At 72.6% G+C, this 56854-nt stretch carries 49 protein-coding genes, 6 tRNA genes, 1 other RNA gene and 2 pseudogenes (1 of these 58 cut by a window edge); 22 read left to right on the forward strand and 36 right to left on the reverse strand.

Features of this window, described 5'->3' with window-relative positions; all coding sequences use genetic code 11:
• Positions 1 to 66: 66 nt before the first annotated feature.
• The 8 genes from ACFRAV_RS17095 to ACFRAV_RS17130 all read right to left on the reverse strand — a co-directional run bounded on the left by ACFRAV_RS17095 (position 67) and on the right by ACFRAV_RS17130 (position 5422).
• Entirely contained in the window at positions 67 to 954 is an 888-nt protein-coding gene (locus ACFRAV_RS17095) for an RNA polymerase sigma factor SigF (RefSeq protein ID WP_108956324.1), read from the reverse strand.
• A gap of 243 nt (positions 955 to 1197) precedes the next feature.
• On the reverse strand, positions 1198 to 2229 hold the full coding sequence (locus ACFRAV_RS17100) for an RNA polymerase sigma factor SigF (RefSeq protein WP_382556237.1): 1032 nt from the start codon (positions 2227 to 2229) through the stop codon (positions 1198 to 1200).
• Positions 2230 to 2391: 162 nt separating this feature from the next.
• Entirely contained in the window at positions 2392 to 2685 is a 294-nt protein-coding gene (locus ACFRAV_RS17105; RefSeq protein WP_382556239.1) for a Dabb family protein, read from the reverse strand.
• Positions 2686 to 2725: 40 nt separating this feature from the next.
• Positions 2726 to 2908 carry a hypothetical protein gene (locus ACFRAV_RS17110; RefSeq protein WP_351113895.1) on the reverse strand — a complete coding sequence of 61 codons (183 nt, stop codon included), beginning with the start codon at positions 2906 to 2908 and terminating at the stop codon, positions 2726 to 2728.
• Positions 2909 to 3077: 169 nt separating this feature from the next.
• A tRNA-Ser gene (locus tag ACFRAV_RS17115) sits at positions 3078 to 3162 on the reverse strand.
• A gap of 98 nt (positions 3163 to 3260) precedes the next feature.
• The gene (gene tadA / locus ACFRAV_RS17120; RefSeq protein ID WP_382556346.1) at positions 3261 to 3692 is read right to left on the reverse strand and encodes a tRNA adenosine(34) deaminase TadA; all 432 of its coding nucleotides are present in this window, start codon (positions 3690 to 3692) and stop codon (positions 3261 to 3263) included.
• Between the two features lie 111 nt (positions 3693 to 3803).
• On the reverse strand, positions 3804 to 4367 hold the full coding sequence (locus ACFRAV_RS17125) for a hypothetical protein (protein ID WP_382556349.1): 564 nt from the start codon (positions 4365 to 4367) through the stop codon (positions 3804 to 3806).
• Between the two features lie 197 nt (positions 4368 to 4564).
• Positions 4565 to 5422, reverse strand: a complete 858-nt coding sequence (locus ACFRAV_RS17130) for a hypothetical protein (protein WP_382556357.1) — start codon at positions 5420 to 5422, stop codon at positions 4565 to 4567.
• A gap of 150 nt (positions 5423 to 5572) precedes the next feature.
• Between ACFRAV_RS17130 and upp the strand changes: the two genes are divergently transcribed.
• Complete coding sequence (gene upp, locus ACFRAV_RS17135; protein WP_351113832.1) at positions 5573 to 6208, forward strand: uracil phosphoribosyltransferase; 636 nt, start codon at positions 5573 to 5575, stop codon at positions 6206 to 6208.
• Between the two features lie 137 nt (positions 6209 to 6345).
• Here upp and ACFRAV_RS17140 read toward each other — a convergent pair whose 3' ends face one another.
• The 5 genes from ACFRAV_RS17140 to ACFRAV_RS17160 form a co-directional block, all read right to left on the reverse strand.
• Positions 6346 to 6978 (reverse strand): LytR C-terminal domain-containing protein, encoded by a 633-nt coding sequence (locus ACFRAV_RS17140; RefSeq protein ID WP_382556351.1) that lies wholly within the window; start codon positions 6976 to 6978, stop codon positions 6346 to 6348.
• A 116-nt stretch (positions 6979 to 7094) separates the two neighbouring features.
• A complete protein-coding gene (locus ACFRAV_RS17145; RefSeq protein ID WP_108956311.1) occupies positions 7095 to 7391 on the reverse strand; it encodes a type II toxin-antitoxin system VapB family antitoxin in 297 nt (98 codons plus the stop codon).
• A 284-nt stretch (positions 7392 to 7675) separates the two neighbouring features.
• Positions 7676 to 8272, reverse strand: coding sequence for an HhH-GPD-type base excision DNA repair protein (locus ACFRAV_RS17150; protein ID WP_382556243.1), 597 nt, complete (start codon positions 8270 to 8272; stop codon positions 7676 to 7678).
• Positions 8273 to 8509: 237 nt separating this feature from the next.
• Entirely contained in the window at positions 8510 to 9766 is a 1257-nt protein-coding gene (locus tag ACFRAV_RS17155; protein WP_351113836.1) for a cation:proton antiporter, read from the reverse strand.
• Between the two features lie 4 nt (positions 9767 to 9770).
• The gene (locus ACFRAV_RS17160) at positions 9771 to 10199 is read right to left on the reverse strand and encodes a TrkA C-terminal domain-containing protein (RefSeq protein WP_351113837.1); all 429 of its coding nucleotides are present in this window, start codon (positions 10197 to 10199) and stop codon (positions 9771 to 9773) included.
• Between the two features lie 351 nt (positions 10200 to 10550).
• Here ACFRAV_RS17160 and ACFRAV_RS17165 point away from each other — a divergent pair, with 351 nt between their 5' ends.
• A complete protein-coding gene (locus tag ACFRAV_RS17165; protein ID WP_382556246.1) occupies positions 10551 to 11852 on the forward strand; it encodes a DUF2306 domain-containing protein in 1302 nt (433 codons plus the stop codon).
• Positions 11849 to 12733 (forward strand): hypothetical protein, encoded by an 885-nt coding sequence (locus tag ACFRAV_RS17170; protein ID WP_382556249.1) that lies wholly within the window; start codon positions 11849 to 11851, stop codon positions 12731 to 12733. The genes ACFRAV_RS17165 and ACFRAV_RS17170 overlap by 4 nt, the downstream gene beginning before the upstream one ends.
• Positions 12734 to 12751: 18 nt before the next feature.
• On the opposite strand, the gene ACFRAV_RS17175 is transcribed toward ACFRAV_RS17170, so the two are convergent.
• From ACFRAV_RS17175 to ACFRAV_RS17185, 3 genes are all read right to left on the reverse strand, one after another.
• Positions 12752 to 14197 carry an FG-GAP and VCBS repeat-containing protein gene (locus tag ACFRAV_RS17175; RefSeq protein ID WP_382556251.1) on the reverse strand — a complete coding sequence of 482 codons (1446 nt, stop codon included), beginning with the start codon at positions 14195 to 14197 and terminating at the stop codon, positions 12752 to 12754.
• 134 nt (positions 14198 to 14331) lie between these two features.
• Positions 14332 to 15213, reverse strand: a complete 882-nt coding sequence (locus ACFRAV_RS17180; protein WP_382556254.1) for a GyrI-like domain-containing protein — start codon at positions 15211 to 15213, stop codon at positions 14332 to 14334.
• An 89-nt stretch (positions 15214 to 15302) separates the two neighbouring features.
• Positions 15303 to 15974 (reverse strand): NADPH-dependent FMN reductase, encoded by a 672-nt coding sequence (locus ACFRAV_RS17185; protein WP_382556256.1) that lies wholly within the window; start codon positions 15972 to 15974, stop codon positions 15303 to 15305.
• A 114-nt stretch (positions 15975 to 16088) separates the two neighbouring features.
• On the opposite strand from ACFRAV_RS17185, the gene ACFRAV_RS17190 reads away from it, so the two are divergent.
• Positions 16089 to 16925: a helix-turn-helix transcriptional regulator gene (locus ACFRAV_RS17190; RefSeq protein WP_382556259.1), complete on the forward strand. Its 837-nt coding sequence runs from the start codon at positions 16089 to 16091 to the stop codon at positions 16923 to 16925.
• Positions 16926 to 16986: 61 nt separating this feature from the next.
• On the opposite strand, the gene ACFRAV_RS17195 is transcribed toward ACFRAV_RS17190, so the two are convergent.
• On the reverse strand, positions 16987 to 17544 hold the full coding sequence (locus ACFRAV_RS17195; RefSeq protein WP_382556262.1) for a helix-turn-helix domain-containing protein: 558 nt from the start codon (positions 17542 to 17544) through the stop codon (positions 16987 to 16989).
• Positions 17545 to 17619: 75 nt separating this feature from the next.
• Between ACFRAV_RS17195 and ACFRAV_RS17200 the strand changes: the two genes are divergently transcribed.
• On the forward strand, positions 17620 to 19287 hold the full coding sequence (locus tag ACFRAV_RS17200) for an FAD-dependent oxidoreductase (RefSeq protein WP_382556264.1): 1668 nt from the start codon (positions 17620 to 17622) through the stop codon (positions 19285 to 19287).
• 187 nt (positions 19288 to 19474) lie between these two features.
• A complete protein-coding gene (locus tag ACFRAV_RS17205; RefSeq protein WP_382556267.1) occupies positions 19475 to 20404 on the forward strand; it encodes a calcium-binding protein in 930 nt (309 codons plus the stop codon).
• A gap of 214 nt (positions 20405 to 20618) precedes the next feature.
• On the opposite strand, the gene ACFRAV_RS17210 is transcribed toward ACFRAV_RS17205, so the two are convergent.
• Positions 20619 to 22091: an ATP-binding protein gene (locus tag ACFRAV_RS17210; RefSeq protein WP_382556270.1), complete on the reverse strand. Its 1473-nt coding sequence runs from the start codon at positions 22089 to 22091 to the stop codon at positions 20619 to 20621.
• A gap of 614 nt (positions 22092 to 22705) precedes the next feature.
• On the opposite strand from ACFRAV_RS17210, the gene ACFRAV_RS17215 reads away from it, so the two are divergent.
• Positions 22706 to 22990: a hypothetical protein gene (locus ACFRAV_RS17215; RefSeq protein ID WP_228966488.1), complete on the forward strand. Its 285-nt coding sequence runs from the start codon at positions 22706 to 22708 to the stop codon at positions 22988 to 22990.
• Entirely contained in the window at positions 22972 to 23385 is a 414-nt protein-coding gene (locus ACFRAV_RS17220; RefSeq protein ID WP_382556273.1) for a DNA-binding protein, read from the forward strand. The genes ACFRAV_RS17215 and ACFRAV_RS17220 overlap by 19 nt, the downstream gene beginning before the upstream one ends.
• 216 nt (positions 23386 to 23601) lie before the next feature.
• On the opposite strand, the pseudogene ACFRAV_RS17225 reads toward ACFRAV_RS17220, so the two are convergent.
• The 6 genes and pseudogenes from ACFRAV_RS17225 to ACFRAV_RS17250 all read right to left on the reverse strand — a co-directional run.
• Positions 23602 to 23934 (reverse strand): annotated as a pseudogene (locus tag ACFRAV_RS17225) (HNH endonuclease); the annotation flags it as partial.
• Positions 23935 to 24097: 163 nt separating this feature from the next.
• Positions 24098 to 26540 (reverse strand): annotated as a pseudogene (locus ACFRAV_RS17230) (helicase C-terminal domain-containing protein).
• A 456-nt stretch (positions 26541 to 26996) separates the two neighbouring features.
• Positions 26997 to 27371 carry a hypothetical protein gene (locus tag ACFRAV_RS17235; RefSeq protein WP_382556353.1) on the reverse strand — a complete coding sequence of 125 codons (375 nt, stop codon included), beginning with the start codon at positions 27369 to 27371 and terminating at the stop codon, positions 26997 to 26999.
• A 47-nt stretch (positions 27372 to 27418) separates the two neighbouring features.
• Positions 27419 to 27697, reverse strand: coding sequence for a CopG family transcriptional regulator (locus ACFRAV_RS17240; protein WP_382556275.1), 279 nt, complete (start codon positions 27695 to 27697; stop codon positions 27419 to 27421).
• A gap of 53 nt (positions 27698 to 27750) precedes the next feature.
• On the reverse strand, positions 27751 to 28491 hold the full coding sequence (locus ACFRAV_RS17245) for a hypothetical protein (protein ID WP_382556278.1): 741 nt from the start codon (positions 28489 to 28491) through the stop codon (positions 27751 to 27753).
• Positions 28492 to 29518: 1027 nt separating this feature from the next.
• A tRNA-Ser gene (locus tag ACFRAV_RS17250) sits at positions 29519 to 29603 on the reverse strand.
• Positions 29604 to 29674: 71 nt separating this feature from the next.
• Here ACFRAV_RS17250 and ffs point away from each other — a divergent pair.
• The 6 genes from ffs (at position 29675) to ACFRAV_RS17280 (ending at position 38650) form a co-directional block, all read left to right on the forward strand.
• Positions 29675 to 29773: signal recognition particle sRNA small type (gene ffs, locus ACFRAV_RS17255), an RNA gene on the forward strand.
• A 78-nt stretch (positions 29774 to 29851) separates the two neighbouring features.
• A complete protein-coding gene (locus tag ACFRAV_RS17260) occupies positions 29852 to 32179 on the forward strand; it encodes a DNA polymerase III subunit gamma and tau (protein WP_382556279.1) in 2328 nt (775 codons plus the stop codon).
• Between the two features lie 147 nt (positions 32180 to 32326).
• Positions 32327 to 33580, forward strand: a complete 1254-nt coding sequence (purD, locus tag ACFRAV_RS17265; protein ID WP_382556280.1) for a phosphoribosylamine--glycine ligase — start codon at positions 32327 to 32329, stop codon at positions 33578 to 33580.
• A 294-nt stretch (positions 33581 to 33874) separates the two neighbouring features.
• Positions 33875 to 35884: a hypothetical protein gene (locus ACFRAV_RS17270; protein ID WP_382556283.1), complete on the forward strand. Its 2010-nt coding sequence runs from the start codon at positions 33875 to 33877 to the stop codon at positions 35882 to 35884.
• Between the two features lie 224 nt (positions 35885 to 36108).
• On the forward strand, positions 36109 to 37563 hold the full coding sequence (locus tag ACFRAV_RS17275) for a N,N-dimethylformamidase beta subunit family domain-containing protein (RefSeq protein ID WP_382556284.1): 1455 nt from the start codon (positions 36109 to 36111) through the stop codon (positions 37561 to 37563).
• Between the two features lie 187 nt (positions 37564 to 37750).
• Positions 37751 to 38650, forward strand: coding sequence for a phosphoribosylaminoimidazolesuccinocarboxamide synthase (locus ACFRAV_RS17280; protein WP_382556287.1), 900 nt, complete (start codon positions 37751 to 37753; stop codon positions 38648 to 38650).
• A gap of 49 nt (positions 38651 to 38699) precedes the next feature.
• Here ACFRAV_RS17280 and ACFRAV_RS17285 read toward each other — a convergent pair.
• The 8 genes from ACFRAV_RS17285 to ACFRAV_RS17320 form a co-directional block, all read right to left on the reverse strand.
• Positions 38700 to 38775: transfer RNA gene (locus tag ACFRAV_RS17285), tRNA-Gly, on the reverse strand.
• 23 nt (positions 38776 to 38798) lie between these two features.
• On the reverse strand, positions 38799 to 39413 hold the full coding sequence (locus ACFRAV_RS17290; protein WP_351113853.1) for a response regulator transcription factor: 615 nt from the start codon (positions 39411 to 39413) through the stop codon (positions 38799 to 38801).
• Positions 39410 to 40786 carry a sensor histidine kinase gene (locus tag ACFRAV_RS17295; protein WP_382556290.1) on the reverse strand — a complete coding sequence of 459 codons (1377 nt, stop codon included), beginning with the start codon at positions 40784 to 40786 and terminating at the stop codon, positions 39410 to 39412. The genes ACFRAV_RS17290 and ACFRAV_RS17295 overlap by 4 nt, the downstream gene beginning before the upstream one ends.
• Positions 40787 to 40829: 43 nt before the next feature.
• Positions 40830 to 41636, reverse strand: coding sequence for an ABC transporter permease (locus ACFRAV_RS17300; RefSeq protein WP_382556292.1), 807 nt, complete (start codon positions 41634 to 41636; stop codon positions 40830 to 40832).
• Complete coding sequence (locus tag ACFRAV_RS17305) at positions 41633 to 42658, reverse strand: ABC transporter ATP-binding protein (RefSeq protein WP_382556294.1); 1026 nt, start codon at positions 42656 to 42658, stop codon at positions 41633 to 41635. The genes ACFRAV_RS17300 and ACFRAV_RS17305 overlap by 4 nt, the downstream gene beginning before the upstream one ends.
• A gap of 129 nt (positions 42659 to 42787) precedes the next feature.
• Positions 42788 to 42863, reverse strand: a tRNA-Gly gene (locus ACFRAV_RS17310).
• A gap of 87 nt (positions 42864 to 42950) precedes the next feature.
• Positions 42951 to 43022: transfer RNA gene (locus ACFRAV_RS17315), tRNA-Gly, on the reverse strand.
• A gap of 163 nt (positions 43023 to 43185) precedes the next feature.
• Positions 43186 to 43506 (reverse strand): Lsr2 family protein, encoded by a 321-nt coding sequence (locus tag ACFRAV_RS17320; protein ID WP_351113857.1) that lies wholly within the window; start codon positions 43504 to 43506, stop codon positions 43186 to 43188.
• A 393-nt stretch (positions 43507 to 43899) separates the two neighbouring features.
• Here ACFRAV_RS17320 and purS point away from each other — a divergent pair, with 393 nt between their 5' ends.
• The 6 genes from purS to purM all read left to right on the forward strand — a co-directional run bounded on the left by purS (position 43900) and on the right by purM (position 51387).
• Positions 43900 to 44163, forward strand: a complete 264-nt coding sequence (gene purS / locus ACFRAV_RS17325) for a phosphoribosylformylglycinamidine synthase subunit PurS (RefSeq protein WP_108956272.1) — start codon at positions 43900 to 43902, stop codon at positions 44161 to 44163.
• A complete protein-coding gene (purQ, locus tag ACFRAV_RS17330; protein WP_351113858.1) occupies positions 44160 to 44861 on the forward strand; it encodes a phosphoribosylformylglycinamidine synthase subunit PurQ in 702 nt (233 codons plus the stop codon). The genes purS and purQ overlap by 4 nt, the downstream gene beginning before the upstream one ends.
• Positions 44858 to 47119, forward strand: coding sequence for a phosphoribosylformylglycinamidine synthase subunit PurL (purL, locus tag ACFRAV_RS17335; protein ID WP_382556298.1), 2262 nt, complete (start codon positions 44858 to 44860; stop codon positions 47117 to 47119). Before purQ ends, purL begins: the two co-directional genes overlap by 4 nt.
• A 480-nt stretch (positions 47120 to 47599) precedes the next feature.
• A complete protein-coding gene (locus ACFRAV_RS17340) occupies positions 47600 to 48409 on the forward strand; it encodes a sterol carrier family protein (protein WP_382556302.1) in 810 nt (269 codons plus the stop codon).
• Positions 48410 to 48687: 278 nt separating this feature from the next.
• Complete coding sequence (purF, locus tag ACFRAV_RS17345; RefSeq protein ID WP_382556304.1) at positions 48688 to 50208, forward strand: amidophosphoribosyltransferase; 1521 nt, start codon at positions 48688 to 48690, stop codon at positions 50206 to 50208.
• 111 nt (positions 50209 to 50319) lie between these two features.
• Positions 50320 to 51387, forward strand: a complete 1068-nt coding sequence (gene purM, locus ACFRAV_RS17350; RefSeq protein WP_382556306.1) for a phosphoribosylformylglycinamidine cyclo-ligase — start codon at positions 50320 to 50322, stop codon at positions 51385 to 51387.
• 154 nt (positions 51388 to 51541) lie between these two features.
• Here the strand turns inward: purM and ACFRAV_RS17355 are convergent, their stop codons facing one another.
• Together ACFRAV_RS17355 and ACFRAV_RS17360 are read right to left on the reverse strand one after the other, a co-directional pair.
• A complete protein-coding gene (locus tag ACFRAV_RS17355) occupies positions 51542 to 51787 on the reverse strand; it encodes a DUF3073 domain-containing protein (protein ID WP_108956261.1) in 246 nt (81 codons plus the stop codon).
• Between the two features lie 426 nt (positions 51788 to 52213).
• A complete protein-coding gene (locus ACFRAV_RS17360; protein WP_382556356.1) occupies positions 52214 to 53293 on the reverse strand; it encodes a Leu/Phe/Val dehydrogenase in 1080 nt (359 codons plus the stop codon).
• A gap of 247 nt (positions 53294 to 53540) precedes the next feature.
• Here ACFRAV_RS17360 and ACFRAV_RS17365 point away from each other — a divergent pair, with 247 nt between their 5' ends.
• The gene (locus ACFRAV_RS17365; protein WP_382556308.1) at positions 53541 to 54383 is read left to right on the forward strand and encodes a hypothetical protein; all 843 of its coding nucleotides are present in this window, start codon (positions 53541 to 53543) and stop codon (positions 54381 to 54383) included.
• A gap of 484 nt (positions 54384 to 54867) precedes the next feature.
• Positions 54868 to 55074: a developmental transcriptional regulator BldC gene (gene bldC / locus ACFRAV_RS17370; RefSeq protein ID WP_003949541.1), complete on the forward strand. Its 207-nt coding sequence runs from the start codon at positions 54868 to 54870 to the stop codon at positions 55072 to 55074.
• Positions 55075 to 55931: 857 nt separating this feature from the next.
• Here the strand turns inward: bldC and ACFRAV_RS17375 are convergent.
• Both ACFRAV_RS17375 and hrpA read right to left on the reverse strand, forming a co-directional pair.
• Positions 55932 to 56006 (reverse strand) — tRNA-Asp (locus ACFRAV_RS17375).
• 126 nt (positions 56007 to 56132) lie between these two features.
• On the reverse strand, positions 56133 to 56854 hold the 3' end of the coding sequence (gene hrpA / locus ACFRAV_RS17380; RefSeq protein ID WP_382556309.1) for an ATP-dependent RNA helicase HrpA. It continues 3274 nt past the right edge of the window; the window shows 722 of its 3996 coding nt (coding positions 3275–3996); its start codon lies off the right edge, out of view; the stop codon is at positions 56133 to 56135.

The raw sequence follows: 56854 nt of genomic DNA on the forward strand, positions 1-56854 counted from the left end.
GCCGGAACCCGATGGTTCCGGCGGCCCGGCGTCCGTCGTTCCACGGCCGTCCCGTGGGTGGGCCGGTCAGTCCGCGATGAGGCCCTCGCGCAGCTGCGCCAGGGTGCGGGTCAGCAGCCGGGAGACGTGCATCTGGGAGATGCCGACCTCCTCGCCGATCTGCGACTGGGTCATGTTGGCGAAGAAGCGCAGCGTGATGATCCGGCGCTCGCGCGGGGGCAGCTTGGCCAGCAGCGGCTTCAGCGACTCCCGGTACTCGACGCCCTCCAGCGCGGTGTCCTCGTAGCCGAGGCGGTCGGCCAGCGAGCCCTCGCCGCCGTCGTCCTCCGGGGCCGGGGAGTCCAGCGAGGAGGCGGTGTAGGCGTTGCCCACCGCGAGGCCGTCGACCACGTCCTCCTCGGAGACGCCGAGGACCGCGGCGAGCTCGGAGACGGTGGGCGAGCGGTCCAGCTTCTGGGAGAGCTCGTCGCCGGCCTTGGTGAGCGCCAGGCGCAGTTCCTGCAGGCGGCGCGGGACGCGCACCGACCAGGAGGTGTCACGGAAGAAGCGCTTGATCTCGCCCACGACCGTCGGCATCGCGAAGGTCGGGAACTCCACGCCGCGCTCGCAGTCGAACCGGTCGATCGCCTTGATCAGCCCGATGGTGCCGACCTGGACGATGTCCTCCATCGGCTCGTTGCGGCTGCGGAAGCGGGCCGCGGCGTAGCGCACGAGGGGGAGGTTGAGCTCGATCAGGGTGTCCCGGACGTAGGCGCGCTCCGGGCTGTTCTCGTCGAGCGAGGCGAGCCGCAGGAAGAGGGAGCGGGACAGCGTGCGGGTGTCGATGACGGCCGGGGCGGCGGCGGGCGCCGGGACCGGCGCTTCGTCGAGGCCCGGGACATTGTCGAGCGCGTCGGGCGCGGACGCGCTCTTCGTGAGCGTGAGCACCTTCGAGCTGCCCTGGTCTGCGGACATGCCACCCCCTTTTGGGTCGCGGACGGTCGCGGCCGGCGCTCCGTCGGGGAGCGCAGCCCTCACCTGAATACCGGAGCCTGGGTCCCGGCAAACACGCTTCCCGAAGAATGTCACAAGTCGGCAACGCGCTGTAGTGACTTGTCGACTTGTGCCTGGTGAAGAGACGCAGCACAGAGGCCGTATGACGGCACGTCACGGCTCAACGGGGCACAGGGGGGCGCACCGTCGAATCCCTCCTGGGGATTATGCCTCGATCCTGTTTGCGGACCTCAGCCGTTGGAAGGATCGGGCCAGCAACCGTGACACGTGCATCTGGGAGACGCCCAGTTCGGCGCTGATCTGCGACTGCGTGAGGTTGTTGTAGTAGCGCAGCAGCAGGATGCGCTGCTCCCGCTCGGGGAGCTGGACCAGCAGGTGGCGGACCAGGTCGCGGTGCTCGACGCCGTCCAGCGCGGGGTCCTCGTAGCCGAGCCGGTCCAGCAGGCCGGGCATGCCGTCGCCCTCCTGGGCCGCCTCCAGCGAGGTCGCGTGGTAGGAACGGCCGGCCTCGATGCAGGTGAGGACCTCCTCCTCGGAGATCCGCAGCCGCTCGGCGATCTCGGAGGTGGTCGGGGAGCGGCCGAAGGCGGTGGTGAGGTCCTCGGTGGCGGCGTTCACCTGCACCCACAGCTCGTGCAGACGGCGCGGGACGTGCACGGTGCGGACGTTGTCGCGGAAGTACCGCTTGATCTCGCCGACCACCGTGGGCATCGCGAAGGTGGGGAACTGCACGCCGCGGTCCGGGTCGAACCGGTCGATCGCGTTGATCAGCCCGATGGTGCCGACCTGGACGACGTCCTCCATCGGCTCGTTGCGGCTGCGGAAGCGGGCGGCTGCGTAGCGGACCAGGGGGAGGTTGGCCTCGATCAGGGCGCCGCGGACCCGGTCGTGCTCGGGGGTGCCCGGCTGGAGATGCTTGAGCTGCCCGAAGAGGACCTGCGTGAGCGCCCTGGTGTCCGCGCCCCGGGTGCCGCGGGGGCGCTCGGTACGCGCGGGGGCGTCCGCGGGCTGCTCTGCGGCGCGCTCGCCCACGCGCTCGGCGGGCTGCTCGGTGACGCGGTCGGCGGGGCGGTCGGTGACGTGCTCGGTGGGGCGGTCGGCGCGCTCCAGGCACTCCACGGTGGCGGAGCGGTCGGTGCTCCCGGCGCGTGGGGCGGGTTCCTGGGAGGGCACGGGAGGCGCAGTACTGGCCGGCACGGTCAACTCCACCTCGTCATCGATCAACTCATCCGTCAAAAGCGGTCATAGCATCACAAGACGGAACAAGGGGTGCAAGCACCTGCCCCCTGCCGTGTTGACGGCGGCGCAGGGTGCCGAGGAGGCCGGGAGGCCGTGTCCCGAACGCGAAGGAGCCCTCCGCCGAGCTCGGCGGAGGGCTCCGGAAGCGATCCGGAACGGTCAGAATTCGTAGTCGGCGATCACCCAGGTGGCGAACTCGCGCCACAGCGCGACCCCGGCCTGGTGCTCCGGGTGCTCGACGTAGGCGCGCAGCGCCTCGGCGTCCTCGACCGCGGAGTTGATGGCGAAGTCGTAGGCGATGGGACGGTCGCTGATGTTCCAGCCGCACTCCCAGAAGCGCAGCTCCGGGATCTTCTCCCCGAGGGAGGCGAAGATCCGCGCCCCTTCGACGACCCGCGGCTCGTCCCGCACGACGCCGTCGTTGAGCTTGAAGAGGACCAGGTGGCGGATCACGGGGACTCCCGGGTGCACGGGGGCCTCGGCGGGCGCGCCGTCAGCTGCTGCCGCCGCCCTGCGCGATCCAGGTCATGAAATCGCCGACGGCGGAGGCGGCCGCGGAGATGCCCTCGAAGCCCATCTCGACATAGCCGGCAGCGGTGTGGGGGTCGGTGATGATCACGTACAGCGCGAACACCACGACGATGCCCAGCCCTATCGTCTTCGCGTTCGCCGCCATCGCGGTCCCTCCCCCGTCAGCCATCCGGCCTGCTGCCGCGGGGAGTCTAACCGTGCGGCCCCGGACGCACACAAGTTCCTGTGCCCCCACCGGACGCGCACCCGTGCCTCCCCGGGCTCACAGGGGACACGCACGAAGGGCCCCGTCTTGCGACGGGGCCCTTCAGAAGCGGTAGCGGAGGGATTTGAACCCTCGGTGACTTGCGCCACACTCGCTTTCGAGGCGAGCTCCTTCGGCCGCTCGGACACGCTACCGAGGGAGACTTTACATCACGGTGGCCGCTGGCAGAAATCGGTTCCGCGGCCCGGTCCGTGGAGGAATGCGGCGGGAACCCGGCGGGCGTCGGGGGAGCTCAGCGGGCGCGGAAGAAGTCCGTGAGCAGACGGGCGCAGTCGTCGGCGAGGACGCCCTCGATCACCTCGGGGCGGTGGTTGAGACGGCGGTCGCGGATCAGGTCCCACAGGGAGCCGGCGGCGCCGGCCTTCTCGTCGCGGGCGCCGTAGACGACCCGGTCGACCCGGGACTGCACCAGCGCCCCCGCGCACATCACGCACGGCTCCAGGGTCACCACCAGCGTGCAGCCGGGCAGTCGCCACTCGCCCCGCGCGGCCGCGGCGCGGCGCAGCGCCAGGACCTCCGCGTGGGCGGTCGGGTCGCCGGTGGCCTCGCGTTCGTTGTGGGCGGCGGAGAGCACCGTGACGCCGTCGGGAGCGAGCACGAGGGCGCCCACCGGGACGTCGCCCCCGGGCAGCGCGGCCCGCGCCTGGTCCAGGGCGAGGCGCATGACGGACCGCCAGGGGTCGCGCACGGGATCCGGGCCGGGGCCGGAGGCACGGCTCCGCCCCGCGCCCGGAAGGGGGCGCGGGGCGGTCGGGTCGTTGGTCACACGGGGACGTTAGCGGACCGTCTCCAGGACCTCGGAGGCGCCGAGGGTCTCGGCGATGGTGTTGAGCGCGCCGTCCGCCACCAGGAGACGGAGTTCCTTCTCGCTCACGCCGAGGTCGTCCAGGACGGCGGCGTCGCCGACCGGTCCGTGCGGCACGAAGCCGCCGGGGCCGGTCGTGCCGTCGTCGTTCTCATCGTTGTCGTCGGACGCGCCGGCCGTCATGAGCGGCTCACCGTCCTCGGTGCCGTCCAGGTCCAGTGTGTCCAGGTCGGTGGTGTCGTCCTCCTCCGGATCGCGGCCGAGCACGTCGTCGGTGAGCAGGATCTCCCCGTAGGAGCTGCGGCGGGCGGCCGCGGCGTTGGACACGTAGATGCGAGGGTCGTCCTCGCCGTCCACGCGCACCACGCCGAACCAGGCGTCCTCCTGTTCGATCAGCACCAGCACCGTGTCGTCGTCGGGCGAGGCTTCGCGGGCCAGGTCGGCCAGGTCCGCCAGGGTCTCCACATCGTCGAGCTCCGTGTCGCTCGCTTCCCACCCGTCTTCGGTGCGCGCGAGCAGTGCGGCGAAGTACACCGTGACTCTCCCACTGGTCATAGGTGTGCCGGTTGGGGGTCCCCCCGGCGGGGTCGCGGGCGGGAACCGAGGTTCCGCCCACTCGGAATCGTGGCAGAAACCTCGCGCCCAGGGGATGTCTTCGACCGCCTGTGTCTGGCTCTTTTGCCCGGGATCTGCCTCGAAGCCCTTCGCGCGCCCGGCGCGTCGTGGTGCGCCTACCAGCGGAAGGTGCGCATGCGCATGGCGTGGCGCAGGCGTGCCGCCTTGGCGCGGCGGGGCTGCACGCGGGCGCGCAGCTCGCGCGCCTCGGCCAGGTCGCGCAGGAACTGGGCCCGTCGGCGGCGCCGTTCCTCGTCCGTCTCCGGGGGCCTCACCGGACGGGGCGGGGGCGGCGGCTCGGAGCTGCTGCGGCGCGGGGCGCCGGACGGGGGGATGAACCCGGCGGCGGGACCCGGCCCGGTCCCGAGCACGGTCCGGGCCACGGCCCGGCGCTCGGTGCGGGTCTCGTCGGCGGGGGTGGCGGGCGCCGGTCCGGTCCCGGTCCCTCCACCGGCGCGGGAGGCGGCGACGCGGCCGGCGCGGGCGTCGGTGGCGGGCTTGGCGCGGGCGTCGGTGGCGGCCTTGGCGCGGGAGGCCCTCCGGGCACCGGTACCGGAGGGCCGCCCGGCGGCGCCCGGCCCGGCCCCGGCGTCGGCACGGGGCCCGGTGCCCGCCTCGGCAGAACGGGACCCGGTGCCCGCCTTCGCGGCGGCGGGGGGCCGGGTTCCAGCCTTCGCGCGGGAGGTGGGGCGGGGCTCGGCGGCGGGCCTCGCACGGGACCCGGGGCCTGTCTCGGCGAGGCTCGACCCGGTGTCGGCCTTGGTGGCGCGGGTCCCGGAACCGGCCTTGGCGCGGGAGGCGGGACGGGTGCCGGCCCCACGCTCGGTGCGCGGCTCGGCGGTGCGCGGCTCGGCGGGGCCGCGCTCGGCGGGGGAGCCGGCGTCGGAGCCGGGCTCGCCGGCCCGGGACCTCTTCGCCTTGTCCCGCGGCGGCTGCCGTCGGGGCGCCTGCTGTCGGGGACTGCGGTCGGGCACAGCGTCACCACCCCGGTCCGGTCTGTCCGTGTTCCTTCCACCTTCCCTCGGTCGGCGGATTCGATGCCGCCCGGACGCGGCGGACGCGCCCCCCGCCGGGGACCGGACGGCCTGGTGGGTGGGGTCCACGCGCCCGGTTACTGTGGAGCAATGCGTCTCCACGTCGTCGACCACCCGCTGGTCGCCCACAAGCTCTCGACCCTGCGCGACCGGCGCACCGATTCCGCGACCTTCCGTCGGCTCGCCGACGAGCTCGTCACCCTGCTGGCCTACGAGGCCACCCGTGACGTGCGCACCGAGCAGGTCGAGATCGAGACCCCGGTGGCCACCACCACCGGTACCCGGCTGTCCCACCCGCGCCCCTTGGTGGTGCCGATCCTCCGGGCCGGCCTCGGCATGCTCGACGGCATGGTCCGGCTGCTGCCGACCGCCGAGGTGGGCTTCCTCGGCATGGTGCGCAACGAGGAGACGCTGACCGCCTCCACCTACGCCACGCGGATGCCGGAGGACCTCTCCGGCCGCCAGGTGTACGTGCTGGACCCGATGCTGGCCACCGGCGGCACGCTGGTCGCCGCCATCCGCGAGCTGATCGAGCGCGGCGCCGACGACGTGACGGCCGTGGTGCTGCTGGCCGCGCCGGAGGGCGTGGCGATCATGGAGCGCGACCTGGCCGACGTGCCGGTCACCGTGGTCACCGCCTCCATCGACGAGCGTCTCAACGAGAACGGCTACATCGTGCCGGGCCTCGGCGACGCGGGCGACCGCATGTACGGCGCCGCGGAGTAACGCCTCCCGCACGTGACGGAAGACCTCGCCCCTCGGGGCGAGGTCTTTCACGTTGCGGAGGCGCGGGTGGAGGTCGGCGCGGCTGGAGGTCGGCGCAGGGGGAGGTCGGCGCGGGTCGGCGGAGCGGGTGCGGGGGCTCAGCAGCCCTTGCGGGTGGCCTCGGGGGCCGGTGCGGGGGCGGTGAGCGTGGTGAGCGCCTTGTCGGCGTCGCCCGGCGCGGACAGGTCCTTGAAGGCGTCGCCGATGATCAGGTCGACCACCGGCGTCTTCGCCTTCGGGTCCGTCCTGCGCGCCGGGTCCGGCCTGACCTCGGCCCCGGCCAGCTGGGTGCCCAGCACCGGCAGCACGGTGTCGGCCGTCTCCGGGCCGCCCATCAGCAGCCCGGCGGCCTTGACCTTCTTGTCGTACTCCTTCGGCGCGTTGCCCACCTCGCCGATCTTGAAGCCGCGCTTCTTCAGCTCGTCGGCGGTCTTCTTGGCCAGACCCTCGCGGGTGGTCGCGTTGAGGACGTTGACGGTGATGCCGTCGGGCCGCGGGTAGACCTTCGCGGGGGTCGGCGAAGCGGACGGGCGGGTGGCGCAGCGCGCGCTCGCGCCGGCCGCGGAGGCCTGGTCACCGCCGGTGAAGACGTCGATGAGCTGCAGCGTGCCCCAGCCGAGGAGCCCCAGCAGGGCCACGGGGAGCGCGGTCAGCGCGACGATTCTGCGGCGCTTCTTCGGCCGGCGCATGCGGGGGTAGGTCTTCCCCGTCACGCGGTACCGGCCGCCCATGCCGGGTGGGGTCAGCATGCTCATGAGCGCAGCGTAGTGCGCCCGGCCGAGGATGCCTACAAGACGATCATCATCCTGGCGGGAGACAACCCGAAAGGGTCAACAGGCTGCGCCGGTCAGTCCATTTCGAGCACGCGGGCATGCAGGATCTGACGCTGCTGGAGCGCGGCGCGGACCGCGCGGTGCAGGCCGTCCTCCAGGTAGAGGTCGCCCCGCCACTTCACGACGTGCGCGAAGAGGTCGCCGTAGAAGGTGGAGTCCTCGGCGAGCAGGGTCTCGAGGTCCAGCTGGCCCTTGGTCGTCACGAGCTGATCGAGGCGGACCGGGCGCGGCGCGACGTCCGCCCACTGCCGGGTGCTTTCCCGGCCGTGATCGGGGTACGGCCGGCCGTTTCCGATGCGCTTGAAGATCACACGGAAAGCCTACCGGGGATGGTGCGCTCGGCGCAGCCACGTAACTCGAACCGGCCACCCCGTGCACACCCCGCGACGCCTCGACGTCACCCGGACGGTCACCGCGCCCGCGGCGTCTCCGGCGCGGTGGGCGCCCTCGGCTCCGCGCGGCGCTGCCTGTCGGAACGACCGCGCCGCCGACCGGTGCCGTCGCGCGGTGAAACCGGCAGCCGGTGAACGCAGGGCGCCGCTGGCCCGGGCCCGGCCCGGTGAACGCAGGCGCCGCCGGGCCGGGCCAGGGCGGACTACTTCGCCCTGGCCGCCTTCGCCGCCTTCGCCGCCGCCTTCATCTCCTGCTTGTGGGCGCGGACCTTCACCAGGGAGTCGGGTCCGGTGATGTCGGCCACCGAGCGGAAGGAGCCCTCGTCCCCGTAGGAGCCCGCCGCCTCGCGCCACCCCTGCGGGCGAACCCCCAGCTGCTTGCCCAGCAGGGCCAGGAAGATCTGCGCCTTCTGCGCGCCGAAGCCCGGCAGCTCCTTGAGCCGCTTCAGCAGCTCCTTGCCGTCCGTCACGTCCCGCCAGACCGCCTCGGCGTCCCCGTCGTACTGCTCCACCAAGTACTGGCAGAGCTGCTGGATGCGCCCGGCCATCGAACCGGGATAGCGGTGCACGGCCGGCTTCTCGGAGAGCAGCGCGGCGAAGGCCTCGGGGTCGTGCGCCGCGATCTCGTGGGCGTCCAGGTCCTGCGCGCCCATTCGGTCGGCGATGGTGCGGGGTCCCTTGAACGCCCACTCCATCGGCACCTGCTGGTCCAGCAGCATGCCGACCAGCGCGGCGAGGGGGCTGCGGCCGAGCAGCTCGTCGGCCGGGGGGTCCTGGGCGAGGTGGAGGGTGACGTCCATGCCCCCGATGATCCCGCGCCCCTCGCCGTCCCGCTCCCCGGCCCCGTCACCTCGCCGCCTTCCGCTCCTCCCCGCCCATGCGGCCCCACCTGGAGGCGGGGCCGCAGAAGCGTCTTCCGCTTACCTCCCGCCCGGGCCCCGGGCGGGAGGTAAGGCCCCGGGCCTCGGGCGCGGGGCGGGAAACCTCGGTGCGGTCGGGGCCGGGCACCCGCCCGGCCCCGGGCCCCGTCACCCGCGTCAGGACCTCTCGGCCGGCTCCGTCTCCCGCGCGTCCACGGCGGACGCGTCCGCGGCGGGCGGGACGGCCGTCCCCGCGGAGGCGGCGCGGCGCCGGGCCGTCGCCCGGGTGAGGGCGAGCGCCACCGGCTGGGTGTACCGCGCGGTGAGCGGTCCCACGATCACCAGGATCAGCACGTACGCCGTGGCCAGCGGCCCCAGCCGCGGCTCGATGCCCGAGGTGACCGCCAGCCCCGCGATCACGATGGAGAACTCGCCGCGCGCCACCAGCGTGCCGCCGGCCCGCCAGCGCCCGTTGACCGAGATGCCCGCGCGCCGGGCCGCCCAGTAACCGGTGGCGATCTTGCTGAGCGCGGTGACCACGGCCAGCGCCAGCGCCGGCAGCAGCACCGGCGGAATCGCGGCCGGGTCGGTGTGCAGGCCGAAGAAGACGAAGAACACGGCGGCGAACAGGTCCCGCAGCGGCGACAGCAGGTGGTGCGCGCCCTCCGCGACCTCGCCGGACAGGGCGATGCCCACCAGGAACGCGCCGACCGCCGCCGACACCTGGAGCTGCTGGGCGATGCCCGCGACCAGCAGGGTCAGCCCCAGGACCACCAGCAGCAGCTTCTCCGGATCCTGGTGCGAGACGAACCGGGAGATGTGCCGTCCGAACCGGACCGCGAGGAAGAGCACCAGCCCGGCGACGCCCAGCGCGATCGCCAGCGTCACGCTGCCGGCGGCGAGGCCGGTGCCGGCCAGCAGGGCGGTGATGATCGGCAGGTAGACGGCCATCGAGAGGTCCTCGAGGACCAGGATGCTGAGGATCACCGGGGTCTCCCGGTTGCCGACCCGTCCGAGGTCGTTCAGCACCTTGGCGATGACGCCGGAGGACGAGATCCAGGTGACGCCCGCCAGGACGACGGCGGCCACCGGGCCCCAGCCCAGCAGCAGCGCCATCGCGGCGCCCGGAAGCGCGTTGAGCGCCATGTCGACCAGGCCGGCCGGGTACTGCGTCTTCAGGTTGGAGACCAGGTCGGAGGCGGTGTACTCGAGCCCCAGCATCAGCAGGAGCAGGATGACGCCGATCTCCGCCCCGATCGCCACGAACTCCTCGCTGGCGCCCAGCGGCAGCAGCCCGCCCTCGCCGAAGGCGAGCCCGGCCAGGAGGTAGAGGGGGATCGGGGAGAACTGGAAGCGCCCGGCGAAACGGCCGAGAAGGCCGAGGCCGAGGATGATGGCGCCGAATTCGATGAGGAACGTCGCGGTCGAATGCACCCGATCAGTCCTGCTCGAGTATCGCCGCGGCGGCTTGCACGCCCTCGCGGGTGCCGATCACGATCAGGATGTCGCCGCCCGCGAGGCGGAAGGCCGGCGTCGGCGAGGGGATCGCCTCGGCGCGGCGCATCACCGCCACGATGGACGCGCCGGTGTGCGTCCGGATCTGCGTGTCGCCGAGCAGCCGGCCGTTCCAGCGGGCGGTGGCGGAGAGCTCGATGCGCTCGGCGACCAGGCCCAGGTCGCCGGCGGACAGCAGGCTGGGGCTGTGGTGGTCGGGGGCCAGCGCGTCGATCAGGGCCTGCGACTCGCCAGGGGTGAGGTGCACCGACAGCTCGGCGGCGTCGGGGTCGTCCTGGCAGTAGGCGGTGATCGTGCGGCTGCCGTCGCGCTGGGCCACCACCGAGAGGCATCGGCGTTCGCGCGTCGTCATGTCGTACCGCACGCCGATCCCCGGCAGGGGCGTGCTGCTGAGCCGTGGAATTCCCACCGCAGTCCCTTTCGCTGTGATTCGCCCTGGTTCGTACCGGGCGGTATGTGTAATGCGCAGGTAAAGCCCGCTCCGCCACAGTAGGCGACCCGGCGGGAAAGCCCGGAGACGGGCGGTGGTGGCTTCCGTCACCGTCCGTCGGACGCGCGGGGCGAGGGTGCGGCGCGAGGCCGCGGTGCGAGGGCGCGTGTCCGGGCCGTTGACGTGCCCCGAACAGCCCCCTACGTTCTCCCTGGTCGGTACTGACCGGTCAGTAGGAACCGGTCATAGCGGACCTCGGCCTCTGGAGGGCGTATGCCACGCGAGCGAGTCCCCGCAGGCCGGCGAGCGGCCCTGATCGCGGTGGTGACGGTGTCCGTCGCCTACGCCCCGATCGCCATGACCGAGCTGTGGCCCTACGCCGACGAGAACGCCCCGGCGATCGGCGAGACGCTGCTCGCCGCGATGGTCTCCCCGTCCTACGTGGCGGACGCGCTGGCCACCCGGATCGGCCCGTACGGCCGCAGCCTGATCCCGCTCGTGGTGCACTCGGTCCTGGGCGGCCTGCTGATGCTGCTCGGCCCCGCGCAGCTGCTGACCGCGGTGCGCCGCCGGCTCCGGCTGCACCGGGCGCTCGGCGTCCTCTACGCCCTCACCGTGTACGGGTCGATGGCGGGCGCCGGCGTGTACCTGGCCCGCACCGCGCCCGCCGACGCGTTCAGCGGGGCGGCGTTCTGGGTGGTGCTGGCCACCATCCTGGTGGGCACGGTGCTGGCCGTGACCTTCGGCGTGGGGGCCGTGCTCGGCGGCTTCCCGGACCTGCATCAGCGCTGGCTGCTGCTGAGCTACGGCTTCCTGATGACCGCCCCGCTGCTGCGGCTGGAGTGGAGCGCGCTGCCGCTGCTGATGCCCGGCGCGTCGATGGCCGAGGTCAACCGGGTCGCCGTCATGCAGCTCGGCACCCTGGTCGCCTTCGGCGCGCTGCTCGCCTCCCGCGCCCTGGACCGCCGTCGGCGGGTGCCGGGCCTGGACGGGAGCTGGGCCCCCTGGCCGGTGCTCGCGGCGGCCCACCTGGCGGGCGGCCTCGCGCTGCTGCGGATCCTCTCCGGCCCGGGGTGGGGCGGGGAGACGGGCCCCCTGCTCGCGGGCTACCTGGCGCCCCTCGCCGTCATGTACGCCGTGCTCCTGTGGCGTGCGCTGACCGCCGAGGGCTGGCCGCGGGAGGAGTGGCGGATCCACCTGACCGCCCTGTGCCTGTCGCCCGCGCTGTCGCTGGGCCTGTCGGCGCCGTTCGCCCGGGCGCTGCACCTGGACCGGCCGGGTGCGCTCGCCGCCGCACTGGCGGTGGGCGGCGGGATCACCGCGTTCCTCGCGGTGCTGACGGTGAGCCTGCGGGTGATGCACGCCCGCGAGACCGTCCGCCGGAGCGGCGCCGTCCACCCGAGTGGCACCGCCGTCTCCGGGACGCCCGATGCGGGCGAGCACGTGACCGACGACGGCACCGAGCCCACGGCCGAGCCCATGACCGAGAACGGAACCGACCACGCGGCCGAGAACGGGACCGACCACGCGGCCGGGCACGGAACCGACAACGCCGTCGAGAAGGAGCCCGCATGAGCACGGCACCGGCCGAACCGGTATCCGTCGAGCCGCCCACGACCCGGGCCCTGGGCGCCGGCGCCGCGCTGCTGGCACAGACGGTGGGGGTGGTGAGCCTGCTCAACGGGCTGCTGCTGGTCGCCGTGAACGCCACCGGCACGCTCTTCGGGGCGTGGGACTCCCCCGAGCCGCTGGGGCAGGCCATGGTCGGCGCGGCGATGCTCGGCACCACGCCGGGCCTGTTCGCCCTAGCCCGCTGCCACCGGTGGGAGGAGGCCCGCACCATGATGTGGCCGACGGTGGTCGCGCTGACCGGGCTGAGCGCGGTGACGTTCCTCAACCGGGACGCCCTGGTGATGGTCCGCGGCGGCGGGATCGTCAGCTTCCTCTACTCCCCGGGGTGGGTCGCGGTGGTCACCGGGCTGGCCCTGTGGGCGCTCGCCGCCGCCCTGCCGCACCCCCGCCGCCCGCGCGTCCTCCCGGACGTCGCCCGCCTGCCGCTGCCGGCCTGGTCCAAGCCGGCCCTCGCCGTGCTCGGCTCCTCCTGGTTCGGCATCGGCACGGGGCTGCTGTTCCTGCCCGGCTACTGGGGCGGCTTCGTGCCCTGGCAGGTGAACCGGGCCGACGCCCAGGCCCTCGGGGTCTGGGCGCTCGCGCTCGGCGTCGGCGTGCTGGGCACGCTGGCCGAGGACGACCTGCGGCGCAGCCGCGCCGCGATCCTCTCGGTGCCCGGCGTCGCGCTGGTCGCCGCCGTCGTGCTGGCCGCCCGGGCCGAAGCGGTGCGCTGGTCCTCCGGCCCCGCCCTCGCGCTGGTCGCGATGCTGCTCGGGCTGCTGGTCGCCGGGGCGTCCGGGCTCCGGCTCACCCGTGACCGGCGGCCGGCGCCGGTCACGGGATGAAGCGGTGGTCGGTGCGGGTCAGCCGGAGAACCAGGTGCCGAGGTCGCCGTAGGAGAGGCCCAGGGAAGCCACGGTGAACGACTTCGCGCCGGTGCCGGTGATACCGGTGGAGGAACCCTTCAGCAGGTGCGCCATGCCGACCGTCTCGCCCACCCAGTCGTCCGTGCCCACCATCAGGTCGGCGCGGCCGTCACGGGTGTAGTCGGTGAGCTTGAGCGTGTTGCCGAAGTTGTCGTCGGCCTCGATCGAGCCCGCGACTCCCGAGGTGCCCTGGTCGTAGGCCTTCGCCCCGGTGCCGGACAGACCGCCCGCCCGGCCGAGCAGGACGGTGACCGCGCCGCCGTCGCGCTTGCCCGCCAGGTCCTCACCAGGGCTGCCGACCGCGAGGTCCGCGTACCCGTCGCCGTTGACGTCGCCGGCCGCCACCGCGTAGCCGAACAGGTCGTCGTCCTCCACGGCGCCGGGCACCCCGGCGGTGTCCTGGGTGAACTTCACCGGCTTGCGCGCGGTGTTCGGCCCGTTCGTCCCGCCGTACTGCACGGCCACGTAACCGCGGTTGCGGTCCGGGTTCTCCCCGCCGCGGCCGACGGCCAGGTCGCCGTACCCGTCCTTGTCGAAATCGCCGATCGCCGCGGTGAGAGGGCCGGGACCGTTGTCGGGGGTGGCGTCGGGGACCACGACGGACGCCGCCCGGGTGGCGAAGCCGCTGCCGCCGCGGTGGTAGAACGCCCGCAGGTTGACGTCGGACGCGGTGAGGTCCAGACCCAGGATGTACAGGTCCGTCGCGCTGCCGGCGTCCACCTTGCCCGCCGCGAGGGCCCAGGAGTTCAGGTAGCCGTAGCTGCCGCCCAGCGACTGGTGGCCGCCGTGCTGGCCCGCCCGGGTGAACGGGCCCTTCAGCAGCACCACACCCGCCTGGCTGTTGCTGTACGCCGCCAGGTCGGCGTCTCCGTCGCCGTCGAAGTCACCGGTCACGACCTGCTCGCCGAAGGAGTCACCGGAGTTGGGGTACTCCTGCGGGACCGGGGAGTGGAACACGGTGCCGGAGCCCAGGCCGCCGGAGCCGCCCCAGACGACGGTGAGGCCACCGGACATCTCCTCGTCGCCGACCTTCTCGCCCGGCGAGGAGACGACCAGGTCCGCGTACCCGTCCCGGTCGAGGTCCGCGGTGGTGGTGCTGGTGCCCCAGCCGTCACCCGCCTCCACGGTGCCGGGTATGCCGGCCGAGTTCTGGTGGATCGTCTGCACCCGGGTGCCCGGCCCGGTAGAGGTGCCGTAGACGACCGTGACCCGGCCGTCCTGGCCGTAGGTGCCGCCGGCCAGGACGAGATCGCGGTAGCCGTCCCCGTTGAAGTCGTCGGCGAGCTTGGCGGGCGCCGCCGAGGCGGGGACGGCGGCGAGCAGCGGCCCGGTGAGGGCCGCGGCGAGGACCGCCGCGGCTGCGGCGGTGCGAGTGGGACGCAACGGGGCTCCAGTGTCTGAGCGAGAAAGGGTGGTGCCTTACCGCCCCTTATGACCCACGTCCCGCCCCGATGGTTGTACGCCGCACCCTCACCGCCCGCCGCCTTCTCCCCGCGTCGCGCCCGGACCGGCGGTCGTCACGCGGGCTCGACCGGCAGCCAGAGCTCGCAGGTGGCGGTGGAGAAGTCGTCCGCCCGCTCCAGGACGGCGACGACCGACGGCCCAGGCCGCAGCCGCCACGGGTTGGACGGGAACCACTCGGTCGCCGTCGCCGCCCAGGTGTTCTGCAGTGCCTGCGGGTGCGGACCCGCGCTGCGGAACACCGCCCACGTGCCGGCCGGCGCCTCGACGACGTCGAGGTCCTCGGGCACCGGCGAGTCCGCGGGCACGGCCACCCCGTGCAGGTACGTCAGCTCACTGCCCTCCGCCGCGTCCTGGGCCACGTCGTCGGTGACCTGGAGCAGGCCCCGCGGCTCCGTGGCGCTCAGCGCCTTGAGGCGCCCGTGCTCCTCCATCGGCAGCGAGCCGATGTGCCGCTGGATGTGCGGGTTGACGCCCTCGTGGATCAACGGCACGCGGGCGGCGTGACCGATGAGCCGGAACGCGGGGCGGTCGGTGATGCGGGTGTCCATGGGGGTGCTCCCTTCGACGCTCAGGCGGAACCTGAGCTGCGGTTGTGTCCGAAGGGGGCCTCCGTCGCGGCGCACCTCACCGGGCGCCGCGCCGTGCACGGCACGGAACGCCCGGCCGAACGCCTCGGCCGACCCGTACCCGTGCCGCACCGCGATGCCCAGCAGGTCCTCGCCGCCCCGGACGACGTCCGCCGCGGCGACCGTCATGCGCCGCCGTCGCACGTACTCCGAGAGCGGCATGCCGGCCAGCGACGAGAACATCCGCCGCAGGTGGTACTCCGTGGTGCCGGACCGCCGGGCCAGCTCGCGGACGTCGAGCTGGACGTCGAGCTCCTCCGCGAGGTGCTCCTCGACCAGGTCGACCAGCGTGTTGAGCGCCGCGATCATGAGGCCTCCTTCTGTCACGACCCTCGCAGGGGCCGGTCTCCCCGCACCCGATCGTCGCGGTCCGATGCGATCATCCGCCCCCTCGGGACTCACGCCGGGAACGGCACCGCCTCGCGCGCCGACCGCAGCGCGCCCGACCACCAGTGCAGCTGGTCGAGCATGGTCTTCGCGTAGCCGGCGGTCCCGGGGTCGAGCGGCCGGCCGTCCTGCCACTTCGCCCAGTAGTCGGGGAAGGCCAGCCGGTCCCGGACGGACAGCGCGTGCAGTTCGGTCAGCACGTTCTCCAGGTGCAGCACCGCGTGCCGCCCGCCCGAGGCGCCTCCGTAGCTCACGAAGGCCACCGGCTTGGCCGTCCACTGGGTGAAGTGCCAGTCGATCGCGGCCTTCAGGGAGGCGGGATAGCTGTGGTTGTACTCGGGGGTGACGAGGACGAAGGCGTCCGCGCTCTCCAGGGCGTCGGTCAGGGCCGCCATCCCGGCCGGGCGGGGGTAGGAGTCGCCGGCGAACTTCGGCGAGACGGCGGGCAGTTCCACCGGCAGCTCGACATCGGCCAGATCGACCACCTCCACCTCGAACCCGGCGTGCTCCCGGGCCTGTTCGGCCACCCACGAGGCGACGACCGGACCGAACCGCCCCTCCCGGACGCTCCCCACGACGACGACCAGCCGGTGCTTCCCCGTGTCCCCCGGGCTCCGAGTGGTCTGCGTGCTCTGCGTGCTTGGCGTGTTCTGCGTGTTCTGCGTGTTCTCGGTGGTCTCCATGCCCTTCACGATCGTCGGGCCGCCCGGGCGCAGCCAGACCGTGCCGAGGCTGGCCCCCGCAGGGCCACCCTGAGCCCTCCCCGGGCACCGGGCGCCGCCCCTAAGCTCCCTTCCATGGGGACACCGTTAGGAGACTTCCTGCGCGCCAGGCGCGACAGCATCCAGCCCGCGTCGCTCGGGCTGCCCGACCACGGCCGCCGCCGGTCGCCCGGCCTGCGCCGCGCCGACGTCGCCGTGCGGGCCGGCATCAGCGTCGAGTACCTCACCCGCATCGAGCAGGGCCGCGACCGCCACCCCTCGCCCGCGGTGGTGAACGCGCTGGCCGACGCCCTCAGCCTCGACCCGGCGGAACGCAACCACCTGCGGTACCTGACGAAGATCACCGGCGGCGAGTGCACGGCCCACGCCAGGCCCGCGCCCGTGAGCCGCAGCGTCCGCCCGGCCGTCCTGGAGACGCTCCGCCTCCTCGAACCCGCCGTCGCCGCCGTCACCAACCGTCTCGGCGACGTCCTCGCCCACACCCCCGGGTACGCGGCCGTACTCGGCGCGGGCGGCCTGCTGGACGCCGAGGAACCGAACCTCACCCGCTACGTCTTCACCGACCCCCGGGCCCGGGAGTTCTTCCCCGACTGGGGTCACGTCGCCGACGAGCAGGCCTTCGACCTGTGGCTCGGCCCGTCCGTCGAGACCGCCGCCTGGTTCACCTCGGACCTCGCGGCAGCCGCCGGACCGGAGTTCACCCGCCGCCTGAACCGCCACCTGGTGCCCGACCGCGCCGCACTGCGGATCGCCCACCCCTCGGGCCCGCTGCTCAGCCTCACCCGCGAGACGCTGGAACTGTCCGACGACGCCCAGCAGCTCACCGTCCACCTCCCGGCGGACGAGGCCACGGCGAGGGCCGTGACCCAGCTGCTCGACGGCCCTCCGCGTCACCTGAAGGCCCTCGCCTGAGGCGCGCCGGCAGGGGCGCCGCGACGTCCACCCGTGAGGCGTTCTCGGAGCCTGGGCGAGCTCACTGGTGCACGTGCGCGCGCTGTCCGTCCCGGTCGAAGACCATGAGCAGCTCGGCGGGACCGTCCAGGGCGGTGAACGCGTGCGGGACCATCGTCGCGAACTCCGCCGCCTCGCCCGTGCCGACGTCGATCTGCCGCTCGCCCAGCCACAGACGCACGCGTCCCTCCAGCACGAGCAACCAGTCGTGGCCCGGGTGCACCCTCTGGGACGGCGGGGTGTCGGACGGCTCGAGGCGCATCTTCATCGCGACCGTGCGCCCGTCCGGCCGGCTCAGCGCCCATGTCGTCCGCGTGCCGCTGCTGTGCGCGACCGGACGGATGACGACGTCCTCGTCCGTGGGCGCCTCGAAGAGCACGTCCAGACTCATCTGCAGGGCGTTGGCCAGCGGCACCAGCACGTCGAGACTCAGCGTGCGCTTGCCCGTCTCGACGCGGCTGATGGTCGACGGGCTGAGATTCGTGCGCTCGGCCAGCTCGTCCAGCGAGTAGCCCAGGGTGGTGCGCATGCTCCGCAGGCGCGACCGGGCCAGCACTTCGATGTCGGTGACTCCGTTCATGTGCTCATCGTGGCGCATCTTGCGGATTGTGCAAGTCTGTTTGCGGGAAACGCCGGGAGCAGTACCGTCGATCGCATGAGCGAGCACTCCACCCACGGCCAGGGCCAGGCCCCGTCCGCGCCCAGCGGACAGGTCGGCCACACCCACACCCACACCCACCCCCAGCCCCCCACCGTCGAGCGGCACTGCGACGTCGCCGTGATCGGCGGCTCGGCCGCCGGTCTCGCCGCCGCCCTGCAACTCTCCCGCCAGCGGCGCGGCGTCGTCGTGGTCGACGACGGCACCCCGCGCAACGCCCCCGCCGCACACATGCACGGCTACCTGGGGCACGAGGGCGCCGCGCCCGGCGAGCTGATGGGGATCGGGCGCGCGGAGGTGCGCGCCCACGGCGGGGAGGTGCTCACCGGCCGTGTCGTGGGGGTGCACCGTCGCGACGACGGCCGCTTCCGGGTCGACCTCACCGGCGGACACACCCTGGTGGCCCGTCGCGTCCTCGCCGCGACCGGCCTGACCGACGAACTCCCGGCGATCGACGGCATCGCCGAAGGGTGGGGACGCGGCGTGATCCACTGCCCGTTCTGCCACGGCTTCGAGGTGCGCGACCAGCGCCTGGTGCAGATCGTCACGCACCCCCTGGGCCTCCACCCGACCCCGCTCTTCCGGCACCTGACCGACCGGCTGACCGTCGTGCTGCACCACCCGGCCGGGCTCGACGAGGCCGCCGTCGAAGCCCTCGCCGCCTCCGGCGTCACCGTCGAGCGCAGCGAGGTGAGCCGGGTCCTCACCGGGCCGGACGGCGAGGTGTCCGGGGTCGAGCTCGGCGACGGCCGCGTCCTGGAGGCCGACGCCGTCGTGGTCGGCGCGCGCTTCCGGGCACGCGCCGACGTGCTCGCCGGATGCGGGCTCACCACCACCCCGCACCCCACCGGCGCCGGCGACGTCCTCGCCGTCGACGCGCGCGGCGAGACCGCCGTACCGGGGATCTACGCGGCCGGCAACGTCACCGACCCGAGCCTGCAGGTGCTGCCGTCGGCCGCCCAGGGCAGCCAGGTCGGCGCCATGATCGCGTTCAGCCTCGCCGACGAGGATCTGCGCGCCGCCGTCCGGCACTCGGGCGAGGAGGCCGACTGGGACCACCGCTACGGAGGTCCCGACCGGGCGTGGAGCGGGAATCCCAACGGCACTCTCGTCCACGAGGTCGCCCCCCTGGCCCCGGGCAGCGCGCTCGACGTCGGCGCCGGCGAGGGCGCCGACGCCCTCTGGCTGGCCGAGCACGGCTGGAAGGTGACGGCCACCGACATCTCCGGCAACGCGCTGGCCCGGATCCGCGCCGAGGCCGGACACCGCGGGCTCGCCGTCACCCTCGTCCGCGGCGACGTCAACGATCCCGCGCCCCTCGGCACCGAGACCTTCGACCTCGTCTCCCTGCAGTACGGCTCGTTCAAGCGCACCCCCGACCGGCGGGGCCTGCGCAACCTGCTCGCCGCCGTCGCGCCCGGCGGCACGCTCCTGGTCGTGCACCACGACCTCAGGCCCCTGCGCGACCCGGTGGACGTGACGGCCCAGACCCGGATGTACGACCCGGAAGCGTTCGTCGGCGTCGACGAGATCGCCGCCGCGCTCGCCGCGGACCCCGGCGCCTGGCACGTCGAGACCCACGAGACCCGCCGCCGCCCCCCGGGTGCGGCCAGCACCCACCACGTCGACGACGTGGTGCTGCGCGCGGTGCGACGCGCGACCTGAGGACCTGCTCCCGGACGACGGGACACCGCCGGGTGACGCACCTCACAGGCCTCAACTGCCGCGCGCGTACAACTCTTTCACCGCCCCGCCGATCTGAGATGTGCGGCCGCAGTGGCCGTGCGCGATGCGGGGTCCGGTCGTCCGCGACCCGCATCCGCCTGTCGACAGTCGATAACGGAGCCGCCTCATGTCCCAGTACGCCCGCAGGAAGATGACGTCCGGCAAGAAGGTGACCCTGGGTGTCAGCGCCCTGGCCGCCTCCGGACTCGCCCTCGGCCTGCTCGGCGCACCGTCCGCGATGGCGGGCGAGACCGGACCGGCCGCAGCGCTGCAGCAGAGCAGGGCCGCGGCCGCCGACGCGTCGGCGGCGAAGGCCGCCGCGCCCAAGGCCCTGTCCGCGCGTGGCACCGCCGCCTCCACCACCGTCGTCTCCGGTGTCACCGTCAACGGCGGCAACAGCGCCGGCGTCGGGACGACGAACACGCAGACGATCACCGTGAAGTGGACGGTGAGCGGCGGGTCGACGCTCTACGGCAGCGACGCGGCGCTCTGGCGCGGCACCGACCTCGAGGACGGGCTGGAGCAGTTCCTGCTGTCCGAGGAGTTCGGCGCGGAGACCGACCCCTGCGTCCAGTCCGGCGCCACCACGTTCACGTGCACGACCACCTACAAGATCAACCCTCAGTACGACCTGACGAACGCGGACGCCGGAGCCTGGAAGATCTCCCTCTACGCGGTCACCGACGCGGACACCTCCGTGGACACCGACAACGCCAAGACCTGGTACCTCAAGCGCCTGTCGCGGCTGAGCACCAACGCGGCCCCCGAGCCCGTCGCCAAGGGCAAGACGATCACGATCACCGGCAAGCTCGAGCGCGCCAACTGGGACACCCACAAGTACGCGGGCTACACCCAGCAGACCGTGCGCCTCCAGGAGCGTTCCCTGACCGGCTCGTACGCCACCACGAGCAGCCACAGCACCGGCACCGGCAGCCTGGCGGGCGTCGAGAAGCAGACGCGCACCGCCACCACCGACCGCTGCTACCGCTACAAGTTCGAGGGCACCACCACCACGCCGCCGGTCACCGCCACCGGTGACTGCGTCGACGTGCGCTGAGCCCCGACCTGACCCACCGCACCAGGCCGGCGGGGCGAAGGCCCCACGCCCGACCCGGTGTCCGTCCGGCCCGGACCGCTTCAGCGGTCCGGGCCGGGCCGTTGTCCCGGCTGGACGGTGCCGCCCCAGGCTGTGGCCCCCTGGTGTCGAGGTGTCCGCCTTGCTTGGTGCCGGAACAGGAGAGCCCGGCGCCCGGGCGCAGTCCCGAGGGCCTCTATGCCTGGCCGTAGAGGGTCGCCAGGTCGATCAGTCGGATGTCCGGATCGGCCGCCGCTGCAGCGTGCGCCTTGTCGTTGAAGCCGGCTCCGCTGAAGCACAGGAGCTGTGTATTCGTGGTGTCGTAGCGGCCTGCCAGGGTGACGAGGTCGCGGATGTGCCGGAGACGTTCGATATGGGCAGCGCCCATGGCGTCGTTCCACTTGGCCTCTCCGATGGCCAGCAGTGGTGGTTTGGTGCCATCCGCGATGCCGATGACCGCCACGTCGACCTCGTGGCCGGTGCGGGCCTTGGGGTCGTGAACGACGCCGTGTCCGACGCGGGCGGGCAGACCGCCCAGGAGCTCGGGGTCGGCGTGATGCAGGGCCCAGTCTCGGCAGACCTGCTCGAAGTGGGGCCCGAGGACGTTGCTGACGAAGCGGCGACGGCTGGCTTGCCAGACCCGTGCTGCGCTGCCGGGGCGTTCGAGCTGGTCCCAGACCGGTCGCATGATCGCGTGGTAGAAGCCGATCAGCGGTTCGGCGATGCGGTAGGTGGGCCGGTTGTCGCGGAAGACGTCGGCGTCCCGGTGCAGCAGGCCGGCGTCTTCGAGGACGTTGATGGGGTGCGCGATGTCGGTCGCCTTGCGTTCCAGGTAGCCGGCCATGCCCCCGCGTGTGGCGTTGCCGTCGGCGACGGCGGCCAGAACGGACAGGTACAGGGCGGTGTCGCGAAGGTCGGGTTCTTCGGCCAGCAGATAGCGGGCCTCGCGGAAGAGGGGGGTTTCGGGGTTGAGGACGGTGCGGACGACCCAGTCGTCGAAGTCATCCGGCCCCTTTGGCGTGTCGCCGCGTGCGAATTCGCGCCGATAGGCCGGGGTGCCGCCCACGATCGCGTTCACCTTCATGGCCAGGTGGGGGTCGGTCATGCCCCAGAACTCGGCGGCAAGGCGGTGATCCAGGGGGCGGACGACCAGTTCCAGCCCGGCCCGTCCGCGCAGGGGGGCGTTGCCCGACAGCAGCCGGCCCATGAAGGACAGCGCTGAGCCGCACAGCAGCAGGCGGGTACGGGAGCCTGTGCGCTGGTCACGCAGGGGCCGCAACGCCTCCTGAATGATCGAGGGCAGTTCAGGGTTGGCCTTGGCGAGGTACGGAAACTCGTCGATCACCACGGGGACGGGTCGCTCGGTGCCGAGCGCGAGAAGTGCGTCGACGGCCTCTGCCCAGTCGGCGAAGTGGAACGGGCTGGCGGGACGGACGTGAGCGGTCAGCGCCGTGCTGATCCGCCGTAGCGACTCGGCGTCGGCGGCCTCGGTCGCTCCGAAGTAGAACCCCCCGGCGGCACGGCAGGCGGCATCCAGCAGGAACGTCTTGCCCTGGCGGCGGCGCCCGGAGACCACGCCCAGAGTCGCGCCGGGCTGCGGATCGGTGATGAACCGGCTCAACGCCGACCACTCGTGATCCCGGTCGAACATCTCGGCAGGCTTGTCCACGAGTGCTCCAGATATAGAAGTACGCCTACATAAAACATACTCCTGCTTCTGGCGGGCGCCTCGCTGTGTGTACCCGTCGGCCCGGCGCCACCCCGCTACCTCAAGGGCGTCCTGGCGCATCGCGAGGATGTCGTGAATGTCGCAAGTGAACGAGACCGAAACTGAGACCAGGGAACGCCGAAGGGCCCCACCGCGAACGGTGGGGCCCTTCGACATCGTGCCCGGTGAGGCACTGGCGGAGGATACGAGATTCGAACTCGTGAGGGGTTGCCCCCAACACGCTTTCCACATGTTCGTCCGGGGGTTCGGGGGAGGTCGGACCCGTCCTGACCTGCGGCGGAGCGACTGGTATGACCCCGCCCGAACAGCGCCGGACGGGGGTGAATGAGACCAAGACTGAGACCAGCCTGCGTCGACCGTTGGCCCCTTGACGCAGCTGGCGAGCGACCGGACCGCAAGACGGCCGAAGTTGATAGGTCGCTTCGTGAACACGCAGGTCCGAGGAGGGGCGACGGAGCGATCGGCGAGGCGTTGATGGCCGCACGATACCTGCCCAGACGCGTCGGAGCCGGCCGCACGGCCAGAATTCCTACTCATTTGATAATGTCGACCTCATGAGTGAGATTCCCTACAGCGTCGGCGAGGGGCCGGCCACGAGGGTCAGCCTCTCCCTCCCCGAAGGGACGGCGGAGGCGATCCGTCGACGAGTCGGCAAGCGTGAGTTCTCCGCGTTCATCACCGAAGCGGTGGAGCGAGAGCTGCGCGGCCAGATTCTGGATGAGTACCTTGCAGACTACGAGCGCCGCCAAGGGTTGATCTCCGACCACGAACAGGAGCGGGCGCGGCGGGTCTTCGACGAAGTATTCGCCGAGGAGGGGCAGTGGCCCGCCGCAAGCTGAGCCATAAAGGCACCCTCGTTCTCGACTGTGAGGGCCTTTCCAAGTTCGTCGGTGATCATGAGCCCGTTGTCGCCCTGGTCGCGGAAGCTCGCAAGCGGGGCATGGAGGTGGCCATCAGCGCGCTCACCATCATCGAAGCAGTGCACCGCCGGACGGAGAAGGCGCGGCTTGCCTGGGTCCTGTCCGGCGTGCGGATCGTGCCCGTCGGTGACGAGGAGGCCAAGGCGGCCTCCGCCATGCTGATCAACGCCGGCCTTCATGGCCACAAGTACGCCATCGATGCCGCCGTGGCCGAGATGGCGCTGCGACAACGACGCCCCGTCGTCATGCTCACCTCGGACATCGACGACATGGCGAAGCTCTGCGGAGACCGCGTGCGTCTCGTTGCCGTGTAGTCGACGCCGTCTGCACGTCCGGATGCGTGAGGCCGGCTACCGGACCGGGTCGAACGTAGCGCGGCTGGACGACTCCTCGTTCGGTGCGGTGAGGCGCAACAGGCGCGTGTGCAGCTTTCGAGGCGAATCCCGCGACCCATACATCGCCGTACAAGAGACCACACTCTTGGTGTCGCGCTCCGTACCAGTGCGTTCGTGTGACCGCCGATTCGGCGATCAGATGGTCACGGCGGGGCGTGGGCTGCCCTGGAAGACCTGGCTCGTGTGCCAGGAGCGGTAGGCGGCGGCGATGGGGCGGACGCCCGGCTGGGGCCCTGTGACCGGACGGCCGGCGAGCGTGATGACGTGCTCGCGGGCGGCGGTACTGCGGCCGACGAAGCTCTGCGAGACCAGGATGCGATGGCCTCCCCCACTCTCGGCTTCGCTCGAGCGGGTCCCCCATCCGATGCCGAGAACGCCCTTGTCGAGGAGCGTGTGGTGCAGCGAGCACAGGCACAGTCCGTTGTCGATGTCATCCGGTCCGTCGAACGCCCACCAGCGCACGTGGGAGCGCGTACAGGAACAGCAACGGCTTGTGCGGCGCCCGCACCCCACTCCTCGTCCACTGCCTCAGCTGTGCGGTGCGCTCGACCCAGTCCATGACGGGCGACCGTAGTGGCGGCCGGTCGGACATCGAGCCGTGCACGGGTGGGCCAACGGGACGTGTGGAGGGCTACGCGGGCATGACGGCGAGGACGCGGGAGAGGGCGAAGACCCGTTCGTCCTCGCGCAGATGGCACCAGGCGTACAGATAGGGCGGGTCGAGATCGAGCTCGCTGAGCGTACGTACGGTCCGGTTGCCCGAGGCGGCGACGTACTCGATCGTGATGGCCGTGCCGGCGTCGACGGCGTGGGCGAGCTGGCGGACATCGCTGTACGTCAGGTTCTTCGCGTACCCGGCGACGATCTCCTCGGCGTCCGTGCCGTAGGGGACCCCGGTGCCGAACGGGTCGGGATCCGGAAGTGCCGGCGGGGCGTCCCGCAGCCTGGTGGCCAGGGCGCTCAGGCCGACGGCCACCAGGGTCTCCGTCGGCACGGACCGCCAACGTTGGCCGGGGAGTGGGGTCCCAGCCGGGGCGGAGGCACGTCGGCGCTGGGCCTTCTCGACGCGTACGGTTCCGTCGGCCTTCTCGGCGACGGGGGCGTAGCCGGCGGCCCGGAGCGCGGCGAGGGTCTTGTCGAGCGGAGTCCGGCAGACCAGCACGGTCGGTGCCAGCTGCCGCAGACCGAGTCCGGCGAGCTTGCGGTGGGCGGCGAGTTCGGCGAGGAGGGCGGGTTCCTCGCCGTGGATCACGCAGGCCGCGGGGGCGATGCGCACACGGCCGTGAGCGCGCGCGGTGTCGTGGATCAGATACGACAGCGGCTGGGGGAGGGTGCCGACGGCGACGTCGGCCAGGTCGGCGGTGATGGCGTCCGGTGTACGGCCGGTGTCCAGGGCGCCGCGGATGGTGCTCGGGCTGAACCGCCACACGGATGCAGTGCCGACGGATTCCCGGTCTGCGACGGCGTCCAGCAGGGCGGCCAGGCGGGCTGACGGTGTGCCCGTGACGACGGCGGTGAGGTCCGCGCCGAAGCGGGCCGTGCTGGTGGCCGTCGGCAGCAGCCGCCGACCGGCCGCGGCCAGTGCTTCGCCGTCATCGGCCTGCAGGGCGGCACCGATGCGGGACAGGGAGCCGCGGGCAATCACACCGAGCAGTTCTGCTTCGCGGACCACGGAGGCGAAAGGCTCGGCGTCCTGGGGGAGTTGATGGGTGCACGGACGGTGCCAGGCGATGAGCGGCCCCAGTTCCACGGGCCTCCGCACCCCCTGGTCCGCCGGGAGCGCCGCCGCCGCGGCGAGAAGCCCGTCCCGGGCCCGTGCACAGCCGCCACAGGGTGGTGCTCCGGCGAGTGCGGGCAGCGCCTTGCCGTCTCCGTCGCGGGCCTGGGTCGGGGTCGCCGGCAGCGTCCGCCACGCCCGGAGAAGGGTGGTGAGCTGCTCCGCCGGTTCCCGCTCCGCCCAGGCGTCGTAGCCTTCCGTCGCCGCGACCCCGTCACCGTCCCGGGCCAGCAGCCCGGCGTCGTACGCCGTCTCCAGGACGAGGCGTACGACGATGTCATCGCACTGTGTGGCCTTGCCGATCCGGGACAGCTCACGCGCCCCGACACCGCCGGACTTCAGACGGGCCGGGGGAGACACGGCGCACGCTGCCAGGACCGAGGCGGCGTGGGCGGCGAACGCCGTGGCGGCTGCCGCCGCCTCCCGATCCACCTCCGCCTCGGTGACGGACACCGTCTGCACGATGGGCGGGCACGGCTCGAACGGGGCGTGCCAGTCAGCCCCTCGCAGCGCGAGCGTCACCTCGGCCGGCATGCGTGTGGGCCGGTACCCGGAGTACCGGTCCTGGACCAGGAGTCCCCGCTCCAGAGCCCATCGTGCACCCGGTTCGGAGTCGGCCCGTGGGGCCCCGAGCATGAGGAACTCTGTCTGTTCCTGCTTCTGTTCACGCTGGTGACGGGCTCGCCGCTCCAGCAGTTTCCGAGTGGCCGCAGGCGCTGAAGCGACCAAGGCGGCCACCCGCTCCGCATCGCTGTGGTGTTCCAGCAGCGTGGCCAGCCGATCTTTTCTTGGTGGTGCCGGGAGCTGGGATGCCCAGGGCCACCAGCATGCGTCTCAGTTCCTCGGAGGTCGTGTCCGCCAGTAGCCGGGCGAGCGGCGCGTCCAGCCCCAACGGCGAATCCCACGCCTGCCGCAACGGCGCCGCCATGTGGAGCATCCCTTGGCCGTCCGGCCAGACGAGCGCGTGATCGGCCAGTGTCTCCAGGGCCGTGTCCAGCCCGCGATCGGTCTCCGTTTCGGTCACGTCCAGCAGGTCGGCCAGAGCGGCGCGTGGAACGGGTCCCCATGCCGCCAGCGCTTCAGCCACCTGCAACTGTGGCAGCGCGAGCTCCGCCAGCACCGGTGCCACCGACGCCGGGCGCTGAAGGCGGTCCGCGAGTTCGCCGAACGATCGTGGCTCCGGTGGGGACACGGCATCCGGGCGAGTCGCCAGGACTCGCTCCAGTCGACCGACTTCCAGACCACTCAGCCACGAGGTCAGAGTTGATCCGCTGGGCTTGCCGATGGGGCACCTCACCAAGACGACGCCGTTGCTCTTCGACCGGAACCGGTCCTGCACACGCTCCAGAATGGCGCACGGCGGGGGACACCCGCGGCCTGTGGCGGCAGGAAGCCGCTTGTGAGTGAAGGCGTTGCCCTGTCGGTCGACCCGTCAGCGGCAGAGCGAGGCGCGGAAAAGATCCTTATGCCGGAATTGAATGAGACCAGAACTGAGACCGGAGCATGCCGAGAACCCCGGCCGCTGAGCGGTCCGGGGTTCTCGTTTCGCCTGTTCAGGCGGCTGCGGAGGATGCGAGATTCGAACTCGTGAGGGGTTGCCGGGTTGCCCCCAACACGCTTTCCCAATGTTCGCTCCATCGTGCGTGGAAGCTCGGGTCCGTTCTGACCTGCGGCGGAGTGTTCAGGACGGCCTCGCCCGGACGGGTGCGGACGAGGCTGAACGAGACCAGAACCGAGACCAGCCGCCCTCTGCTCAGACCTTCTTCACGACGATCGTGTGCGGGACCAAGCGTTCCAGGTCGTCCGTGTCTGAGGTGAAGACGGTGACCTGGCCCTTCTGCCGGCGGGCGATGACGGCGAGGACAGCGTCGATGGCGTACTCGTGCCCGTGCAGCCCGGCGTCGGTGAGGAGCCGACGGGCCTGGCGGGCTTCGTCCTTACCGAGGTCGGCGACAGTGAGGCGGGAGAGAATCCAGTTCCAGCGCTGCTCCGTGATCCGGCCGTCGTGGGCCTCGATCAGCGTCATGGGCGAGGTGACCACCTCAGCCTCTCCGGAGGCCGCGAGATCGATCCACGCGATCATGGCGCGGTCGCCCCGTACGGCGAGGGAGAGCGCTTCGGAGTTCAGGACGAAGACACGCGCCGGCTTCTACCGCGCTGTGGTGATCCGTTTGCTCACGCTGCCTCTCCAGTGTGATGTCCGCCGGTGTCACGATGCCGGAGGTGCTCGGCGTCGAGTTCGTCGAGCTCCGCCAGGGCGGTGGCACGCTCGTCGCCGGTCACGGGACCGTGCTCTTCCTGCAGCCAGTCGGCCAACTCCCGCAGCCGGTCACGCTCGCGCTTGAAGCGCAGGGCATCGGCGACGTAGGCGGACAGACCCCTCTCCGTCGCCTCGGTGCGGATCTCGTCAAGGAGCTCCTCGGGAATCGTGACAGTCACCTTCTTGGTTGCCATACTCCACGCCATACTCATGGTGCTCTGCCCCGTACCACCCAACCGCAGGGCTGCTACTCGCTCTCCTTGATTACCTCGATCAGGACAAGCTCTCCGGCGTGCGCAGGGCGGAGAGACTCGGCCAGGTGCGTGGTGAGCCACGCGGCGGCTTCGAGAGACCACTCGGTCAGGCGCATGCAGCAGGTCAGGGCAGGTTCGAGCCCATATGCGCGGGCGCGCGACCGGGCCGCCGGTGTGAGGCCCCCAGCCGTCATAGGCATGACCCCTAGCAGAGCTTGCGACCCGCTCGGTGCCCATTCCCTGATTGCCGACAGTGCGCTGTCGCCTTCGGTGGAGTCCGGAAGAGCAAGACTGACGGTGACGTCGGTCTCCGCGCCTGGATCGGCGAGAGCCAGAACATCAGCCTGCAGAAGCGTGCTGTGGCCCGGACCAGCGGGATGCGTTGCAGCGCATACGAGCGGAGCGAGCACATGCAGCCCGGTTGCGATGGTTGTGCCAAGCCTCTCGAGGGCGCGTAGGAGAACATCGGCCATGGGCACGATGGGCAGCGACTGGCCGGGCAACGAGAGTACCGCTGCCTGGAGCCAGGCCAGTTCGCCTGTGCCTCCCGAAGTGGCGGGGGCTGCGCCACCGGCCTCGTGCTGTGCCCAGCGCTGCCCTTCAGGGGGCGGCTGATCGGAGCTCAGGGGAAAAGACCAGCCGTAGGCCGCGGCTTGCTTGAACGCCAGCGAATACAGGTCCTCGGTCGGCTCCGGCAGCCAAGGGTGCGGCACATGCCGCCCGTACAGGGCCACGAGCAACTCTTCGGGCGGAACATCTGCCGTGGCACCGCCAGGGCCGATCCGGCCCTCAGATCCCCGCGCCACAAGGAAGGTTCTGTGTCGCAGTGGTCAGTTTCCGTGGCGAATCCGCTCCGCCGAGAACGTCCACGTCGATCACGCTGCGCCATGCCGTGCGGGCGGCTCCCCGGCATGCCCTCCTGGCCGTTGCGCGCTTGCCGCTCCCGCCGCCTGACAGCACCTTCTTGCTGCCCTTTGCTACTTGCTTCCACTGCCCATGTGAGTCTTGGGCCTGCAGCCAGATTGTCACGACGGCCCTCACGCCGGGTTTGGCAGCATGTCCGGACCGCCCCACCCACCAGCCATGGGCTGAGGCTTCAGGCAGACCCGACGAGCGCGACACATGGACATGATCCGCCATGGTGGTGAACACGCCGACGTCACTCGCACCTGGTGGGCCCGAGGGCGTCGGGGTCGCTGCCACAGTGGCGGCCATTGTGGCCGGGGTCAGGGCAACTGCTGCGGCACGACCGTGCATGAGCACTCCGAACTCACGGTGGGACGACCATCGCATGGTGTCGAGTCGCTCGGCCCACCTCAAGGCCAGTCGTGCGTTTCCACCCGGCTGGCGGATCATCCCCGGCGATGCGACCTCCTCACCCCGTCCTGGTCGTCCTGAAGGAGCAGACGTGACTCAGAGAAACGCCAATGACCGACCTGGCATCGCTCGGCGGACCGAAGGCCGCGCCGCTCCTGTTCCGGGTCGGTGAGGGCGGCCTTGAGATCGCTGTACCCGGAGGCCCCGCCATGGCCCAGCAGCAGGTGGCTGGCGGCCTGCAGGTCCGGCAGTCCGTGTGGCGGCGGCCGCAGAGTCACGCCACGAGAAGACCGACTTCGCAGCACCTGCGCCGGGGATCGGAGCGCATGATGGGGAATGTCTTGAATGCCGGAAATAAACGAGACCGAAACCGAGACCAGGCAAGCTGAAGAGCCGGACCATGGATCATGGTCCGGCTCTTCGTTTCGCCTGTTCAGGCGGCTGCGGAGGATACGAGATTCGAACTCGTGAGGGGTTGCCCCCAACACGCTTTCCAAGCGTGCGCCCTAGGCCTCTAGGCGAATCCTCCGGGAAGAACATTACATGACTCGAGACAGTGGTCGCGAACTCGTTCTCCCCGGCCGGATCGGGTACCCTGTGCGGAGCCCCTCACGTGGCGCTATCTGACTGAACTCCCCCAGGGCCGGAAGGCAGCAAGGGTAGGTCGGCTCTGGCGGGTGCGTGGGGGGCGCTTACGTTCCCGGGTCCACCGGCGGTCGCTGTGGGGCTGTCCACAGGCCCTCCGGTATGTCGGCGCTCGCCTATAACCTCGTAGACGTGTCGTCTCTCGCGCTGTACCGCCGCTACCGTCCCGAGTCCTTCGCCGAGGTCATCGGGCAGGAGCATGTCACCGACCCGTTGCAGCAGGCGCTGCGCAACAACCGGGTCAATCACGCGTACCTGTTCAGCGGTCCGCGCGGCTGCGGCAAGACGACCAGCGCCCGCATCCTGGCCCGCTGCCTGAACTGCGAGCAGGGCCCCACCCCGACGCCGTGCGGAGAGTGCCAGTCCTGCCAGGACCTGGCGCGCAACGGCCCGGGCTCCATCGACGTCATCGAGATCGACGCCGCCTCGCACGGTGGTGTGGACGACGCCCGTGAGCTGCGGGAGAAGGCGTTCTTCGGTCCGGCGTCCAGCCGCTACAAGATCTACATCATCGATGAGGCGCACATGGTCACCCCGCAGGGCTTCAACGCCCTGCTGAAGGTGGTCGAGGAGCCCCCGGAGCACCTCAAGTTCATCTTCGCGACCACGGAGCCCGAGAAGGTCATCGGCACCATCCGCTCCCGGACGCACCACTACCCCTTCCGCCTGGTCCCACCGGGCACGCTGCGCGACTACCTCGGCGAGGTCTGCGGCAGGGAGCAGATCCCGGTCGAGGAGGGCGTGCTGCCGCTGGTGGTCCGCGCGGGCGCCGGCTCGGTCCGTGACTCGATGTCGGTGATGGACCAGCTCCTGGCCGGCGCGGGGGAGGCGGGCGTGACGTACGACATGGCCACCTCGCTGCTCGGCTACACCGACGCCTCCCTGCTGGACTCCGTCGTCGAGGCGTTCGCCACCGGTGACGGGGCGGCGGCCTTCGAGGTGGTCGACCGCATCATCGAGGGCGGCAACGACCCGCGGCGCTTCGTGGCGGACCTGCTGGAGCGGCTGCGCGACCTGGTGATCCTGGCGGCGGTCCCGGACGCGGCGGACAAGGGGCTGATCGACGCCCCGGCCGACGTGCTGGAGCGAATGGCGGCGCAGGCGTCGGTGTTCGGCCCGGCCGAGCTGAGCCGTGCGGCGGACATCGTCAATGAGGGCCTCGGCGAGATGCGGGGCACTGCCTCGCCGCGCCTGCAGCTCGAGCTGATCTGCGCGCGGGTGCTGCTGCCCGCCGCGTACGGGGACGAGCGGTCGCTGATGGCGCGGCTCGACCGGATGGAGCGGGGCATCAACTTCTCGGCGGGCGGCGGCGCCCCGGCCATGGGGTACACGCCGGGACCCGACGCGCACGGGCCCGCGGCCGCCCGGGCGGCGGCCCGCCCAGGTGGCGGTGCTTCGCAACCCGGCCCGCAGGCGGCCCCGTACGCCGGGCCCCAGGCCGCACCGCAGCAGGCACCGGCACCGCAGCAGGCGCCCGCCGCCGCGCAGGTACCCGCTCCCGCGCCGGAACATGCCGCGGCACAGGGCGCTCCGGCCCCCGGCGCGTGGCCCACGGCCGCCCCCGCCGGCGGCGGTCGCCGCCCCGGCGGCTGGCCCACCGCGGCAGCCGCGGGCAGCGGCGCACCCGCGGCACGCCCGTCCGCTCCCGCCCAGGCCCAGGCCCCGGCGCAGCCCCCGGCCCCGGCGCAGGCCCACGGCGCGCCCCCGTCCGCGCCCGCCGCCGCGCCTCTTCAGACGCCGCCCGCGGGCGGGCTGGACCCGCGCACCCTGTGGCCCAACATCCTCGAGGCGGTGAAGAACCGCCGCCGGTTCACCTGGATCCTGCTCAGCCAGAACGCCCACGTGGCGGGCTTCGACGGCACGACGCTCCAGATCGGCTTCGTCAACGCCGGCGCCCGGGACAACTTCTCCGGCAGCGGCAGCGAGGACGTCCTGAAGGCGGCGCTGGCCGAGGAGTTCAACGTCCAGTGGAAGATCGACGCCGTGATCGACCCCAGCGGCGGCTCCGCGCCGCCGGCCGGGGGCGGCGGCCCCGGCGGCGGCGGAGCCTACGGAGGCGGCGGCTTCCCAGGAGGCGGCGGCTTCGGCGGCGGACAGCCCGGCGGCGGCCCCGGTGGGGGGCCTGGAGGCGGTCAGCCCGGTGGCGGTCCCGACGGCGGCTTCGCCGGAGGCGCCCCGGGCGGCGGAGCCACGGCGTACCAGCGCCCCGCGCCGCCCCAGCAGGCGTCCGCCCCGTCCCCGCAGGCGCAGCAGCAGGCCCCCGCCCCCCGGCGGGACCGCTCGGCCGCGCCGCCGCAGGAGGCGCCCGCTCCGGCCCCCGAGCCGCGAAGACACGTGGCGCCGGAGGACGACACACCGGCCCCGGACGACCCGGACCTCGACGAGTCGGCCCTCTCCGGCCACGAGCTGATCGTGCGGGAACTCGGCGCGACGGTCGTCGAAGAGGTCGTGCACGAGTAGCGGCCGGGCAAGAGGTTGTTCACGAGTAGCGGCCGGGCCTGACGGGGAGGGAAGCCCCGTCGGGTTGGAGGAAGCTCCGACACCGGCGGCCGTCCACGCCGGGCGGTGCCTACAAGAGGCGCCCGGCGCGCCCGTTAGGCTGAGCACGTGAAGGTCCTCGTCATCGGCAGCGGTGCCCGCGAACACGCCCTGTGCCGCTCCCTGTCCCTCGATCCCGCCGTCACCGCGCTGTACTGCGCCCCCGGCAACGCAGGTATCGCCGAGGTGGCGGAGCTGCACGCGGTCGACGCCAACGACGGCGCGTCCGTCACCGACCTCGCCCGGCGGCTCGAAGCCGATCTGGTGGTGGTCGGGCCCGAGGCCCCGCTGGTGGCCGGCGTCGCCGACGCCGTCCGCGCGGCCGGCGTCCCGGTCTTCGGCCCGTCCGGCGAGGCCGCGCGGCTGGAGGGCTCCAAGGCGTTCGCCAAGGACGTGATGGCCGCCGCCGGCGTCCCCACCGCCCGCTCCTACGTGTGCGTCACCGCCGAGGAGGCCGCCACGGCGCTGGACGCGTTCGGCGCGCCCTACGTGGTCAAGGACGACGGCCTCGCCGCCGGCAAGGGCGTCGTGGTCACCGACGACCTCCAGGCCGCCAAGGAGCATGCCGCCGCCTGCGAGCGCGTGGTCGTCGAGGAGTTCCTGGACGGTCCCGAGGTCTCGCTCTTCGCCATCACCGACGGCACCACCGTGGTCCCGCTGCAGCCCGCGCAGGACTTCAAGCGCGCGCACAACGACGACCAGGGCCCCAACACCGGCGGCATGGGCGCCTACTCCCCGCTGCCCTGGGCCGACCCGGCCCTGGTGGACGAGGTCATGGCGTCGGTGCTCCAGCCCACCGTCGACGAGATGCGCCGCCGCGGCACCCCGTTCTCCGGCCTGCTCTACGCGGGCCTGGCGATCACCTCGCGCGGCGTGCGGGTGATCGAGTTCAACGCCCGCTTCGGCGACCCGGAGACCCAGGTGGTCCTGGCCCGGCTGCGGACCCCGCTGGCCGGCGTGCTGATGGCCGCCGCCACGGAGAACCTGGGCGACCTGGAGCCGCTGCGCTGGAGCGAGGAGGCCGCGGTCACCGTGGTCGTCGCCTCGCACAACTACCCCGGCACCCCCCGCACCGGGGACCCGATCACCGGTCTGGACGAGGTCGCCGAGAAGGACGCCCCGCACGCCTACGTGCTGCACGCCGGCACCCGGCGCGAGGGCGACGCGGTGGTCAGCGCCGGCGGCCGGGTGCTGTCGGTCACCGCGACCGGCTCCGACCTCACCGAGGCCCGCGACCGCGCCTACACGGCGGTGGCCCGGATCAACCTCGACGGGTCCCAGCACCGCACCGACATCGCGCTCAAGGCGGCCATGGACGCCTGATCCACCGCCTCGCGGCAGCCCCAGGGCCCCGGATTCCCCGCCTCCTCCAGGCGCCGGAATCCGGGGCCTGATCTTTGCGCTGCGTCATCCACCTTTCCCCAAAGCCATTCCATCGAGTGAGCGATGGCCGGTATGGCTGACTGGGGTCCGCACCGTGACTAGTGTGCCCCGCGAGCGTTCCGGCACTTGGCCCACAGGCATTGCGCTGTCCTGGCCCGGTGCCACAGTGGGGGCATGGACAACGAGGCCAGGCGACGGACAGGCGACGCACACGTGAGGGGGTGAGGTCCGGTCGTGACCGGTACGGGCGTGGAGACCGGCGCACCGGGCGCGCGCTCACGGGCGCTCGCCGTGCTGCGCGTGCGGGGCTGGGCGCTGGCGGCGGCGCTGCTGCCCGCCGGGGTGTGCGTGGTGCTGCTGACCGGGGACGCCACCGGCCGGTTCACCGGGCCCGCCTGGGACGTCGTGCGCCTGGTGACGGGCGTCCTGGCGCTGCTGGCGCTCGCCGCCGCCGCCGTCGTCTCGCTGGTCGTCGCCCGCTCCCGCCCGGCCACCAGCCCGACGGTGCCGATCCCGGAGCGCTCGGCGCCCGACCTCTACCGGCTGGTCCGTGACCTCGCCGACCGGCTGGGCGTCCCGGCGCCCTCCTCCATAGAGCTGACCCCGGACTGCGACAGCTGGCTGGAGGACCGCTCGCATCCGTCGCACGAGGCCGCCTCCGGCCGCCGGACGTCCGTGCTGCGCAGGCTGGCCGAACCGCACCGGCGCGACCGGACGGCTCCGGTGCTGGTGATCGGCTCGCCCTTCCTGTGGTGGATGCGGGTGGGTGAACTGCGTGCGGTGCTCGCCCCCGTGGTCGCCGGCACCGGTCCCTCCGCCCACCCGGACATAGCCGCGGCCCGCCGCTTCGTGCGGGGTCTGGACGCGGCGATGGCCGTGACCGCGGACCCGCAGCGCAGTGGGCCCGCCCGGCTGGTGCTGGGCGGGGTGGCCCGCGTGGTGCGGCTGATGCTGCGTGGCTGCGCGCCGCACGCCGCGGAGATGGAGCGCGGGGTGGCCGCGGCCGCCGCGGAGCGTGCACAGGCTGTGGACCACGGGCTGCGGGTCGTCGCCCAGGAGCAGGTGGGGCTCGCCTACGCGGGCTGGGACCGGCTGCTCACCCGGGTCGCGCAGCCGGCCTGGCGGATGCGGCGCTGGCCGGCCCGGCTGGACGTCGGCGTGGTCGCCGCGCTCACCGAGCTGTCCCGCCGTGACCGGCTGGCCGAGGGCTTCACCTCCCGGCTCGGCGACCGGCCCGCCTGCGACCTGCTGGAGGAGCCGGGCGCGATCGACGAGGCGGCCTCGCTGCTGGCGGCCCGCCTCTTCCACGGCGCCCCCGCCGGGTCGGGCGGACAGTGGGCCCCGGTGGAGTGGCAGGAGTACCCGGAGGAGGTCGTGGACCGCGCGTGGCGTGCCGACGCCGACCGGCTCCACCGCGTCCTGGACGCGCTGGGCCCCCACCAGACCCCCGGCGACCGCACCCTCTCCCGCGTCCTCGACCACCTCACCACCCCCACCGCCCCGACCCCCGACGCCGGGGGCGAGACCCCGGCCGCCGCCCCGGCCGCCGCCCCGGCCGCCGCCGCCGTCCCGTCCTCGACCAGCCCCACGCCGCCCACCGACGGCGCGCCCGCCGACACCGCACCCCGGGGCGACACCCCGGGCGACGACACACCGGGCGACGCGGCCCCCGCAGCCACCGCCGGCACCGACGCGACCCTGGGCACCTCACCCCCGTCCCCCGCCTCCACCCCCATGGCCGACGAGGCCGAGGCCACCCACCCCTGGGCGGAGCCCGACGAGCCGTACGAGCTCGGCGACCCCGACGGCGGCGACCCGCTGCGGGACAACGAACGCGCCGCCGCCCTGGCCGCCGGGCTCACCGCCGAACTGGCCCGCGAGGAGGCCCAGGCCGCGCGCGAGGGCGGTGGCGGGCCGGCGGCCGCTGCCGGTGGGCCGGGCGCCGGGTCGACCTGGTGGGACGACGGGCGGCTCCCGCTGCTGCCGCCCCCACCGCCCCGCTCCGGCCGGGACCTGCTCGCCGACCACGTCGCCGCCTTGGTCTGCTGCGCCGCCGTGGACACGGCCGGAGCCGCGCCGGGCCTCGACTGGCTGGACGGCCCCGCCCTCCTGGTGCGCGGCGAGCGCGTCGGTGACCTGGGCGCGCGGGTGCTGAGCCTGGTCGAGGAGGGGGACCCCATGCCCCTGCGCGCCTGGCTGCGCGACCTGGGCGTCCGTGCGGAGAAACCGGTACGGCTGGGGTGACCGCGCCGGGGGGCGCGGGACCGCCCGCGAGGGAAAGGAACGGCACCGCCCGTGGGGGAAGGCACGGCATCACCCGCCGGGACGAGAACCAGGGGACCCGCCCGGCGGGACGAGGGACCGCACCACCGCCCGGCGGACGGGACGACACCGCCGCCGAGGACGGGACGACACCGTCCGGCGGGGGAGCGGGACGCACGACGAACACGAGGGAGGGGGAGCGGTTCATGGACCCTGAGCGGATCCGCCGCTGGGAGTCGGGGGCGCTGGCGCACGGTGTGACGGACCCGTTCGGACTGGGGCCGTTACCGTGGCTGCGCGGCGGCGAGACGTACTTCGACGACACCGGCCAGGTGGTTCCCTGGTACGTCGACGAGCCGGGCCCGCGCCCGGCGGGGCCCCGCCCCGCCGACGACGTGCGCCGCCAGATCAAGGGCTTCGCCTCGCCCGGCGCCGTCGCGCCCGGGGAGCCGATCGACTTCCGCGTCACCGTCGAGCCGCCCCAGGAGTTCGGCATCGACGTCTACCGGATCGGCCACTACGGCGGCGACGGCGCGACCAAGGTGACCAGCAGCCCCCGGCTGGCCGGCCTGGTGCAGCCTGCGCCGCTGGTCGCCGACCGGACCGTCTCCTGCCACCACTGGTGGCTGTCCTGGCGGCTCACCGTGCCCGCCGACTGGCAGCTCGGCGCGTACGTCGCCGTACTGACCACCGCCGACGGCCACCGCTCCCACGTCCCGTTCACGGTCCGCGACAACCGCCCCGCCGACCTGCTGCTCCTGCTGCCCGACATCACCTGGCAGGCGTACAACCTGTACCCGGAGGACGGCGTCACCGGCGCCAGCCTCTACCACGCCTGGGACGACGAGGGCCGGCTGCTCGGCGAGTCCGGGGCGGCCACCACCGTCTCCTTCGACCGCCCCTACGCAGGCGCCGGACTTCCCCTGCACGTCGGCCACGCCTACGACGTGATCCGCTGGGCCGAGCGCTACGGCTACGACCTCGCCTACGCCGACGCTCGCGACCTGCACGCCGGCCGCGTCGACCCGGGCCGTTACCGGGGCCTGGTGTTCCCCGGCCACGACGAGTACTGGTCCCGGCCGATGCGACGGACCGTGGAGCTCGCGCGCGACCAGGGCACCTCGCTGGTCTTCCTGTCGGCCAACACCCTGTACTGGCAGGTGGAGCTGGGCCCCTCCGCCCCCGGGGAGCCGGACCGGCTGCTCACCTGCCGCAAGCGCCGGGGACCGGGCCGCCCGGTGCTGTGGCGGGAGGTCGACCGGCCCGAGCAGGAACTGCTCGGCATCCAGTACGGCGGCCCGGTGCCCGAGCCCGCCCCGCTGATCGTCCGCAACGCCGGCCACTGGCTCTGGGAGGGCGCCGGGGTCCGGGACGGCGAGGAGATCCCCGGGCTGGTCGCCGGCGAGGCCGACCGCTACTTCCCGCGCGCCCCGCTGCCCGCCCACGACGAGCGGGTGCTGCTCGCCCACTCGCCGTACCCGGACGCCGCGGGCGTGCGGCGCCACCAGGAGACCTCGCTGTACCGGGCGCCCTCGGGCGCGCTGGTCTTCGCCTCCGGGACCTTCGCCTGGTCCCCGGCCCTCGACCGGCCCGGTCACGTCGACCCGCGGATCCAGAAGGTCACCGCCAACCTGCTGGACCGCATCTGCAAGAGGGACTGAACGGTTCCCCCACGGCGGCTGAACGGTTCCCTCCCGCGGCCGAACGGTTCCCCTCCGGCGAGGGACGGCCACGCCCCGCCCCAGGCCGGCAGCGGACGGCCGCGCCCCGCCCGAGGCCCCCCGGACTGCCTCGGATCTCCCGGTACGGGAGAATCGGGGGCATTGGACCAAACCACGGGGAGGAACCGTGTCCGGATTCGTCGAAAAGCCCGAGCCGGTGCAGGTGCCGGGCCTGGTGCATCTGCACACCGGCAAGGTGCGCGACCTGTACCGCAACGAGGCGGGCGACCTCGTGATGGTCGCCAGCGACCGCATCTCCGCCTACGACTGGGTGCTGCCCACCGAGATCCCCGACAAGGGGCGCGTGCTCACCCAGCTCTCCCTGTGGTGGTTCGACCAGCTCGCCGACCTGGTGCCCCACCACGTCCTGAGCACCGAGGTCCCGGCCGGCGCGCCCGCCGAGTGGGCGGGCCGCACCACGATCTGCAAGAACCTCGAGATGGTGCCGGTCGAGTGCGTCGCTCGCGGCTACCTGACCGGCTCCGGCCTGGCCGAGTACCGCGAGTCCCGCACGGTCTGCGGTCTCGCCCTGCCCGAGGGCCTGGTGGACGGCTCCGAACTGCCCGCCCCCATCTTCACCCCGGCCACCAAGGCCGAGGTCGGCGAGCACGACGAGAACGTCGCCTACGAGGAGGTCGCCCGCAAGGTCGGCGCCGAGGTCGCCGCGCTGCTGCGCCAGACCACGCTCGCCGTCTACGGCCGCGCCCGTGACGTGGCCCGCGACCGCGGGATCGTCCTGGCCGACACCAAGTTCGAGTTCGGCTTCGAGGGCGACCGGCTGATCATCGCCGACGAGGTGCTCACCCCGGACTCCTCCCGCTTCTGGCCGGCCGACGTCTGGGAGCCGGGCCACGCCCAGCCGTCCTACGACAAGCAGTTCGTCCGCGACTGGCTGACCTCGGACGCCTCCGGCTGGGACCGCCACGGCGAGCAGCCGCCGCCGGCCCTCCCGCAGGAGATCGTCGACGCGACCCGCGCCAAGTACCTCGAGGCGTACGAGCGCCTGACCGGCCTCGCCTGGAGCTGAGGCCCCGGTACGCCGAAGGCCCCGGTCGGATGACCGGGGCCTTCGGAACTGGAGCGGACGACGAGGCTCGAACTCGCGACCTCAACCTTGGCAAGGTTGCGCTCTACCAACTGAGCTACGTCCGCCTTGCGCCGTGGCGCGAGAGCAACTATACCCAACCTCGCTCACGAGCGGTACGCGCCGCTGTGTGACGGTTCTCCGCCCCCAGCTTGGAGACGGCCGACGACAGGTAGTTGCGGACCGTGCCGGGGGAGAGCCCGGCCCGCTCCGCGATCTCGGTGACGGGCGCCCCGTCCGAGGCCAGGTCCAGCACCTCGGCCTCCCGCGCGGTCAGCGGCGAGTCCCCGGCGGAGATCGCGTCCGCCGCCAACTCCGGGTCGACGTAACGGTTCCCCGCGTGCACGGTGCGGATGATCTCGGCCAGGCGGCGCGCGCTCACCGTCTTCGGCACGAACCCGCGCACCCCCGCCGCCAGCGCCCGCTTGAGGTGGCCGGGCTGCCCGTGGCTGGTCACCACCAGGACCCGGCACTCCGGCAGTTCGGCGCGCAGGGCTGTGGCCACCTTCACACCGTCCGCCCCCGGCATCTGCAGGTCGAGGACGGCCACGTCGGGCCGGTGCGCCCGCGCCATGGCCAGCGCCTCCGGGCCGGTGGCGGCCTCGGCGACCACCACCAGGTCCTCCTCCAGGGCGAGCAGCGCGGCCAGCGCGCCGCGGATCAGGTGCTCGTCGTCGGCGAGCAGCAGACGTACCGGTGCGCTCACGAGGCCGCCTCCAGCACGGCATCGTGCCCGGTCCCGGGCCGGACTCCGGCGCCGAGCGCCCGGGCCGGAACCTCGGCCACCAGCCGGAACGTCCCGCCGTCCACTCCTCCGCCCTCGTTCCCGCCCACGCCTACGCCCTCGCCGCCGCGCACGCCCCCGCTCCCGTCGCCTTGGCCTTCGCCGTCTTCGACGCCCTCGACGCCTCCGCCGTCTTCGCCGCCTTCGTCCCGGGACCCGCCCCTCCCTGCGGTGAGCGTCCCGTCCACCTCGGCGAGGCGTTCGCGCAGCCCGGCCAGCCCCGAGCCGCCCGTGCTCGCGACGCCCTCGGCGCCGTCGTTCTCCACCACCAGCCTCACCCGTCCGTCCTCCGCCGCGGCGGTCACCGCGCACCACTGGGCGTTCCCGTGCCGCAGCACGTTGGTCGTCGCCTCCCGCACCACCCAGGCCAGCGCGGACTGCACCTCGGCGGGCAGGTCCATGTCGGCGACGGACACCTCGCACCGGATCCCGGCCGCCTCCAGCACGCCCTGCGCGCCGGCGATCTCGGTCCCCAGGTCGGCCCGGCGGTAGCCGCGCACCACCGCGCGCACCTCACGCTGCGACTCCTGCGCGATCCGCTCCACCTCGGTCATCTGGTCCACGGCCTCGGGCCGCCCGCGCCGCGCCAGCTCCACGGCGAGTTCCGCCTTGAGCGCGATCACCGCGAGGTTCCGTCCCAGTACGTCGTGCAGGTCCCGTCCGAACCGCAGCCGCTCCTCGGCCACCGCCAGCCGGGTCCGGTTCTCCCGCGCTTCGTCCAGTTCGTAGACGGCGTCGAGCAGCCAGACCGAGAAGATTGAGGTGAAGGCCATGAACCCGGTGAGGAGCAGTACCAGGACGGACACCGCCAGGGCGGCGGTGAGCGGCATGCCGCCGGCGAGTGCCACCGCGCCCGTTCCCGCACCGAACCCGGCCACCACGGCGGGGACCCTGGTCCGGTCGCGGACGCCGAGGACCGTGATGCCGCCACCGAAGGCGAGCATGAGCGAGAAGGCCGCCCCGGCCGTCTCCCCGACGTGTTCCTCGTCCGCCCGCGCTGCCAGAAGCAGGGCGGCGGCGGCCAGCACCGCGGTCGTCGCCCCCAGCGCGTACACCAGGCGGCGCGGCTGGTGGCGAGTGCCGCGGGTCCAGTCCAGGGCACGGGAGGCGGTCAGCGCGCACAGCGCCCCGTGGCCCATCAGAGCCAGCACCACCGGCACCGCTCCCGGAAGCCCCAGCGGGGTGGCCACCGGAACGGCGAACCCCCCCTCGGCCAGTGCCAAGCCGTGGAACGTCCACCGTGTGTACGTCTCCACCTTTGCCGGAGTGCTCTTCTTCCCCCACCACTGCCGCACGCGTCGTCCCCTCTCCTCCGTCGGCGCCGTCGGCTCCGCCGCCTCAGCGCCGCGGGTCCCAGCGGAACCACCGCCGTACAGCAAACACCGCCACGACCACCCAGACCAAGGCCGTGCCCACGGCGGTCAGCGCCTCGGCGGCGGTCATGGTGCCGAGCCAGCCGTCGCGGATCAGACGGATGGCCGGGGACAGCGGCAGCAGGTCGAGCACCGCGGCGACCCGGTCGGGCATGACCTCGGTCGGGAAGGTCATGCCGGAGCTGATCACCGTCACGAAGAGGAACGGCATCGAGCTGACCTGGCTGCTCTCCACCGTCCTGGTGAGCCCCGCCGTGGCCGCGGCCAGCGCCGCGCACAGCAGGGCGCCCAGGACGATGCCGAGCACCAGCAGGTGCGGAGCGCGGGGGGCGCCGATGTCCAGCAGCACGGCGCAGGCGACGCCCAGCAGCACTGACTGGACCAGGCTGACGGCGAGGACCGGGGCGGCGGTCCCGCCGAGGATCTCGGCGTCGGACGCCTCACCGGTGCGCAGCCGCTTGAGCACCAGCTCCTCGCGGCGGGAGACGAAGGTGGACACCAGGGTGGCGTAGACGGCGAAGAGCATCGAGAAGCCGATGCCGGCGGACAGCATCATCACGCCCAGGCTGAGCCCGTGGGCCGCCAGGTCGACCTCGCGCATGCCCAGTTGCACGCTGAACGGCAGCACCAGCGGTATCAGCATCGCCGTGATCACCGCGCTGCGGTTGCGCAGCAGTAGCGTGAACTCGGCCCGGGCCAGGGCCCGCAGGCGTCCGGGGGGAGTGGTCGCGCCCCGGCGGGCGGAGCCGGCGGCGGTGGTGGGGGTGCTCATGCGGTCTTCTCCGTCTCCCGAGCGGTGTCCTGTCCCGTGGCGGTGCCCTGCCCCGTGGTGGGCCCGGTGACCGCCGCCGCGGGGTCGCGGTGTCCGCCGGCCTCACGGGCGATGTCGAGGAACGCCTCCTCCAGCGAGGCGGAGCGCACGTCGAGCCGGCGCAGTTCGACGCCCTCGCCGGCCGCCCAGCTCAACAGGGCGGTGGCGGTGCGCTGGAGTTCACGGGTGTGCAGGCGCAGCAGCGACCCCTCGGTGTGGTGGTCGACGACGCCCATCGGGGCCAGCGGCGGCAGGTCGCCCGGCAGGAGCCCCGCGGGCAGCTCGAAGGAGATCCGGGAGGGCCGGGTGGCGGTCACCTCGGCGGGCGTCCCGGCGACGGCGATCCGGCCGTCGTGCAGGATGGCCAGCCGGTCGGCGAGGTCCTCGGCCTCCTCCAGGTAGTGCGTGGTCAGCAGCACGGTGGTGCCCTGGTCGCGCAGGGCGCGGACCAGGTCCCAGGTCTCGCGGCGGCCCTCCGCGTCCAGGCCGGTGGTCGGCTCGTCGAGGAACAGCACCTCGGGGTCGCCCAGCAGGGCCAGCGCCAGGTCCAGGCGACGGCGCTCGCCCCCGGAGAGCTGCTTGACCTTCACGTCCGCCCGGCCGCGCAGGCCGACCAGCTGGAGCACCTCACCCTCCGGCCGGGCGCCGCTGGTGCAGCCGGCCCACATCCGCGCCGTCTCCGCGACCGTCAGCTCGGAGGGGAAGCCGCCCTCCTGGAGCATCACGCCGGTCCGGGGCCGGACGGCCGCGCGGTCCGCGTACGGGTCGTGGCCGAGGACCCGGATCCGGCCGCCGGCCGGGCGGTCCATGCCCTCCAGCAGTTCCACCGTCGAGGTCTTGCCCGCACCGTTGGTGCCGAGCAGCGCGAAGATCTCGCCCCGGCCCACCGAGAAGGAGATGCCCCGCACCGCCTCGTAGCCGCCCTTGTAGACGCGGCGCAGGTCGGTGACCTCGATCACCTGCTCGCGTTCGCTGATGTCCATGGCCCCAGCATTCCGTCGGGCGGGGACCGGTGACAGTGCCTGCTGTCATCGGCTCGTATGACAAATGTCAGCAGGCCGCAATCCGGGAAACGCCGAAGGCCCCGGTCGACTGACCGGGGCCTTCGGAACTGGAGCGGACGACGAGGCTCGAACTCGCGACCTCAACCTTGGCAAGGTTGCGCTCTACCAACTGAGCTACGTCCGCATTGCCTCCGACCGGCTTTCACCGATCGGCGCGAGCACCAGCCTACCGGATGCGGAGGGGTACTCCGGACCGGATCGGCCGATGAAGAGCGGGTGACAGGGATCGCACACTGCGCCTCCCCCCTGGAAGGGGGGTGTTCTACTACTGAACTACACCCGCACGGTTCGGGGTTTCGGCCTTCCGGCCTCGCCCCTCGGCGTGCCTGAACTCTAACTGATCACCCGGGGTGCTGCGCAAGTCCATTCGCCGGAGGGGCGCGCGACGCGCCGGATCCACCCGGACCGGGCGCCGTGGCGGGTGCCCGGCAGGCGGCCGCGCCCCGTCAGCTCCGCGCCGCCGCGAACGCCTCGTACACCCGCTTGGGGATGCGGCCGCGGGCCGGCACCTCCATGCTGTGCGCCTGGGCCCAGGCCCGCACGGCCGCCGGGTCGGGCGCGACCTCGGTCTGCCGGTAGACCTTTCCGGAACGCGCGCGCTTACGGCCCGCCTCGACGTACGGGGCGAGCGCGTCGCGCAGCTTCCCAGCATTCGTTTCGTTCAGGTCGATCTCGTACGTCCGGCCGTCGAGGCCGAAAGCGACCGTTTCCGCCGCCTGTGAGCCGTCGATGTCGTCGGAGAGGGTGACCACGACACGCTGAGCCACGAATATCGGTCCTTTCCTGCGGGACCCCGTCGGTTCCCGGATGCCGTCGAACGGCGTGACGTGCCGAAACGTCGTCCGGGACGCGCCGTGGACCACCGGGCCGTCCGGTTGTGACGGCCGAATGTCCTCCGGCCGATAATTACTTTGTACAGGGCCGGTCGTCATAAGGGGAAGTACGGGGAAATCGTTTCGCGGGTTGCGCCACGAAATCCAGGAGAATCGTCGCCTCCTTTTCCGGCGGCCCGGCGATCATGTACGGCAATGCCCGGGGGATCAAGGAAAGACTCATCCTGAAGTGATGCGGAACACGTAGTTTCCTACTAATCTACCCGCGTAGAAATTTTGTCCGGGTAGTCTGAAGGAACCTGCTCAGCACCAACATCGGGAGTGCCAGTGGCACGCGTCGTAGTCGACGTCATGCTCAAGCCGGAGATCCTCGACCCCCAGGGCCAGGCGGTCCAGCGCGCGCTGCCGCGCCTCGGTTTCGAGGGCATCTCCGACGTCCGTCAGGGAAAGCGTTTCGAGCTCGAGGTCGACGGCCCCGTCGACGATGCGGCCCTCGCCCGTATCCACGAGCTCGCCGAATCCTTCCTCGCGAACACCGTGATCGAGGACTTTACCGTCAAGGTGGAGGAAGTCGCGGAGGCGGCGAAGTGACCACCCGTATCGGCGTCGTCACTTTCCCCGGAAGCCTCGACGACCGTGACGCGCAGCGCGCGATCCGGATCGCCGGGGCCGAGCCCGTCGCCCTCTGGCACAAGGACAAGGACCTCAAGCAGGTCGACGCCGTCGTCCTGCCGGGCGGGTTCTCCTACGGCGACTACCTGCGGGCCGGCGCCATCTCCCGCTTCTCGCCGGTGATGGAGACGCTCATCGAGCAGGCCAAGGCCGGTCTCCCGGTCCTCGGCATCTGCAACGGCTTCCAGATCCTCGCCGAGACGCACCTGCTGCCCGGCGCGATGCTGCGCAACAACCACCTGCACTTCATCTGCCGTGACCAGAAGCTGCGGGTGGAGAACGCGGACACCGCCTGGACCTCGGACTACGAGGCGGGCCAGGAGATCCTGATCCCGCTGAAGAACGCCGACGGCCGCTACACCGCGGACGAGTACACGCTCGACAAGCTGGAGGCCGAGGGGCGGGTGGCCTTCCGCTACCTGACCGACGGCGCGGACGCGGACGGCTACGGCAACCCCAACGGCTCGCTGCGGAACATCGCCGGCATCACCAACGAGGCCGGGAACGTCGTCGGCCTGATGCCGCACCCGGAGCACGCCGTGGAGTCCCTCACCGGCGGCGGCACCGACGGCCTGCCGTTCTTCACCTCGATCCTCAAGAAGCTGGTCACCGCATGAGCCGCACCCCTCTGGACACGGTCGAGTACGCGGCCGCGACCCCCGACGTGGAGCAGCCCTGGGCCGAACTCGGCCTGAACAAGGACGAGTACGCGCGCATCCGCGAGATCCTCGGCCGCCGCCCGACCGGCGCCGAGCTCGCCATGTACTCGGTCATGTGGTCCGAGCACTGCTCGTACAAGTCCTCCAAGGTCCACCTGCGCCAGTTCGGCGAGAAGGCCCCGCAGTCCGAGGCGATGCTGGTCGGCATCGGCGAGAACGCCGGTGTGGTCGACGTCGGCCAGGGCTACGCGGTCACCTTCAAGGTGGAGTCGCACAACCACCCGTCGTACGTGGAGCCCTACCAGGGCGCCGCGACCGGCGTCGGCGGCATCGTGCGCGACATCATCGCGATGGGCGCCCGCCCGGTCGCCGTGGTCGACCCGCTGCGCTTCGGCGCGGCCGACCACCCCGACACCCGGCGCGTGCTGCCCGGCGTGGTCGCGGGCATCAGCGGCTACGGCAACTGCCTGGGCCTGCCCAACATCGGCGGCGAGGTCGTCTTCGACGCCTGCTACCAGGGCAACCCGCTGGTCAACGCCGGCGCCATCGGCGTGATGCGCCACGAGGACATCCACCTGGCCAAGGCGTCCGGCGCCGGCAACAAGGTCATCCTCTACGGCGCCCGCACCGGCGGCGACGGCATCGGCGGCGCGTCCATCCTCGCCTCCGAGACCTTCGACGACGCCAAGCCCTCCAAGCGCCCGGCCGTCCAGGTGGGCGACCCGTTCCAGGAGAAGCTCCTCATCGAGTGCACCCTGGAGGCATTCCAGGAGAAGCTCGTCGTCGGCATCCAGGACCTCGGCGCGGCCGGTCTGTCCTGCGCCACCTCCGAGCTCGCCTCCAACGGCTCCGGCGGCATGCGCGTCGAGCTCGACGACGTGCCGCTGCGCGACTCCACGCTCTCGCCCGAGGAGATCCTCATGAGCGAGTCGCAGGAGCGCATGTGCGCCGTGGTCGAGCCGGCGAAGGTCGACCGCTTCCTCGAGATCTGCGAGAAGTGGGACGTCATCGCCACCGTCATCGGCGAGGTCACCGACGGCGACCGGCTGGAGATCTACTGGCACGGCGGCAAGATCGTCGACGTCGACGCGCGGACCGTCGCCCACGAGGGCCCGGTCTACGACCGCCCGTACGCGCGCCCCGACTGGCAGGACGCGCTCCAGGCCGACGACGCCGCCAAGCTGCCCCGTCCGGAGAGCGCGGACGAGCTGCGGGCCCAGGTCCTGAAGCTGGTCGGCTCCCCGAACCAGGCCTCCAAGGCGTGGATCACCTCCCAGTACGACCACCTCGTGCAGGGCAACACGGTCCTCGCCCGCACCGAAGGCGACTCCGGCATGATCCGCGTCGACGAGGAGACCGGCCTCGGCGTCGCCATCGCCACGGACGGCAACGGCCGCTATGCCAAGCTCGACCCGTACACGGGCGCGCAGCTCGCGCTGGCCGAGGCCTACCGCAACGTGGCCGCCACCGGCGCCAAGCCGCTGGCCGTCTCGGACTGCCTCAACTTCGGCTCCCCCGAGGACCCCGCGGTGATGTGGCAGTTCGTGGAGGCCGTGCGCGGTCTGGCCGACGGCTGCCTCCAGCTCGGCACCCCGGTCACCGGCGGCAACGTCTCGCTCTACAACCAGACGGGCGAGGCGGCCATCCACCCGACGCCGGTCGTCGCCGTGCTCGGCGTGATCGACGACGTGGCCCGCCGCACCCCGGCCGCCTTCCGCGAGGAGGGCCAGCTGATCTACCTGCTCGGCGACACCGAGCCGGAGTTCGGCGGTTCCGCCTGGTCGCAGGTGATCCACGACCACCTCGGCGGCCTGCCGCCCAAGGTGGACCTGGAGCGGGAGCGGCTGCTCGGCGAGATCCTGATCTCCGCCTCCCGTGACGGCATGGTCGACGCCGCCCACGACCTGTCCGACGGCGGCCTGATCCAGGCCGTGGTCGAGTCCGCCCTCGAGGGCGGGAAGGGCGCGCGGCTGGTCGTGCCGGACGGGCTGGACGCGTTCACCTTCCTGTTCTCCGAGTCCGCGGGCCGCGCCGTCGTGTCGGTGCCGCGCTCCGAGGAGCTGCGCTTCACGGACATGTGCGGTGCGCGGGGCCTGCCGGCCACCCGGATCGGCGTGGTCGACGGCGACGCGGTCGAGGTCCAGGGCGAGTTCACGCTCCCCCTGGCCGAACTGCGGTCCGCCCACGAGGGCGTGATCGAGGGGCTGCTCGCCTGACCCGACCTGCTCGAAGGCACCCGGCCCGCCCCGCGCGGCGCCGGGTGCCTTCGCGTCGGGGCACGGTCGTTCGCGCGTCCGGGCCGAGAGGCCCGGGCTACGGCCACGGTGTCCGGCGTGTTCGGGCCCGGAGGCTGCGAGGTCAGGCTCGGACGGCCGCGAGGTCAGGCTCGGGGCCCGCGGGTTCGGGCTCGGACGGCGGTGCGCTAGGGCTCGGGCGGCTGCGGCTGCGGCTGCGGCTGCGGCTGCGGCTACGGGTTCGGGCTCGGAGGCTGCGTGTTCGAGGGCCTGCGGTTCAAGGCGTCTGCGGGTTCGACCCGGGCGCTCGGGGGTCTGGCGCCGGTCGCCCGCCTTTTCCGCTCCAGCTGCCCGCATGGTGGGGTTCATGGTTACCGGCGCGTCCGGCCCGGGTGCCCGGCCGTCCGGCCCTCAGGTGACGGTGCGTCCGGCGTTGGGCAGGCACCCGTTACGCTCGCCCGTATGGCACCCGGTACCCGGAAGAAGCCCCGCACCTACGACCCGCTCCGCACCCGCACCGCGGTGCTGGCCCAGTTCGCCAACGTGCGCCGGACCGTCGGGGACCTGACGCCCGAGCAGCTCGCCGCCCCTGCCCGGATGGGCGACTGGGCGGTCCGTGACCTCGTCGCCCACATCGCCTTCGCCGTCGGCAGCACCAGCCGTCTGCTGGGCCTTCCCGAGCCGCCCAGGGCCGAGTTGATCCCCGCCACCTGGGCGGGCACCGCCGCCCGGCACGCCGAGAGCGTCGCCGCGTCCGCCCGGGACCTCGCCGAGGCGCACCCCGACCTGGACGCCCTCTACGCCGAGACCGCCGAGCGGCTCGCCGGTGACCTGGAGGCCCACCCCGGCCGCCGTCTCCTCGCCGCCCGGACCGGCGCCCTCACTCTCACCGATTACCTGGCCACCCGCTGCGTCGAACTCGCCGTCCACACCGACGACCTGAACGCCGCCCTGGCCGCCGTGGGGGGCCCGCAGACCCCCCAGGACCGTCAGAACCTGGCCGCGGCCGTCCGGGTCCTCGCCGACGCCCTCGCCCATGCCGCGCCGGGCGGCTCCACCGAGGTCCGGGTGCCGCCGTTCGCCGTCGTGCAGTGCGTGGAGGGCCTGCGGCACACGCGGGGCACGCCACCGAACGTGGTCGAGACCGACCCGCTGACCTGGCTCCGTCTCGCGTCCGGCCGGCTCGGCTGGGAGCAGGCCCGGGAGGCGGGCTCGGTGGCCGCGAGCGGGGAGCGCGCCGACCTCTCCCCGTGGCTGCCCGTGATCGGCTGACCACGCGGACGGTGGCCCGCCCGGGGCCGCGGGTCACGGTCCGTGGACGAGGCTGTCCGCTCCGTGGACGGGCGGGTGTGCGTCGTCTCACTCGTGAGGCCCCCGGAAGTCCCCGCCCGTCGGCGCCACCGCCCGCAGCGGGCCTGTCAGCGCGGCCGGATACCGCCTCTGACCTGGGAAAACATGGTCCCGCCCGACAGGCCGGGACGGCGTCGGCGACATTCGCCCCCATCCTGCTCCATTCGGCGCAACGGCCGTCCTCCCCTACACTCGAAGACGTGCCTCGTGGTGACGGTCTCCTCAATCACGACCTTCTTCCCGGCGAAAAGGGCCCCCAGGACGCTTGCGGCGTCTTCGGTGTCTGGGCGCCGGGTGAAGAGGTCGCCAAGCTCTCGTACTTCGGGCTCTACGCCCTCCAGCATCGGGGTCAGGAATCCGCGGGTATCGCGGTCAGCAACGGCTCCCAGATCCTCGTCTTCAAGGACATGGGCCTCGTGTCCCAGGTCTTCGACGAATCCTCGCTCAGCTCCCTGCAGGGTCACATCGCGGTCGGACACGCCCGCTACTCGACCACCGGCGCCTCCGTCTGGGAGAACGCCCAGCCGACCTTCCGGGCGACCGCGCAGGGATCCATCGCCCTCGCCCACAACGGCAATCTGGTCAACACGGCGGAGCTCGCCGGCCTGGTCGCCGAACTGCCGGAGCGGAACAACGGCTCCGCCCCCACCGCGACCAACGACACCGACCTGGTGACGGCCCTGCTGGCCGGCCAGACGGACGAGGACGGCAAGCCGCTGTCCATCGAGGCGGCCGCCTCCCGGATCCTTCCCACGGTGCGTGGCGCCTTCTCCCTGGTCTTCATGGACGAGCACACGCTCTACGCCGCCCGTGACCCGCAGGGCATCCGCCCGCTGGTCCTGGGCCGCCTGGAGCGCGGCTGGGTGGTCGCCTCGGAGTCGGCGGCGCTGGACATCTGCGGCGCCAGCTACGTGCGCGAGATCGAGCCCGGCGAGTTCGTCGCGATAGACGAGAACGGCCTGCGCTCCTCCCGGTTCGCCGAGGCGCGCCCCAAGGGCTGCGTCTTCGAGTACGTGTACCTGGCCCGCCCGGACACCGACATCGCCGGCCGGAACGTGTACCTCTCCCGCGTGGAGATGGGCCGCCGCCTCGCCGCCGAGGCGCCCGCCGAGGCCGACCTGGTCATAGCGACGCCCGAGTCCGGCACCCCCGCCGCGATCGGCTACGCGGAGGCCTCCGGCATCCCGTTCGGCGCCGGCCTGGTCAAGAACGCCTACGTCGGCCGGACCTTCATCCAGCCCTCGCAGACCATCCGCCAGCTGGGCATCCGGCTGAAGCTGAACCCGCTCAAGGAAGTCATCAAGGGCAAGCGCCTGGTCGTGGTGGACGACTCGATCGTCCGCGGCAACACCCAGCGCGCACTGGTCCGGATGCTCCGCGAGGCCGGCGCCGCCGAGGTCCACATCCGGATCTCCTCGCCGCCGGTGAAGTGGCCCTGCTTCTTCGGCATCGACTTCGCCACGCGCGCGGAGCTGATCGCCAACGGCATGAGCATCGACGAGATCGGCACCTCGCTCGGCGCCGACTCACTCGCCTACATCTCCATCGACGGCATGATCGAGGCGACCACCATCGCCAAGCCGAACCTCTGCCGTGCCTGCTTCGACGGCGAGTACCCGATGGACCTGCCCGACCCCGAGCTGCTCGGCAAGCAGCTGCTCGAGACGGAGCTGGCCGCGCCGGTGGAGACCGCCGCCAGCGCCGCCATCCGGCGCCCGTAGCCCGCCGACGCGCGTCGCCGGGTCCCTTCGCGGGACCCGGCGACGGCCTCCGGCCCCCTCGCAGATTCCTCGCAGCGCTCCAGCTGTACACCCGACAGAAAGCTCACAGTCATGTCCACTGAGACAGGTGCCAGCTACGCGGCTGCCGGCGTCGACATCGAGGCGGGCGACCGCGCCGTCGAGCTGATGAAGGAATGGGTGAAGAAGACGCAGCGCCCCGAGGTGCTCGGCGGCCTCGGCGGCTTCGCCGGCCTCTTCGACGCCTCCGCCCTCAAGAACTACGAGCGCCCGCTGCTCGCCTCGGCCACCGACGGCGTCGGCACCAAGGTCGACATCGCCCGGCAGATGGGCGTCTACGACACCATCGGCCACGACCTGGTCGCCATGGTCATGGACGACATCGTGGTCTGCGGCGCCGAACCGCTCTTCATGACCGACTACATCTGCGTGGGCAAGGTCCACCCCGAGCGGGTGGCCGCGATCGTCAAGGGCATCGCCGAGGGCTGCGTCCTGGCCGGCTGCGCGCTGGTCGGCGGCGAGACGGCGGAGCACCCGGGCCTGCTCGGGGCCGGCGACTTCGACGTGGCCGGCGCCGGCACGGGCGTGGTCGAGGCCGACGCGCTGCTCGGCCCGGACCGGATCCGGGAGGGCGACGCGGTGATCGCGATGGCCTCCTCCGGTCTGCACTCCAACGGCTACTCGCTGGTGCGCCACGTGCTGCTCGAGCGCGCCGGCATGGCGCTCGACGCGCACGTCGAGGAGCTGGGCCGCACCCTCGGCGAGGAGCTGCTGGAGCCGACCAAGATCTACTCGCTGGACTGCCTCGCCCTGATGCGCACCTGCGAGGTGCACGCCTTCAGCCACATCACCGGCGGCGGCCTGGCGGCCAACCTGGCCCGGGTGATCCCGGACGGTCTGCACGCCGTGATCGACCGGTCCACCTGGACGCCGGACCCGATCTTCTCGCTGGTCGGCCGGACCGGCCAGGTCGAGCGGCTGGAGCTGGAGAAGACCCTGAACATGGGCGTCGGCATGATGGCCGTCGTCCCGCAGGAGTCGGTCGAGGTCGCCCTGTCCGCGCTGGCCGACCGCGGAGTCGAGTCCTGGGTGGCCGGCGAGATCGTCGCCCGGGGAGAGCACGCCACGGGCGCGGAGCTGACCGGCGACTACGCCGCGTGATCACGCCTCCGGTCCCGGCGGGCGCGTCGTCCGCCGGGACCGGAGGGCACTCCGGTGGCGGCGCCGGCCGGTCCGTCGGTCCGGGGCAACACTGAACCCGGCTCGGCGCCGAAGCACCGAACCGGGTCCAGATCGGTATGAGCGGTGAACGCTGTCAGGCGCCGCGACGGTGAGAGGACTCCTCGTCCTCGTCCTCGTCGTCGGCCCCGTAGAGCTCGGCGTACCGCGAATACAGGTCGTCGTCCTGCTCATCGTCCTCGAACCGCTCGCCGTTAGGCGTCGGATTCGACGTCGATGCGCCCAGCTCCTCGGCCAGGCGTGAGAGATCCGTCCCGCCGCTGTTGTACTTCAGCTGGCGGGCGACCTTCGTCTGCTTGGCCTTGGCCCGGCCGCGCCCCATGGCTCGACCCCCTCAACGACGGGGCGCGACGGCCCCAGAGTCTTGACGCGTTCATGATCCAGAACGGACTCTCCGCAGAGAGACCGGTCTGTAGGGCTTCCACGGTACCTGAGCCCACGCCCATACGGTACGTCGCCCGCACCAAGCGTGTGTGCCCAGTACCCGCGAGGCGCCCTGTCCCCGCTGGTCAGTGCCGATTTTAACCACTTCCGCCCGGAAGACCCGCCCGGAGAAGTGACAGTTGTCTCCCGCTGTCCGGACCTCTGACCTCCGAACACCGGTACCGCGAGGCGATCATCCGCACGAAACCGGCGCGTCACCACCCCGTCACCGACACGATTCTTCACTCTGGAGGGCGAAGGGTCGGGCGAGAAGTTGACGCGCCGGTCTCGTGCGCGAGGGTGCCGCCGTGTCAGGCGGACCGTGTCACCGGCCGGACCGACGGGATTCGGCCATCCTCTGCTCGGCGATCCGGTCGGCCGCGGCGGCCGGCGGGATGCCGTCCGTCTTCGCCCGGGCGAACAGCTCCAGGGTGGTGTCGAAGATCTTCGTCGCCTTCGCCTTGGCACGGTCGAAGTCGAAACCGAGGAGCTCGTCGGCCACCTGGATCACGCCGCCGGCGTTCACCACGTAGTCCGGCGCGTAGAGGATGCCCCGGTCGGCGAGGTCCTTCTCGATGCCGGGGTGCGCCAGCTGGTTGTTGGCCGCGCCGCACACCACCGTCGCGGTGAGCGCCGCCACGGTGGCGTCGTCGAGCGCGCCGCCGAGGGCGCACGGGGCGTAGATGTCCAGGCCCGGCGTGCGGACCAACTCCTCCGCGTCCGCCGCGACCCGCACCGACGGGTGCTGCGCGAGCAGCGCCCGCACGGCCTCCTCGCGCACGTCGGTGACGATCACCTCGGCGCCGTCCGCCAGCAGGTGCTCCACCAGGTGGCGCCCGACCTTGCCGACGCCGGCGATGCCCACGGTGCGGCCGCGCAGCGTGGGGTCGCCCCACAGGTGCTGGGCGGAGGCGCGCATGCCCTGGAAGACGCCGAACGAGGTGAGCACCGAGGAGTCGCCCGCCCCGCCGTTCTGCGGGGACCGCCCGGTGGTCCAGCGGCACTCCTGGGCCACCACGTCCATGTCGGCGACGTAGGTGCCGACGTCGCAGGCCGTGACGTACCGGCCGCCCAGCGAGGCGACGAACCGGCCGTAGGCGCGCAGGAGTTCGTCGGTCTTGTGCTTCTCCGGGTCCCCTATGATCACCGCCTTGCCGCCGCCGTGTTCGAGGCCTGCCATGGCGTTCTTGTACGACATCCCGCGGGCCAGGTTGAGGGCGTCGGCGACGGCCTCGGCCTCCGTGGCGTAGGGGTGGAAGCGCGTCCCGCCGAGGGCGGGGCCCAGGGCGGTGGAATGGATGGCGATCACGGCCTTCAGTCCGCTGGCGCGGTCCTGGCAGAGCACGACCTGCTCATGCCCCCCTTGCTCCGACTGGAACAGGGTGTGCAGGACGCCGTCGGTCATTTCGGTCACGGTGGTGACTCCTGGATGAGAAGCGGCGGTTACGGCGGTCCCCGTACGGGTGGCGGGAACCGTGGCACGAGGGTAGAGCCTGGAGAGCCGCCCTGACCGCCTCCACACAGGATCATCCACGCGAGGAGTACGCGCCGGTCCGGGCCTAGACGGTTCTGGTTGCTTTTCCCAGCATTGCGCCCACTTCGGATCCGGGTGGGACGGGTTTCGGACGTCGGCCCTCGGGGAGGGTGGAGGGGTGCCCAAGGTGACCTCGGTGATCGTTCCCTATCCGGCCTATCTGCGGGTCTACGAGCCACTGGCCGCCTTCCCCCGCGAGGAGCGCGCCCACTGGGAGCGCTATGCGGCCCGCCCGGGACGGCCCACCTGCCAGGACGAGCTGCGGCGTTCCCTCGCCGACCTGCTGGCCACCCCGCCGTCGCCGGTGCCGGTGCACGAGAGCGGGGACGCGTTCGTCACGGAGGTGGACGGCGTGGTCTGCGTGTGCCCCTGGCGGACCCGGCTGCGCGGCTGGCAGGCGCTGCGGGACTTCGGCACGGACCTCCCGCCGACCGTCCTGGACGCCGTGCTGCCGCCGGTGGTGCGCGAGGAGGCCGGCCGGGACTACGAGAGGTGGCTGACCCGTCATCCGGACGCCCGGCCCTGGATCCGCAGCGCCACCTGGCACGTCCCGGGGCACTGGTTCGTGCTGGTCGCCGACGAGGAACGGGAGTGGCGCCCCGGCGCGGACGGCGGAGTGCCGGTGCTCCGCTACCGGACCCGCATGGTCGACGCCCGGCGGCGCCTGGCGCGCGGCCTGCGCACGGTGCGCGAGTCGGTGGGGGAGGGGGCGATGACCGAGGCGCTGGTCGGGGTGGGCCGGTGGCTGGAGGAGTTCCACCCGCGCTCCCTGGTGGAGCTGGACTACGGAGGGCTGGTGCACGCCCTCCCGGCCGGCGACCTCGCCGAGGACCACTCGGCGGCGGACGCGGCCGAGGCCCTGGCGGCGCTGCGGGACGGCGACGGGGAGGCGGCCGGCGAGGCGTACGAGCGTCTGGTGGACCGGTGGCGGTCGGTCCGGCAGCGCGGGCTGGCCAGCTGACGCCCGGCGCGTGCGGTGGTGAGCCCGGAGCGCGCCGGACCCGGATGCACGCCCGTCACGAAACGGACACATATCCCTAAGCGTGACGGAGTGCACGTACCCGGCCCTTGCGTATCTTGCCACCCCTCATGCCAAAATAGGACAAGGAGCCCGGGGAGGGCTCCTGCTGTCCGCCTGGGCGGGCATCGGCGCTGAACGCCTGGGGGGTCTGATGGCCTCTGTGGACTCTGTGACTGATCGTCACAGCGGAGTGACTGTCCGTTATGGCACGGTCCATCGGCTTCCGTCGCTGATGAACACCTGGGAGGGCAATTCCATCGGTTTGGCCGACGCGGCTGGACAGATGGTGTAGTTGTAGTGCCGAGGACAAGCCGTTCGTCCTATAACCGACTCGACTCGCGTCCGCCATTTCGGGCAACGCGGGTCAAGGTGCAGAATTTAGAGGAAAGAACCGAGAACGTCGGTTCTCCCGAGGAGGCCGCTCATGACCGCTCGCACCCCTGATGCCGAGCCGCTGCTGACCCCGGCTGAGGTCGCCACCATGTTCCGCGTCGACCCCAAGACGGTGACGCGGTGGGCGAAGGCCGGCAAGCTCACGTCGATCCGCACGCTCGGCGGGCACCGGCGCTACCGCGAGGCCGAGGTCCGCGCGCTGCTGGCGGGCATCCCCCAGCAGCGTAGCGAGGCCTGACAGCCATTGATTCGAAGGTCCGTGGCGATCACGGTGCCCACAATTGAATAGTTGGACGCGCGAGGCGGTCCCCCAGCCGCCGAGACGTCCGTCACTCAGCTCCACACGACGCCGGTCCTGCCCCAACAGGACCTGGTCCAGGGCCTCCGGGCTTCTCGGACATCCCCTTGCACGTCGACGCGTCGTCGATCGCGCTGGACTCCGCCGGGTCCAGCGCGATCTTTTTTTGCCCTCAGGACGGTGACTGAAGGCCTCTTCAGGGCCTCTTCGCGGGACCTCCGACGGATCTCCACCCCTTGCGCGTCCGCGCAGATCAGAGCGGCGGTCAGGGCGCCGACGAGATCCCGGGACGCGCCTGCGGGAGAGTGCAATTGCACATATAAAATTGACATGATGTAAGCAGGGGTTAACTACACCCCTTTCAAAAACTGTTGAGGTGACACCTTTCACACCGACGACGGCTTGTTGCCGGTGTGACCCGTGCGCTATTGGACGGGACAGCGGCATATGCGGCCGCCGGCGCCCGTCGGTGCGGCGGGCTCCCCGCACGCCTCGCGCCGCCGGGGCGCGGGGCCCTCGCAGGGCGCGTGAGGCCCTGCGGGGTGCGCCGGGGCGCGGGGGGACCGGAGGGACCTTTCAGGGGCTGTGGTCGGTTTCTGACGCTCTTTCGGGGACGCCCTCCCGGACCCGCATGCCCCGCCGGGCCTTCCCCACACCCGGCCACCGGTCGCGCCGGGGCTCGGCCGGCCCCCCGCGGGGCTGCCGGCGGTCCCGGTGAGCTCGCCGGCCTCGGCGGGCTCCCGTACGCGCACACGACGAAGGCCCGCACCGATGAGGTGCGGGCCTTCGAAGAAGTGCGGTCCTGACGGGATTTGAACCCGCGGCCTCCACCTTGACAGGGTGGCGAGCACTCCAAACTGCTCCACAGGACCAGGTGCTTCACACCGTAGGTTTCCTGTTCGGTCCCCTGCGCTGTGCTGCGAGAAGGACTCTACAGGAGTGCGGCCGCCTGGTCGAACTCACTGTGGGTCAGCCGCTCGTCACCCGTTCGAGGCCGCTCAGGGAGCCAGCCCGTCGATGGTCTTCACGATCCGCTTGTCCGAGACCGGGTAGGCCGTCCCCAGGGCGTGCGCGAAGTAGCTGACCCTCAGCTCCTCGATCATCCACCGGACCTCCCGCACCGCCTGCGGCACCGGGCGGCCCTGCGGCATCTGCTCCAGGAGCCAGGCGTACTCGTCCTGCATCTCGTGCACCTTCTCCATGCGGGTGGTGTCCCGCTGGACGTTGGCGGCCATCTGCTGCAGCCGCCGGTCCGCCGCGACCAGGTACCGCATCAGGTGCGGCAGCCGCGCCAGTCCGGCCCCGGTGACGAAGCCCGGCTTCACGAGGCCGTCCAACTGACCGCGGACGTCCGTGAGGTTGGCGAGCAGGGCGGGGCTCGTGACCGACTTCAGCCGCCGCTCGCAGGCCTGCCAGGCGGCCAGCACCTGCTGCACCTGACCGACCGCGCGCACCGTGGTGTCCACGATCTCGGCCCGCACCTTGTCGTAGAGCTTCCGGTAGGACTCCTCGTCCCACGCCGGACCCCCGAAGTCCGCGATCAGCTTGTCCGCCGCCGCGAGCGCGCAGTCGTCGAACAGCGCCTGCACGGAGCCGTGCGGGGTGGCCGACAGCGCCAGCTTCTGCGCGTTGGAGAGCCGGTCCAGCGCGAACTTCGCCGGGTTGACCGGGATGTTGCGCACGATCAGCCGCCGGGTGCCCCGCCACATGGCCTCGGCCT

The organism is Streptomyces sp. NPDC056600 (genome assembly GCF_042792855.1).
Classification (GTDB): Bacteria; Actinomycetota; Actinomycetes; order Streptomycetales; family Streptomycetaceae; genus Streptomyces.

Coding starts and splice junctions, on each gene's coding strand:
- upp (WP_351113832.1), top strand. CDS start 5,573: ATGCGTCTCCACGTCGTCGACCACCCGCTGGTCGCCCACAAGCTCTCG.
- ACFRAV_RS17160 (WP_351113837.1), bottom strand. CDS start 10,199: ATGACGACGCGCGAACGCCGATGCCTCTCGGTGGTGGCCCAGCGCGAC.
- ACFRAV_RS17300 (WP_382556292.1), bottom strand. CDS start 41,636: ATGAGCACCCCCACCACCGCCGCCGGCTCCGCCCGCCGGGGCGCGACC.
- purM (WP_382556306.1), top strand. CDS start 50,320: ATGTCCACTGAGACAGGTGCCAGCTACGCGGCTGCCGGCGTCGACATC.
- ACFRAV_RS17305 (WP_382556294.1), bottom strand. CDS start 42,658: ATGGACATCAGCGAACGCGAGCAGGTGATCGAGGTCACCGACCTGCGC.
- tadA (WP_382556346.1), bottom strand. CDS start 3,692: ATGCGCCTCGCCCTGGACCAGGCGCGGGCCGCGCTGCCCGGGGGCGAC.
- ACFRAV_RS17110 (WP_351113895.1), bottom strand. CDS start 2,908: ATGGCGGCGAACGCGAAGACGATAGGGCTGGGCATCGTCGTGGTGTTC.
- ACFRAV_RS17170 (WP_382556249.1), top strand. CDS start 11,849: ATGAGCACGGCACCGGCCGAACCGGTATCCGTCGAGCCGCCCACGACC.
- ACFRAV_RS17355 (WP_108956261.1), bottom strand. CDS start 51,787: ATGGGGCGCGGCCGGGCCAAGGCCAAGCAGACGAAGGTCGCCCGCCAG.
- ACFRAV_RS17195 (WP_382556262.1), bottom strand. CDS start 17,544: ATGAACGGAGTCACCGACATCGAAGTGCTGGCCCGGTCGCGCCTGCGG.
- ACFRAV_RS17140 (WP_382556351.1), bottom strand. CDS start 6,978: ATGGGCGGCCGGTACCGCGTGACGGGGAAGACCTACCCCCGCATGCGC.
- ACFRAV_RS17165 (WP_382556246.1), top strand. CDS start 10,551: ATGCCACGCGAGCGAGTCCCCGCAGGCCGGCGAGCGGCCCTGATCGCG.
- ACFRAV_RS17095 (WP_108956324.1), bottom strand. CDS start 954: ATGTCCGCAGACCAGGGCAGCTCGAAGGTGCTCACGCTCACGAAGAGC.
- ACFRAV_RS17205 (WP_382556267.1), top strand. CDS start 19,475: ATGTCCCAGTACGCCCGCAGGAAGATGACGTCCGGCAAGAAGGTGACC.
- ACFRAV_RS17340 (WP_382556302.1), top strand. CDS start 47,600: ATGGCACCCGGTACCCGGAAGAAGCCCCGCACCTACGACCCGCTCCGC.
- ACFRAV_RS17190 (WP_382556259.1), top strand. CDS start 16,089: ATGGGGACACCGTTAGGAGACTTCCTGCGCGCCAGGCGCGACAGCATC.
- ACFRAV_RS17150 (WP_382556243.1), bottom strand. CDS start 8,272: ATGGACGTCACCCTCCACCTCGCCCAGGACCCCCCGGCCGACGAGCTG.
- ACFRAV_RS17275 (WP_382556284.1), top strand. CDS start 36,109: ATGGACCCTGAGCGGATCCGCCGCTGGGAGTCGGGGGCGCTGGCGCAC.
- ACFRAV_RS17360 (WP_382556356.1), bottom strand. CDS start 53,293: ATGACCGACGGCGTCCTGCACACCCTGTTCCAGTCGGAGCAAGGGGGG.
- ACFRAV_RS17240 (WP_382556275.1), bottom strand. CDS start 27,697: ATGGCAACCAAGAAGGTGACTGTCACGATTCCCGAGGAGCTCCTTGAC.
- purL (WP_382556298.1), top strand. CDS start 44,858: ATGAGCCGCACCCCTCTGGACACGGTCGAGTACGCGGCCGCGACCCCC.
- ACFRAV_RS17185 (WP_382556256.1), bottom strand. CDS start 15,974: ATGGAGACCACCGAGAACACGCAGAACACGCAGAACACGCCAAGCACG.
- ACFRAV_RS17215 (WP_228966488.1), top strand. CDS start 22,706: ATGAGTGAGATTCCCTACAGCGTCGGCGAGGGGCCGGCCACGAGGGTC.
- bldC (WP_003949541.1), top strand. CDS start 54,868: ATGACCGCTCGCACCCCTGATGCCGAGCCGCTGCTGACCCCGGCTGAG.
- ACFRAV_RS17200 (WP_382556264.1), top strand. CDS start 17,620: ATGAGCGAGCACTCCACCCACGGCCAGGGCCAGGCCCCGTCCGCGCCC.
- ACFRAV_RS17180 (WP_382556254.1), bottom strand. CDS start 15,213: ATGATCGCGGCGCTCAACACGCTGGTCGACCTGGTCGAGGAGCACCTC.